Source organism: Neptunomonas phycophila (assembly GCF_001922575.1).
GTDB classification, from domain to species: Bacteria; Pseudomonadota; Gammaproteobacteria; order Pseudomonadales; family Balneatricaceae; genus Neptunomonas; species Neptunomonas phycophila.
The window spans coordinates 2076177-2133847 of record NZ_MRCI01000001.1 but is presented as its reverse complement, the minus strand read 5'-3'; the positions used below and the strand labels follow the sequence as shown (position 1 = coordinate 2133847).

At 45.2% G+C, this 57671-nt stretch carries 51 protein-coding genes and 1 riboswitch (2 of these 52 cut by a window edge); of the genes, 21 read left to right on the top strand and 30 right to left on the bottom strand.

Features of this window, described 5'->3' with window-relative positions:
* The 4 genes in view from BS617_RS09700 to BS617_RS18155 are tightly spaced (at most 9 nt apart) and all read right to left on the bottom strand, a layout consistent with a single transcriptional unit that may run on beyond the window.
* Positions 1 to 725, bottom strand: the 5' portion of a protein-coding gene (locus BS617_RS09700; RefSeq protein WP_075172613.1) for an efflux RND transporter periplasmic adaptor subunit. It extends 706 nt beyond the left edge of the window; only the first 725 of its 1431 coding nucleotides appear in the window; its start codon is at positions 723 to 725; its stop codon lies off the left edge, out of view.
* A 9-nt stretch (positions 726 to 734) separates the two neighbouring features.
* Positions 735 to 1541 carry an efflux RND transporter periplasmic adaptor subunit gene (locus BS617_RS09695; RefSeq protein ID WP_075172612.1) on the bottom strand — a complete coding sequence of 269 codons (807 nt, stop codon included), beginning with the start codon at positions 1539 to 1541 and terminating at the stop codon, positions 735 to 737.
* Entirely contained in the window at positions 1538 to 3082 is a 1545-nt protein-coding gene (locus tag BS617_RS09690) for a TolC family protein (protein WP_075172611.1), read from the bottom strand. The genes BS617_RS09695 and BS617_RS09690 overlap by 4 nt, the downstream gene beginning before the upstream one ends.
* The gene (locus tag BS617_RS18155; RefSeq protein ID WP_139303155.1) at positions 3082 to 11796 is read right to left on the bottom strand and encodes an Ig-like domain-containing protein; all 8715 of its coding nucleotides are present in this window, start codon (positions 11794 to 11796) and stop codon (positions 3082 to 3084) included. The genes BS617_RS09690 and BS617_RS18155 overlap by 1 nt, the downstream gene beginning before the upstream one ends.
* A 369-nt stretch (positions 11797 to 12165) precedes the next feature.
* Here BS617_RS18155 and BS617_RS09605 point away from each other — a divergent pair, with 369 nt between their 5' ends.
* Complete coding sequence (locus tag BS617_RS09605; protein WP_075172597.1) at positions 12166 to 12672, top strand: flavodoxin; 507 nt, start codon at positions 12166 to 12168, stop codon at positions 12670 to 12672.
* A gap of 83 nt (positions 12673 to 12755) precedes the next feature.
* Here BS617_RS09605 and BS617_RS09600 read toward each other — a convergent pair whose 3' ends face one another.
* The gene (locus BS617_RS09600; RefSeq protein ID WP_075172596.1) at positions 12756 to 13718 is read right to left on the bottom strand and encodes a carbohydrate porin; all 963 of its coding nucleotides are present in this window, start codon (positions 13716 to 13718) and stop codon (positions 12756 to 12758) included.
* Positions 13719 to 14189: 471 nt separating this feature from the next.
* Positions 14190 to 16409, bottom strand: coding sequence for an NADP-dependent isocitrate dehydrogenase (locus BS617_RS09595; RefSeq protein ID WP_212667423.1), 2220 nt, complete (start codon positions 16407 to 16409; stop codon positions 14190 to 14192).
* A 320-nt stretch (positions 16410 to 16729) separates the two neighbouring features.
* Here BS617_RS09595 and pyrC point away from each other — a divergent pair, with 320 nt between their 5' ends.
* Positions 16730 to 17764 carry a dihydroorotase gene (gene pyrC, locus BS617_RS09590; RefSeq protein ID WP_075172594.1) on the top strand — a complete coding sequence of 345 codons (1035 nt, stop codon included), beginning with the start codon at positions 16730 to 16732 and terminating at the stop codon, positions 17762 to 17764.
* A gap of 7 nt (positions 17765 to 17771) precedes the next feature.
* Here the strand turns inward: pyrC and BS617_RS09585 are convergent, their stop codons facing one another.
* The 3 genes from BS617_RS09585 to thiB all read right to left on the bottom strand — a co-directional run bounded on the left by BS617_RS09585 (position 17772) and on the right by thiB (position 21020).
* Positions 17772 to 18404: an ATP-binding cassette domain-containing protein gene (locus BS617_RS09585; RefSeq protein WP_075172593.1), complete on the bottom strand. Its 633-nt coding sequence runs from the start codon at positions 18402 to 18404 to the stop codon at positions 17772 to 17774.
* Positions 18391 to 20061, bottom strand: a complete 1671-nt coding sequence (locus BS617_RS09580; RefSeq protein WP_249263591.1) for an ABC transporter permease subunit — start codon at positions 20059 to 20061, stop codon at positions 18391 to 18393. The genes BS617_RS09585 and BS617_RS09580 overlap by 14 nt, the downstream gene beginning before the upstream one ends.
* Positions 20040 to 21020 (bottom strand): thiamine ABC transporter substrate binding subunit, encoded by a 981-nt coding sequence (gene thiB / locus BS617_RS09575; RefSeq protein WP_075172592.1) that lies wholly within the window; start codon positions 21018 to 21020, stop codon positions 20040 to 20042. Before thiB ends, BS617_RS09580 begins: the two co-directional genes overlap by 22 nt.
* A riboswitch (TPP riboswitch) is annotated at positions 21015 to 21121 on the bottom strand. It overlaps the preceding gene by 6 nt.
* Before the next feature lie 64 nt (positions 21122 to 21185).
* Here thiB and BS617_RS09570 point away from each other — a divergent pair.
* Positions 21186 to 21998: a phosphotransferase gene (locus tag BS617_RS09570; RefSeq protein ID WP_075172591.1), complete on the top strand. Its 813-nt coding sequence runs from the start codon at positions 21186 to 21188 to the stop codon at positions 21996 to 21998.
* Positions 21999 to 22055: 57 nt separating this feature from the next.
* On the opposite strand, the gene bfr (BS617_RS09565) is transcribed toward BS617_RS09570, so the two are convergent.
* On the bottom strand, positions 22056 to 22523 hold the full coding sequence (gene bfr / locus BS617_RS09565; protein ID WP_075172590.1) for a bacterioferritin: 468 nt from the start codon (positions 22521 to 22523) through the stop codon (positions 22056 to 22058).
* A 13-nt stretch (positions 22524 to 22536) separates the two neighbouring features.
* A complete protein-coding gene (gene bfr / locus BS617_RS09560) occupies positions 22537 to 23001 on the bottom strand; it encodes a bacterioferritin (protein ID WP_075172589.1) in 465 nt (154 codons plus the stop codon).
* A gap of 150 nt (positions 23002 to 23151) precedes the next feature.
* Between bfr (BS617_RS09560) and BS617_RS09555 the strand changes: the two genes are divergently transcribed.
* Positions 23152 to 23370, top strand: coding sequence for a bacterioferritin-associated ferredoxin (locus BS617_RS09555; protein WP_341218461.1), 219 nt, complete (start codon positions 23152 to 23154; stop codon positions 23368 to 23370).
* A 153-nt stretch (positions 23371 to 23523) separates the two neighbouring features.
* On the opposite strand, the gene purT is transcribed toward BS617_RS09555, so the two are convergent.
* Positions 23524 to 24714, bottom strand: coding sequence for a formate-dependent phosphoribosylglycinamide formyltransferase (gene purT, locus BS617_RS09550; RefSeq protein WP_075172588.1), 1191 nt, complete (start codon positions 24712 to 24714; stop codon positions 23524 to 23526).
* A gap of 318 nt (positions 24715 to 25032) precedes the next feature.
* Here purT and BS617_RS09545 point away from each other — a divergent pair, with 318 nt between their 5' ends.
* The 4 genes from BS617_RS09545 to BS617_RS09530 all read left to right on the top strand — a co-directional run bounded on the left by BS617_RS09545 (position 25033) and on the right by BS617_RS09530 (position 27410).
* On the top strand, positions 25033 to 25650 hold the full coding sequence (locus tag BS617_RS09545; RefSeq protein WP_249263590.1) for a methylthioribulose 1-phosphate dehydratase: 618 nt from the start codon (positions 25033 to 25035) through the stop codon (positions 25648 to 25650).
* Between the two features lie 27 nt (positions 25651 to 25677).
* Positions 25678 to 26355, top strand: a complete 678-nt coding sequence (mtnC, locus tag BS617_RS09540; protein WP_075172586.1) for an acireductone synthase — start codon at positions 25678 to 25680, stop codon at positions 26353 to 26355.
* Between the two features lie 101 nt (positions 26356 to 26456).
* The gene (locus BS617_RS09535) at positions 26457 to 27005 is read left to right on the top strand and encodes a 1,2-dihydroxy-3-keto-5-methylthiopentene dioxygenase (protein WP_075172585.1); all 549 of its coding nucleotides are present in this window, start codon (positions 26457 to 26459) and stop codon (positions 27003 to 27005) included.
* 3 nt (positions 27006 to 27008) lie between these two features.
* On the top strand, positions 27009 to 27410 hold the full coding sequence (locus BS617_RS09530) for a phnA protein (RefSeq protein ID WP_075172584.1): 402 nt from the start codon (positions 27009 to 27011) through the stop codon (positions 27408 to 27410).
* A gap of 29 nt (positions 27411 to 27439) precedes the next feature.
* Here BS617_RS09530 and BS617_RS09525 read toward each other — a convergent pair whose 3' ends face one another.
* From BS617_RS09525 to BS617_RS09490, 8 genes are all read right to left on the bottom strand, one after another.
* Entirely contained in the window at positions 27440 to 28339 is a 900-nt protein-coding gene (locus BS617_RS09525; protein ID WP_075172583.1) for an EamA family transporter, read from the bottom strand.
* 59 nt (positions 28340 to 28398) lie between these two features.
* A complete protein-coding gene (gene rapA / locus BS617_RS09520) occupies positions 28399 to 31257 on the bottom strand; it encodes an RNA polymerase-associated protein RapA (protein ID WP_075172582.1) in 2859 nt (952 codons plus the stop codon).
* 98 nt (positions 31258 to 31355) lie between these two features.
* Complete coding sequence (gene mtnA, locus BS617_RS09515; RefSeq protein ID WP_075172581.1) at positions 31356 to 32402, bottom strand: S-methyl-5-thioribose-1-phosphate isomerase; 1047 nt, start codon at positions 32400 to 32402, stop codon at positions 31356 to 31358.
* 121 nt (positions 32403 to 32523) lie between these two features.
* Entirely contained in the window at positions 32524 to 33870 is a 1347-nt protein-coding gene (locus BS617_RS09510) for a sigma-54 interaction domain-containing protein (RefSeq protein WP_075172580.1), read from the bottom strand.
* A 263-nt stretch (positions 33871 to 34133) separates the two neighbouring features.
* Complete coding sequence (locus tag BS617_RS09505) at positions 34134 to 34589, bottom strand: PA2169 family four-helix-bundle protein (protein WP_075172579.1); 456 nt, start codon at positions 34587 to 34589, stop codon at positions 34134 to 34136.
* 32 nt (positions 34590 to 34621) lie between these two features.
* Positions 34622 to 35185, bottom strand: coding sequence for a BON domain-containing protein (locus BS617_RS09500; protein ID WP_075172578.1), 564 nt, complete (start codon positions 35183 to 35185; stop codon positions 34622 to 34624).
* Positions 35186 to 35421: 236 nt separating this feature from the next.
* A complete protein-coding gene (locus tag BS617_RS09495) occupies positions 35422 to 35613 on the bottom strand; it encodes a CsbD family protein (RefSeq protein WP_075172577.1) in 192 nt (63 codons plus the stop codon).
* Between the two features lie 59 nt (positions 35614 to 35672).
* Positions 35673 to 35849: a DUF1328 domain-containing protein gene (locus BS617_RS09490; protein ID WP_075172576.1), complete on the bottom strand. Its 177-nt coding sequence runs from the start codon at positions 35847 to 35849 to the stop codon at positions 35673 to 35675.
* 286 nt (positions 35850 to 36135) lie between these two features.
* Between BS617_RS09490 and BS617_RS09485 the strand changes: the two genes are divergently transcribed.
* Positions 36136 to 36693, top strand: a complete 558-nt coding sequence (locus BS617_RS09485) for a hypothetical protein (RefSeq protein WP_075172575.1) — start codon at positions 36136 to 36138, stop codon at positions 36691 to 36693.
* A 14-nt stretch (positions 36694 to 36707) separates the two neighbouring features.
* Here the strand turns inward: BS617_RS09485 and BS617_RS09480 are convergent, their stop codons facing one another.
* The 4 genes from BS617_RS09480 to BS617_RS09465 form a co-directional block, all read right to left on the bottom strand.
* Complete coding sequence (locus BS617_RS09480; RefSeq protein WP_075172574.1) at positions 36708 to 37682, bottom strand: helix-turn-helix domain-containing protein; 975 nt, start codon at positions 37680 to 37682, stop codon at positions 36708 to 36710.
* A 238-nt stretch (positions 37683 to 37920) separates the two neighbouring features.
* Positions 37921 to 39327, bottom strand: a complete 1407-nt coding sequence (gene eat / locus BS617_RS09475) for an ethanolamine permease (RefSeq protein ID WP_075172573.1) — start codon at positions 39325 to 39327, stop codon at positions 37921 to 37923.
* Positions 39328 to 39399: 72 nt separating this feature from the next.
* Positions 39400 to 40281 carry an ethanolamine ammonia-lyase subunit EutC gene (eutC, locus tag BS617_RS09470; RefSeq protein WP_246283239.1) on the bottom strand — a complete coding sequence of 294 codons (882 nt, stop codon included), beginning with the start codon at positions 40279 to 40281 and terminating at the stop codon, positions 39400 to 39402.
* Positions 40274 to 41698: an ethanolamine ammonia-lyase subunit EutB gene (locus BS617_RS09465; protein ID WP_075172572.1), complete on the bottom strand. Its 1425-nt coding sequence runs from the start codon at positions 41696 to 41698 to the stop codon at positions 40274 to 40276. The genes eutC and BS617_RS09465 overlap by 8 nt, the downstream gene beginning before the upstream one ends.
* Positions 41699 to 42136: 438 nt before the next feature.
* On the opposite strand from BS617_RS09465, the gene BS617_RS09460 reads away from it, so the two are divergent.
* From BS617_RS09460 to BS617_RS09425, 8 genes are all read left to right on the top strand, one after another.
* Positions 42137 to 43879: a sugar phosphorylase gene (locus tag BS617_RS09460; protein WP_075172571.1), complete on the top strand. Its 1743-nt coding sequence runs from the start codon at positions 42137 to 42139 to the stop codon at positions 43877 to 43879.
* 301 nt (positions 43880 to 44180) lie between these two features.
* Positions 44181 to 44825: an SHOCT domain-containing protein gene (locus tag BS617_RS09455; RefSeq protein WP_212667422.1), complete on the top strand. Its 645-nt coding sequence runs from the start codon at positions 44181 to 44183 to the stop codon at positions 44823 to 44825.
* Positions 44826 to 44828: 3 nt separating this feature from the next.
* Entirely contained in the window at positions 44829 to 45299 is a 471-nt protein-coding gene (locus BS617_RS09450; protein WP_075172570.1) for a HEPN domain-containing protein, read from the top strand.
* Between the two features lie 106 nt (positions 45300 to 45405).
* The gene (locus tag BS617_RS09445) at positions 45406 to 45969 is read left to right on the top strand and encodes a hypothetical protein (protein ID WP_075172569.1); all 564 of its coding nucleotides are present in this window, start codon (positions 45406 to 45408) and stop codon (positions 45967 to 45969) included.
* A 293-nt stretch (positions 45970 to 46262) separates the two neighbouring features.
* Positions 46263 to 46706, top strand: coding sequence for a DUF6932 family protein (locus tag BS617_RS09440; protein WP_083609985.1), 444 nt, complete (start codon positions 46263 to 46265; stop codon positions 46704 to 46706).
* A complete protein-coding gene (locus BS617_RS09435) occupies positions 46703 to 47626 on the top strand; it encodes a hypothetical protein (RefSeq protein ID WP_075172568.1) in 924 nt (307 codons plus the stop codon). The genes BS617_RS09440 and BS617_RS09435 overlap by 4 nt, the downstream gene beginning before the upstream one ends.
* A gap of 141 nt (positions 47627 to 47767) precedes the next feature.
* A complete protein-coding gene (locus BS617_RS09430; RefSeq protein WP_075172567.1) occupies positions 47768 to 47965 on the top strand; it encodes a hypothetical protein in 198 nt (65 codons plus the stop codon).
* Between the two features lie 125 nt (positions 47966 to 48090).
* The gene (locus BS617_RS09425) at positions 48091 to 48621 is read left to right on the top strand and encodes a DUF3592 domain-containing protein (protein ID WP_075172566.1); all 531 of its coding nucleotides are present in this window, start codon (positions 48091 to 48093) and stop codon (positions 48619 to 48621) included.
* 359 nt (positions 48622 to 48980) lie between these two features.
* On the opposite strand, the gene BS617_RS18575 is transcribed toward BS617_RS09425, so the two are convergent.
* Together BS617_RS18575 and BS617_RS09415 are read right to left on the bottom strand one after the other, a co-directional pair.
* A complete protein-coding gene (locus tag BS617_RS18575; protein WP_075172565.1) occupies positions 48981 to 49283 on the bottom strand; it encodes a type II toxin-antitoxin system RelE/ParE family toxin in 303 nt (100 codons plus the stop codon).
* On the bottom strand, positions 49280 to 49522 hold the full coding sequence (locus BS617_RS09415) for a type II toxin-antitoxin system ParD family antitoxin (RefSeq protein ID WP_075172564.1): 243 nt from the start codon (positions 49520 to 49522) through the stop codon (positions 49280 to 49282). The genes BS617_RS18575 and BS617_RS09415 overlap by 4 nt, the downstream gene beginning before the upstream one ends.
* A gap of 127 nt (positions 49523 to 49649) precedes the next feature.
* On the opposite strand from BS617_RS09415, the gene BS617_RS09410 reads away from it, so the two are divergent.
* Positions 49650 to 50261 (top strand): LysE family translocator, encoded by a 612-nt coding sequence (locus tag BS617_RS09410; RefSeq protein WP_075172563.1) that lies wholly within the window; start codon positions 49650 to 49652, stop codon positions 50259 to 50261.
* Positions 50262 to 50417: 156 nt separating this feature from the next.
* A complete protein-coding gene (locus BS617_RS09405; RefSeq protein ID WP_075172562.1) occupies positions 50418 to 50621 on the top strand; it encodes a hypothetical protein in 204 nt (67 codons plus the stop codon).
* 219 nt (positions 50622 to 50840) lie between these two features.
* On the opposite strand, the gene BS617_RS09400 is transcribed toward BS617_RS09405, so the two are convergent.
* The 3 genes from BS617_RS09400 to BS617_RS09390 all read right to left on the bottom strand — a co-directional run bounded on the left by BS617_RS09400 (position 50841) and on the right by BS617_RS09390 (position 54566).
* Positions 50841 to 51101, bottom strand: coding sequence for a hypothetical protein (locus BS617_RS09400; RefSeq protein WP_075172561.1), 261 nt, complete (start codon positions 51099 to 51101; stop codon positions 50841 to 50843).
* A gap of 254 nt (positions 51102 to 51355) precedes the next feature.
* Complete coding sequence (locus BS617_RS09395; RefSeq protein WP_075172560.1) at positions 51356 to 53554, bottom strand: autotransporter-associated beta strand repeat-containing protein; 2199 nt, start codon at positions 53552 to 53554, stop codon at positions 51356 to 51358.
* 316 nt (positions 53555 to 53870) lie between these two features.
* On the bottom strand, positions 53871 to 54566 hold the full coding sequence (locus BS617_RS09390) for a tellurite resistance TerB family protein (RefSeq protein ID WP_075172559.1): 696 nt from the start codon (positions 54564 to 54566) through the stop codon (positions 53871 to 53873).
* A gap of 188 nt (positions 54567 to 54754) precedes the next feature.
* Between BS617_RS09390 and BS617_RS09385 the strand changes: the two genes are divergently transcribed.
* Positions 54755 to 55948, top strand: a complete 1194-nt coding sequence (locus tag BS617_RS09385; RefSeq protein WP_075172558.1) for an ankyrin repeat domain-containing protein — start codon at positions 54755 to 54757, stop codon at positions 55946 to 55948.
* A gap of 60 nt (positions 55949 to 56008) precedes the next feature.
* Here BS617_RS09385 and BS617_RS09380 read toward each other — a convergent pair whose 3' ends face one another.
* Positions 56009 to 56812, bottom strand: coding sequence for a sulfite exporter TauE/SafE family protein (locus tag BS617_RS09380; protein WP_075172557.1), 804 nt, complete (start codon positions 56810 to 56812; stop codon positions 56009 to 56011).
* A gap of 100 nt (positions 56813 to 56912) precedes the next feature.
* Here BS617_RS09380 and BS617_RS09375 point away from each other — a divergent pair, with 100 nt between their 5' ends.
* Positions 56913 to 57671, top strand: partial view of an AraC family transcriptional regulator gene (locus tag BS617_RS09375; protein WP_212667421.1) — the 5' portion only. 45 nt of this gene lie beyond the right edge of the window; 759 of the gene's 804 nt are visible here — the first part of the coding sequence; the start codon lies at positions 56913 to 56915; the stop codon falls past the right edge of the window.

Sequence of the window (57671 nt, the reverse complement as noted above, 5' to 3'; positions counted from 1 at the left end):
ACTCCATCAATTGGCGCTGTAAGCACATAAGGATCTTGTGGAATCACTTGCATCGGGGCCATTACACTGAGGCGAACAGGAAATAACCCAGCTGCAACAATAAGAATGATTAAACTAATAGAGATTAGCCGTGTGTTTCTGCCTCCGATGGTCGCTGTTTTATTTCCTGTTAGTGCAAACCATGCGTGCTCGTAAGTTTCAATAATACGGACTAATAAAGTGGTTTCTTGGTCAGAAAATGCTTGGTCGCGAGCTAATAATATTCCTGCGTCAGCCAATCCGGTTTGATTAAATAACGGAACCCAGCACACAGCTTGGTGAGGGTAATCATTTATTAAGTCTGGGCTGCTGTTGTTTTTCGTATCCGTTAAGTTTTTATCGGTGTTCAGGGGAAAGCTTCGGTACGTATCTACTAGATACTTGCTGGCATCTAATGCTTGAACAGCCTGCTCCAGCGTTTGGTTAAACGGAGCGTCCCTCTCTAAAGTAGCTATATCTGAGATAAGCGTTAGCTGTAACTTCTGAGCACTTTGCTTGCGCTGGAACAAAAATGCTTGCTCGTAAGGGACTAACTCTCTTACCTGATTAACGAAATGCAGTTTTAAAGCATCAGTTGATTCTAGTTGTCGAATGTCACGCTCAAACTTCAGTAGGCGGATAGCGGAAACAGAGACTTGATCAGCGTTAGGTATAAGTGGCTGCTTTGATTGAAGGTTCCTTGCCATGGTGTTTACCTATTCAAAATGAGCAGTACCGCTCATACCAGGGAGAATAAGCTGATCTGTTTCGGGTGGCAAAAGTTGCCCAATAACTTTTACGGTTTTGCTAACGGGATTGACAGAAGGGGAGATGCGCGCAATTTTTCCGGTAAAGGATTGTCGTGTTTCATCTACGGAAAAGGAGAAGTTTGTATTAACCGTTAACCAATTAAGCCAATGTGAAGGGATCACCATATCGACTTCTAAATTTTGAGTATCAATAATGGAAATAACAGGCTGGCCTGCCGTTACACTTTCGTATCTCAAAGCTAGTTGTTCTTTGACTTGCCCCGCATAGGGAGCTTTTATGGAACAATGAGATACTTCAGAGGCCAATGCTTGTGCCTGCGCAGTCACTTGATTTAGTTCTGCAATCGAAGCTGTTAGTTCAAATTGACCAATAGACTCAAACTTTTGTAATTCTTTATTTGTATTTACAGTATTCCTTTTAACTTTTATAGCCTCTCTAGCTGCACGGTACTCAGCCTGCTGCTTGTCACAATTAAATTGAACTAAAAGCTCACCTTTTTTGAAGCTCATACCTTCCTGAAAAGGCATGTTTTGAATTTGCGCTGGTATACCAGAAGACAGTGTTGCTTCATTGGTTGAGCGCACAACTCCGCGAACAGGCGACTTTTGAGTGTGTTGTTGAGTAGCGTCCGGCGCTGTATTTGAGTTAGCAAGACTAGGTAGCTTACTTGTATCTAACGGCGTTTCAGCCATAGCTGGAGCGATGCTTAGCAATAAAAAACTATGAGTTAATAAGCTAACAAATTTATTCATTTAGGAATCTCCGGTACAGCTGGGAGAGCGACGGCTTGCTCTTCCCAATGGTTTCGTAACTTCTCAGCTATTTCGGCAACGGGGGCTTCAGGCGATATATTAAAGTCGAAGTTATCGACACCCATAGATGCATATAAATTGGCATAAGCATTTTGTAGATCAGCATAAGCAGTGTCATAGCGGACCTCTGATAAAATGCTATTCATCTCTTCTTTAACTAGGTCTCGCTGGCTGATTGCTTTTGCTTTAAAGCCGTTTTGAGTTAATGTAAGAATTCGTCCTTGCACATCGTTGTACATTCGAATGGTGTTTAACTCTTGTGAGAAGCGTATAAATCGAGCTCGCGCTACGTGAACTTGAGTCATAATCGCCATGGTTAAAGCATCCGCTCGTGCTTGAATGACTTTAGCCTCGGCTTTTAATGCTTTTCGTTGAAGTGGATAGCGGAAAAGATTTGTTAAATCCCAACTAATTCTAGAACTTATGTTGATCCAATCCTCGTTATATAAGAACTCGTTTGAGTTATAGTTAATACCCAGAACAGTTCTAAATCCGGGTAATGAACTAATAAATTGCTCTTGTAAGGCATCAATATTTATACGCTCTCTATAGGCTGATTCCCTTAGTTCTGATCTAAACTGTAATGCAATCATAACCATTTGCTGTGCAGATCCCGGTAATTCGGGTACAACATCCGTTCGGTCAGGTAATACTAATTTAAAATAGGAGTTTGGCTTTAAGTTCATTAAAGCCGCTAGTTGTTTTTTGGCCAGTAGTAATTCGCGCTGCATCCGCTGAACAGTGGACTGTATTTGCAAAAGGTCTCGTTGATAGTTAAGTACTTTGAGAGGCGGCGCTAGGCGCCTTTTTTCAAGAGTTTCTGCTTGTAGGAGAGCCTTTTGAGTTAATGCTTCTAATTTAACGAGTTTTTTATGAGTACGGTCGGCGCTAACCGCGCGCCAATAGGCGGTTCTTACATCTTCTAAAATACGATTAATAACTTTGCGGCGGCGCTCGGCAGCAATAAGTCTTTCATCGCTGTTTTGTTTACTTTGAACATAAGATAAACCAAAGTCGAGGATGTCCCAGCTTGCAATTAAATCACCTGAATAGACGGTTTTTTCACTAGAGGACGAAGGTTCTAGCGATTCTTGACCTGATAGAATGGAGCGGCTGCTCGATCCTGATTCGTTATTGCGGCTATCGACCCCAAAAGAAGCGGTGATAGATGGAATCATGCCCAGTTGAGTTACAGCCGTTTGTTTGCGTCTGAATTCTTCGTCTAGTAATTCGATTTTTTCGTCTAAGTTATACTTAAGCGCGCGCGCCATAGCCTCATAAAGAGATATTGGCCCAGTAATAGGCTCTTCATCTTTAATGATAGTATCGATGCGCTGATAAGAGACAACTGAATTCGCTTCAAAGTCGATTGGTTGAGTTTGTACACTACAGCCGCTCACAATTAATACCATGGCAACTAGCGATAAAACTGTCTCTTTTTTGTATCTTTTATTTCTGAATTTAATAATTTTATTTATCATTAAGTAAGCGCCTTAATAATCGACTTAAATTCTTCCGATGGCTGGTTAGTTGTTTCGTTTACTTGTTCAGAAAATGTCAGGGGTTGAAGAACTAGGTTGTTATAAGGGTTAGCTGCTAGTGATTCAGAAACTTGAGCATTGTTCGCCTGCTCATTTTCTAAATTTATTAGTTCATCTTCGTTTATATTATTTTCATCCACGATACCTAATATGTTTTCAGGATTACTCTCTAAAAAGCTATCGGTTAGTGCTTCTGCTTGTGGACTGGTGGTTGCTTGCTCGCTTAGATAATTAACCGTTTGATTAATAATAGAACTATCGATCGTTAGCTCTGTTAAACCACCAAGCTGTTGCATAAAACTGACAGATTCAACTATCGGGGAGTTAGTTGTTAAATTAGCCAATCCTTCTAACTGTTGAACACCATTAAGCGCGTCTAATAAGACTGGGTCATATTCCACTAACTCTATACCTAGAGGAGTATTGGTATTTTGTGACGTCGGTGTAGCGGCGTCACTTCGTGGTGATTCTTGCTGTTCTACCTGGACGACGGTTTCATCAACTTGGACTGTTATAGTACTGATGGATGTATCGTTTCCATCGGATACACTAACGCTAATTGTGTCTGTTCCCGAAAAGTTCGTATTGGGTTGGTAGGTAATGGATTGGTCGTTATTGATAATGACTGTTCCGTTGTCAGCTGTTGCGGTGGAGATAACTAAGCTGTCGCTATCAACGTCTGTTATCTGATCAAGGACATTAAGTGTGAGGGCTGTATTGCCCGGTGTTGTAGCCAAGTTATTAGTAACATCGGGAGCATCATTGACGGGAGTTACAGAAATGCTTACAACGGCTGTCTGCGCGCCGCCTTGGCTATCGGTAATGACATAGGTAATCGTGTCATTACCTGCAAAGTTAGGGTTGGGTGTATAGGTAATACTGCCATCGTTACCGATACTTACTGTGCCATTTTCAGACGTGGCGCTATTAATAGATAATGTGTCCCCATCTACATCATTAGCGTTTCCTAAAACATCAATAGTGATAGGTGTATCTTCTGTCGCGGTGGCATTTTGTGGCGCAATGTTTGGTGCGTCATTTATCGGTGCGATAACTACCGTAGTTGTTGCGGTAGATGTGCTTCCTGCTTCATCTGCTACGGTGTAGGTTATTGTATCTTGTCCATTAAAATTAGTATCAGGCGTGTAGTTGAGAGTTCCGTCTCCGTTAATGACGACTGTACCGTTATTTGCATGAGCGGTTTCAACGGATAAAGCTCCGCCCTCAATATCCGTATCGTTTGCCAATACATCTATGGTTACCGTTGTATCTTCATCAGTATTTGCTATTTCGTCGGCGGTGCTCGGAGCATCATTTACCGGAGCTACATCGACCGTAATGGTAGACGTTGATGTGCCTCCATTGCCGTCTGTTACTGTGTAGGTGATGGTACTTGTACCATTAAAGTTGTCTTGCGGTACAAATGAGAGCGTACCGTCTCCATTAATAGTGACACTGCCATTGGTGGTGGTTGCTGAATCGATACTGAGTGTGTCACCGTCCGCATCGCTTGCGTTTGCTAACACATCGAGAGTAACAGGCGTGTCCTCGTCAGTAATCGCTGTGCTTTCCTCGATGGTTGGCGCATCGTTCACGGCATTAATCGTCACTTCCATAGTAACCGTCGAGGTACCGCCGTTACCATCGCTCACGGTATAGGTGATGGTATCTGAGCCATTAAAATCGGCGTTTGGTGTATAAGTGATGGTGCCATCAGGGTTGATTGCAACCGCGCCGTTGGCTGCTGTAGCAGAGTCGACTGTGAGCGTATCGCCCTCAACATCGGAGTCGTTGGCTAATACATCCACAGTGACTGGCGTATCTTCATCCGTTGTCGCTGATTCGCCTGCAGTGCTTGGGCTGTCATTCACCGCATTAATGGTCACCGCTACGGTTGCAGTAGCAGTCCCGCCATTACCGTCCGTGACGGTATAAGTAATGGTATCGGAGCCAGTGAAGTTTGCGTCAGGCGTGTAGGTGATGGTGCCGTCAGGGTTAATCGCGACCGTGCCGTTAGGTGCAGTAGCGGAATCAACCGACAAGGTATCGCCGTCAACATCGGAATCGTTAGCTAATACATCCACAGTGACTGGCGTATCTTCATCCGTAGTTGCTGATTCGCCCGTGGTAGTTGGGTTGTCATTCACCGCATTAATGGTCACCGCTACGGTAGCCGTTGAGGTACCGCCGTTACCATCGCTCACGGTATAAGTAATGGTATCGGAGCCAGTGAAGTTCGCATTAGGCGTGTAAGTGATAGTGCCGTCAGGGTTGATCGCAACCGTGCCGTTAGGTGCAGTAGCGGAATCAACCGACAAGGTATCGCCGTCAACATCGGAGTCGTTGGCTAACACATCGATAGTGACTGGGGTGTCTTCATCCGTTGTAGCTGATTCGCCTGCAGTGCTTGGGCTGTCATTCACCGCATTAATCGTCACCGCTACGGTTGCAGTAGCAGTCCCGCCGTTACCGTCCGTGACCGTATAAGTGATGGTATCGGAGCCAGTGAAGTTCGCATCAGGCGTGTAAGTAATGGTGCCATCAGGGTTGATTGCAACCGTGCCATTGGCTGCTGAGGCAGAGTCGACTGTGAGCGTATCGCCCTCAACATCGGAGTCATTGGCTAACACATCCACAGTGACTGGCGTATCTTCATCCGTAGTTGCTGATTCGCCCGCGGTGGTGGGCGCATCGTTTATTGGGTCAACGGTTACGTTGACAATTGCTGAGGATGTCCCTCCATTACCGTCTGATACAGTGTAGGTAATGGTGTCGGAGCCAGTGAAGTTTGCATCAGGTGTGTAAGTAATGGTGCCGTCAGGATTAATCGCGACGGTACCGTTACCAGCTGTTGCGCTATCGACGGTAAGTGTATCACCGTCTGTATCGGTATCGTTGGCCAGTACATCTATATTCGCACTCGTATCTTCGTTGAGAGAGGCTGAGTCGTTGTTAGCTGATGGGGAGTTATTACCGGCTGCATTGACATTCACTGAAACTGTAGCATTTGCAACACCACCGTTACCGTCATTAATAGAGTAACTGATCGTATCAGTCCCGTTAAATCCAAGGTTAGGAATGTAGGTTAGCGTTCCGTCTGGGTTGATGGATACGGTTCCGTTAGCAGCACTAGCGCTACTGACAGAAAGGGAATCGCCATCAGAATCGGTGTCATTGTCCAGTACCGTGATAATAGCCGGTGTGTTTTCGTTGGTAGACGCCGAATCATTAACAGCATTTGGGTTATCGTTGATTGGATTGACCGTGACTGCAACGGTAGCCGTTGAGGTACCGCCGTTACCATCGCTCACGGTATAGGTGATGGTATCTGAGCCATTAAAATCGGCGTTTGGTGTATAAGTGATGGTGCCGTCAGGGTTGATTGCAACCGTGCCATTGGCTGCTGTAGCAGAGTCGACTGTGAGCGTATCGCCCTCAACATCGGAATCGTTAGCTAGTACATCCACAGTGACTGGCGTATCTTCATCCGTAGTTGCTGATTCGCCTGCAGTGGTGGGGTTGTCATTCACCGCATTAATGGTCACCGCTACGGTAGCCGTTGAGGTACCGCCGTTACCATCGCTCACTGTATAAGTAATGGTATCGGAGCCAGTGAAGTTCGCATTAGGCGTGTAAGTGATAGTGCCGTCAGGGTTGATGGCAACCGTGCCATTGGCTGCTGAGGCAGAGTCGACTGTGAGCGTATCGCCGTCAACATCGGAATCGTTAGCTAGTACATCTACAGTGACTGGCGTATCTTCATCCGTAGTTGCTGATTCGCCCACGGTGGTTGGGTTGTCATTCACGGCATTAATGGTCACCGCTACTGTCGCGGTAGAAGTCCCGCCGTTACCATCGCTCACGGTATAAGTGATGGTATCCGAGCCAGTAAAGTTCGCATTGGGCGTGTAAGTGATAGTGCCGTCAGGGTTGATCGCGACGGTGCCGTTGGCTGCAGTAGCCGAATCGACCGACAAGGTATCGCCGTCAACATCGGAATCGTTGGCTAACACATCGACAGTGACTGGGGTGTCTTCATCCGTTGTCGCTGATTCGCCTGCGGTGGTGGGGTTGTCATTCACCGCATTAATCGTCACCGCTACGGTTGCAGTAGCAGTCCCGCCATTACCGTCCGTGACGGTATAAGTAATGGTATCCGAGCCAGTGAAGTTCTCATCAGGCGTGTAAGTGATAGTGCCATCAGGATTAATCGCAACCGTGCCATTGGCTGCTGTAGCAGAGTCGACTGTGAGCGTATCGCCCTCAACATCGGAGTCGTTGGCTAATACATCCACAGTGACTGGCGTATCTTCATCTGTAGTCGCTGATTCGCCCACGGTGGTTGGGTTGTCATTCACGGCATTAATGGTCACCGCTACTGTCGCGGTAGAAGTCCCGCCGTTACCATCGCTCACGGTATAAGTGATGGTATCCGAGCCATTAAAGTTCGCATTGGGCGTGTAGGTGATGGTGCCGTCAGGGTTGATCGCAACCGTGCCGTTGGTGGCGGTGGCACTGTCGACGCTCAAGCTATCGCCATCAGCGTCCGTATCGTTTGCTAGGACATCAACAGTCACAGGAGTATCTTCGTCGGTTGTGGCGCTTTCTCCAGTCGCTATAGGAGTGTCATTAACGGCGTTGACTGTTAAAGAGACGACTGCGTTAGCTGTCCCACCATCGGCGTCGATGACCTGATAGGTGAAGGTATCGTTACCGTTGTAATTAGGATCAGGTATATAAACAAAGCTGCCGTCGCCGTTTAGCGTTAGCGAGCCATGAAGGGGGGCGACTATGGGGGATGTGTTTACGCTTAAAGAGTCACCATCGCTATCTGAATCATTTAACAGCACATTGCCAGTAATGTTGTCGTCTTCGTCGCCACTAAAGCTATCAGCAACGGCCGTTGGAGCAGGGTTGCTGATCGTCAGCGAGAAGCTTTCGCTCACTAATCCACCATTACCATCATTGGCGGTTATGGTGATTCCATACTCACCATTAGCGATTTGAGTCGATGCACTGCTCCCTAGTGTACCGCTTATAATACCGGTAGCCGCGTCTAGTGTTAGGCCGGTTGGAAGGCCGCTGGCGCTGTAGGTGAGAGTATCTCCGTCGGCATCGGCGAAGTTTCCGCTAATATTTAGGCTAAACAATTCACCATCGTTAGCTGTTTGATTACCGACAGCGCTACTTGTTGGATCCGCATTTGCTGGCGGATTAACGTTGATAGTAACGGTCGCTGTTTCGTATGTGCCATTAGATAACACTGTGTAGGTAAAGCTGTCGGTGCCGGTAAAGCTTGTTCCTGGCGTGTAGGTAGCATTACCTTGGGCATCAATGATGACAGTGCCAAAAGAGGGAGTGGTATAGCTATCGACGATACGACCAGCATTTTCGAATGAATCATTATCCAGCACATTAAAGTTAACCGGAATATCCTCGGTGGCTGAAATGGTATCATCAACTATGTCGGCAACGGCTTCTATGCCCAGTGGCACTTGTGCATTGACGAGTAATAGCTGTCCAAGTTGTCCTAGTTCTACTGTTATTTGTACTGGGCCGTTATAGTCAGCTCCAGGCGTATACACTAAGTTGTTGAGTGCTACGTTGATGTCTGCCACATTGCCGGAAAGCCTTACAATGCTGTCGTCTATGCCATCGCCTTCACTTAAGCTAACTCCTGCTGTTTCGTTTAGGGTAAGTGTGCCAACCGGTACGCTTAAACGGATATCAAGTAGTTCTCCATCAATATCGCCAACGCTAATTTGTTGCCCTAGTAAGTCGGCAAAAATGAGGGGTGTATCCTCGGTGAATAGGTCGAGTGTTGGGATGCTAATGGTGGGTAAATCCAGAACATTTTCGACGGTAACCGTAATAGTACCTGTTGCGCTGCCGCCGTCTTCGTCTACGACGGTATAGGTTAATGTATCAATCCCAAAGAAATCGGCGTTTGGCACATAGGTTAATGAGCCATCAGGGTTGATAGAGACCGTGCCATTTAATGCGGAAGCTGCATCGACGGACAGTGCATCTCCGTCAGGGTCTGATGCATTTAACAGGACGTCTAAGTTAAGGTCAGAGTCTTCTAATCCAGTCGCAACGCCAGCTGAAACAATAGGGTCAGGGTTTATGACTTGTATTTGTAAGTTAGCATCCGCAGAAAGCCCCGCAATATCAGTGGCAGTGACTACAACATCGTATCTGCCATCTGGAGTAAGCACGGATGCGTGCGCATCTACAGTGCCTAAAATTATGCCTGTTGTTGGATCAATCGATAAGCCCGATGGAAGCCCCGTAGCGGAATAAGTTAAGACATCAAATAGGTCTGTATCTGAGAAGGAGAGTGAAGTGCTGAGAGATACGAGTTGATTGTCAACTAGGGATAGCGCAACTAAGTCGGTTGATGAAGGCGCGTTGTTGATACCAACGGTCACATCTACCGTGATTACTTCGGTTGTTCCGCCTGATTCTACTGTGTAGGTAAAACTGTCATCCCCGCGATAGCCTGCATCGGGTGTGTAAGTGATCGAGTTACCCACGCCAATGACCGCTGTACCGTGGCTGCCCGCTGATACACTAGTAAGTGAGGGGGTGTTTTCGTAGGTATCATTTGCCAATGGGAAAAAAGAGATGGGCGTTTGAACATCGGTAGTGATGTCATCTGTTACGCCATCAATATCACCAACCATTAAAACGTTGATGCTTGATGTTTGGCTTGCTTCTCCGTCGGATGCTTGAACAGTTACCGTAGCCGCACCGTAATAATCTGCAGTGGGAGTGTAAGTTAGCCCGTCAAGAGCGGCATTAATATCAGTTATTGAACCTGACATGACGATATCCGAATCGCTATCTCCATCTCCTGTGGTAAAGCTGATGCCTGTTGTTTGTCCTAAGGTCATAACGCCTTGGGTTGATTGAAGCGTTACGGTTAAGCTGCTTGCTTCGCCATCCCCTATCGTTATTGCATTACTGGTCGCCGTTGAAAAAACGAGGTTGGTATCTTCATCACTATTTTGAGTGCCAGGCACATCAATTGTGGGAGGCGTGTTTGGGAGCGAGGAGGTGAGTGTAACGGTAGCTGTTTCAGTTGTTCCATTTGACGATACGGTATAAGTAAAGCTGTCAGTGCCTGTGTAACCACTGTCTGGTGTATATAGGGCTTGGCCTTGTGCGTCTACTGTTATGGTGCCATGGAGAGGTGTTGTGTATGAAGTAACGATGGCAGTCGCGTTTTCAAAGGTATCATTATCCATCACGTTAAACGCAACTGGGGTGTCGATAATCGTGGATACATTGTCATCAACAATATCAGCAACGGCTGAAATACTGAGGGGTAATGTTGCGGTAATAGGTAGTGACAGTAATGTGTCAGTAATACCAATGGTAATGGTAACTGGGCCGTTATAGTCGGCATCGGGCGTATAAATTAACCCGTTTAATGCAGCGTTGAGGTCTGCAATGTCGCCTTCCATAGTAATTTCATTGTCGTTAACACCATCACCTTGGCTAAGAGTTAACCCTGCAGTTTGTGCTAAAGATAAATCGCCTATAGGAACAGACAAACTAACGACAGCTACTCCTCCGTCAAGATCGCCTAAGCTAATTTGAGTGCCTAGTACATCGGCAAACACCAGCGCGGTATCTTCTAAAAAGAGAGGGATTGATACTGGTAATACAAGGCTTGGTAAATCGTCGACCGGGTTAACTGTGACGGCAACTATCCCTGGAACAAGGGCTGCTCCATCAGGATCTGAAATAGTGTAAGTGATTACATCTGCACCAAAAAAGTTGGCATTGGGCGTGTAGGTTAGCGTGTTATCAGGGTTGATCTCGACTGTGCCTTGTCCTGCAACAGCGCTAGTTATAGTGATAGGGTCTGGTTCAAGTGGGTTAATGTCGTTAGCCGTGACATCTAAAATGTTTGTAGAATCCTCTTCAACTATGGCGATATCATCTACGGCTACCGGTAAAATTAGCAGGTTATGGTTCCAGTTTTCAGCCGCAAAAGTCGCTGCTTCTATTATCCCTGTTTGTTGTTCTAAATCCCAATCACCTGAAATACCGGTGATATCATCGGAAGCTGCTAAATCTGCGCCTAATGATGTTGCTAGCGCTTGAAGTGTCTCTATTCCGGACTCTGTCGATGCAAAATCACAGCCGTAAAAGAGGATGTCAGCGCCCTCGGTTAGACTTTGATTAATACTGGCTAACTGTTCGGCATATAAATCGGTAACAGAGGCTGCGTCAATAATTGAGTTGCCCAGTTGTAAACTGCCATCTGTAGCGTGAGCTATGATGTGTATAGCTTCTATGTTAGTTAAGCCCTGCAAAGAGTCTGCAATTTGAACCAATCCATCTTGATTCGTAGCTAGCGTAATAATAGTAGCGTCTGCTGGTATTGCTGCTGTTAATACTGATTGGTCTGGTAGCGAGTCATCTATAAAGTAAACGGATCGTTGAGCATCTTCTTGGCTAAGGTCAGTGAGTGCAGCGACGACATTGTTAATATCAGTAGGCGAGGCTTCGGTGGCCTCAGTGTTCACTCCCCCTGATGAGGGTAATGCCTCAAAGGCTGTATCAAGGGCAGCGGCATCAAACATGATACGCTTTTCTAGGGCTAATCGAGTGAAGTGTTTTTTTATTGTGGTTGTACCCATCTTTTCCTGCCTGATGCTTTCGTATTAGATACTTTGAGACACTAATGCATACTTACGATGCTCTAATTAGTAGTACTAAAAGCCTAGTGCAAGAGTTGAGTTTTTTCCTCTGCACAACAAAAATTTATATTTGTGTTAAAAACATTCGCAATAAATGCGAATTATTATTATTTGCATTGCTTGTTTGGTTGCTCTAAAATTTTGATCATTGTTAGCGCGCTTAATAAAATGGAGTTATAAAGTGAGTAAAGGAGCTTCTTCAACCAGTCTCTCAGTGTTTTTATTGTCTGTTTTATTGAGTGGCATCGCCTTATCACTACTACTGACCTCTCCTTGGTCGTAGTCATTTTTAAGAATTCGAGGAAATAAATGATTGCTGTAATTTATGGCTCAACAACGGGTAATACTTCTGATATTGCTGTCAAAGTGGCAGAGATGTTGGGAGATGAGAATACTGAGCTATTTGATGTGAAAGATGTCGGATTAGAAATTATAGATGCTTTTGATCAATTTATATTTGCTATACCGACATGGGATTACGGTGAGGTACAAGAAGACTGGGAAGAGGTATGGGAAGATGTTGACCTATACGATTTTTCAGGAAAGACGGTTGCATTTATAGGTTTAGGCGACCAGCTAGGCTACGCAGAATGGTTTGTTGATGCGATGGGTATGTTGCACGACAAAATTGTTGCCAAAGGCGCTGATGTGGTAGGTCATTGGCCTGTCGATGGCTACGAGTTTGATGAGTCTAAAGCATTAACGGCTGACAAGAAGTCTTTTATTGGGTTAGCGCTTGATGAAGATACTCAAAGAGACCAAACGGCTGAGCGTTTAGAAGCTTGGTGTGCTCTTGTTAAGCCTGCTTTTCTGTAGTTTTCTATTGTGTAAATGACATAAAAAAGAAAAGGCTTGCAGGAAGGGGGGCTGCAAGCCTTTTCTATCATCCCTGTAAAGGGTTAGAACGCGTAATTAAAGCGAACACGTAGAGCGTTCGACTTATCATCGCTACCTGCATTTTTGGCTTTTGACATAGAGCCGGCAAAGGTTACGCTTGCATTTTCCATATCAAAAATTTGTACAGTGTACGCAGCGTATAATGTATCCAGCTTCATGTCGTCGCTAGAACCTACTTCTTCGTTCGAATGGATATAGCCCAAACCGAATGGTCCATAAGTCATGTTTGCAGCAAATGATGTAATTTTAGCGTCGGCCTCATCGTCTTTTAAATGAGCAACTGCAAGGTTGACGAAACCATCACCCATGTTGATACCGGTGTTGATACCGTAGCCCGTTTTGTCGACTTCACCACCGCCCACTAGGTCGTATTTCACTTTCTCCATACCTGCCGTAACCCGAATGTTAGGGTACGAGAAAGAGATAGCAGGGCGTATGCCAGAGATGGCCGTGCCATTATCACCGGCCGTATCTGTATCGCCGTAAATGCTGGCTAATTCAAAACGGATCTCGTTGGTTGGGTTGTAATGGAAAGCAATTTGGCCGCCATCATCGCCCGCACGCCCACGCACTAAGTTTGCTTCATAAACTTGGACGCCGCCCGCTTTAGTGACGACGGTATCTTTTCCTAGAGGAAATAAGTTTACGGCTTCAAAGCGACCAAAGAGGGCGTCCCATTTAGAGTTACCTATCTGGAAATATACATCTTGGATGTCAACGTTATCGTCGCCATCTGTTCTTAGGCGAACAACACCTACCGCTTTTGCGAAATAATCGCCATGAGTTGTCATGCCCATGGCACCCAACTCTACATGACCATTTTGATCGTATTGGCGTTCTCTTTCAGCAGAATCAAATGTATCGATGTCGAGCTCTAAGCTGGCGTTCAGTTCTAATTGTGCGTTGGCGGCGCCAGAGGCGCAAATTGCAGCAATAGTGGTAGCAAGCAGAAGACGTTTTTTCACAATATATACCTTTTTATTATATTTTTGATAAATCTAAACCAATGTTTGATTGTTGGTTTTTCTATTATGAAGCTGGCCAGCTCGTGAACTAATAGAACATTTTGTTTTTATTTTCGCAATAGTCTGTTGCGCAGAATGGATATTCCTAAAATGTAGTTATATAAACAAAAAAAGTTATATATGGTAAGTTGTTGATTTTAAAGGATGTAAAGAGAGTGCTTTTGAGGGTTTTTAATATACAAAGTGTATTTAATGAATAATTTTAAAGTTAAAATGTATCTTTATTACGGAAGAAAAGTACATGGTGCTGTTTTTAAAGGGGTTTCTATGGGGTAAACGGGGGTGGTTATGAGGGGGATGATAGTTGATTTTTGAAGAAATTTACTAAAACTACATTTTTGCGTAATAAATAAAAAACCCGGGGCAGGCCCGGGTTTTATTTTAAGCGCTTTGGTTTATGCTATTTGTGCATTATTTCGCCGCAAGCGCTGCATTCAATGTCGCGCTAGGGCGCATTACTTTCTTAACATTGTCGCGGTTAGCATGGTAGTAACCACCTAATTCAGCAGGTTTACCTTGTGCAGCTGCTAGCTCTTGAACGATTTGTTCTTCATTCTCGCTTAGCGTTTTAGCCAGTGGAGCAAACTCTGCTGCTAAAGCGGCATCTTCAGTCTGGTTAGAGACTTCCTCAGCCCAGTATAAGCCCAGGTAGAAGTGGCTGCCGCGGTTGTCCAGCTCGCCAGTGCGACGTGATGGCGACTTGTTATTGTCGAGTAGCTTTTCAGTTGCTTTGTCTAGGCACTTCGCTAAGATTTTGGCGCGTGGGTTGTTCTCTTTGATACCCAGCTCTTCCAACGACACAGCAAGCGCTAAGAATTCACCTAACGAATCCCAACGCAGGTGGTTTTCTTCTTCAACTTGCTGAACGTGTTTAGGGGCAGAACCGCCTGCGCCTGTTTCGTACATGCCGCCACCGTTTAACATAGGGACGATGGATAGCATTTTAGCGGATGTGCCTAATTCCATAATCGGGAATAAGTCAGTTAGGTAATCACGCAGTACGTTACCTGTTACCGAAATAGTATCTTTACCACGGATTAAGCGCTCCATAGAGTAACGAATTGCTTCGTTGTAACCCATGATATGCAAACGCAAACCATCAGTATCGTGCTCTTTAAGGTAGTGCTCTACTTTCTTTTTCAGTTCCATGTCGTGAGCGCGCTCAGAGTCTAACCAGAAGATCGCTGGTGTGTCTGATTGGCGAGCACGAGTAACAGCTAGTTTAACCCAGTCACGTACGGCCACATCTTTTGTTTGGCATGCACGCCAGATGTCACCATCTTGTACTTCGTGTTGCATTAGTACGTTGCCATTAGCGTCAACAACGCGCATGGTTCCGTCTTCTGTCATTTCAAACGTTTTATCGTGTGAGCCGTATTCCTCTGCTTTTTTAGCCATCAAGCCCACATTAGGTACAGTACCCATAGTTGTTGGATCGAATGCACCGTTTGTTTTGCAGAAGTTGATCATTTCTTGGTAGATGCGTGCGTATGTACTTTCAGGCATTACCGCTTTTGTATCTTTAGGCTTGCCATCTGGGCCCCACATCTGACCAGAGCTACGGATCATTGCAGGCATAGAAGCATCTACGATTACATCACTTGGAACGTGCAGGTTAGTGATACCTTTTACGGAATCAACCATTGCCAACTCAGGGCGGTGCATGTAGCAAGAGTGGATATCTTCAAGAATTTCCTGACGCTTAGACTCAGGCAATGTTTTGATCTTGTCATAAACGCTACCTAAACCGTTGTTCGGGTTAACGCCCAGTTGATCAAATAGCTCACCGTGCTTATCGAATACTTCTTTGTAGAAGACACGAACCGCGTGACCGAAAACGATAGGGTGAGAGACTTTCATCATGGTCGCTTTAACGTGTAAAGACCACATTACGCCAGATTCTTTAGCGTCGTTCAGGCTTTCTTCAAAGAAGTCTTGCAGTGCTGCACAGCTCATGAACATGCTGTCGAACACTTCGCCTTCTTCTAGAAAGAGTGATTTTTTCTTAGTCACTTCACCCGTTTTGGAAACGAATTCGATGGTTACTTCGCCTTCTTTTTCCATGGTGATGGATTGTTCGCTAGAGAAGAAGTCGCCGCCGCGCATGTAATCCGCATGTGTACGAGAAGCCTTGCTCCATTTGCCCATTGAATGAGGGAACTTGCGCACGAAAGCTTTTACAGCTGCTGGAGCACGACGGTCAGAGTTACCTTCGCGCAATACTGGGTTTACAGCTGAGCCTAAGATTTTACCGTAACGCTCACGGATCGACTTTTCTTCGTCCGTAGCAGGTGCTTCTGGCAAATTAGGAATGTTGTAACCTTGAGATTGTAGTTCAGCGATACAGGCTTTTAACTGAGGAACTGATGCGCTGATGTTAGGTAGCTTGATGATGTTTGCATGTGGATCTTGGGTCAGCTCGCCAAGAAACGCCAAGCCGTCTTCTACACGTTGCTCTTCAGTGAGCAACTCGGGGAAAGCAGACAGTACGCGGCTAGCCAGAGAGATGTCGGTAACTTGAACATCGATATCAGCAGCTTTAGTGAAAGTACGTACGATAGGTAGAAGAGAGCAGGTAGCCAGAGACGGCGCTTCGTCGGTAAGGGTGTAGTAAATTGTTTGTTTGGTCATTTTCATCCCCGAAATTTTTTAGCTGGATCGCCAAAGACTTGATGATGAGGCAACTTGTGATCACCTCGTTCCACAAATCAAGCCATTTTTAACGGATCCATTATACCGAAAGTGTGAGCCTTGTAATACGCTGGACCTATGCACTAAAGGATAATGAACCCCTAATTCTTGTAAAAAAATTACAAAGCGACCACATTCTAAACACTCTTGGAAGGATATTCACCTGATAATCGTGCCACAAACAGGTAATCGCGCTGTTTTCTGAATCAGCGTATACTATATGTTGTAATTTTCACTACGTATTTAAAGACGGAAGCCCGATGACCACACTAACGATCCAGACTCCTGATGATTGGCACTTACACTTGCGTGATGGCGATATGTTGCCAGAGACGGTTGCGGCAACAGCGCGTTGTTTTCAACGTGCGATTATTATGCCGAACCTAGTACCGCCAGTAACAACGGCGGAAATGGCTCTGGATTATAAGCAGCGTATCTTGAGTGCAAGGCCAACGGGTTCATCGTTTGAGCCGTTGATGACTTTGTTTTTAACGAATCAGACTTCCGCTGAAGAAGTGCGGGCTGCTAAAGCGGCCGGTGTTGTTGCTGCTAAAATGTACCCAGCGGGAGCAACGACAAATTCAGCTTCGGCGGTGAGTCAGCTGGAGGCTTTGTACCCTACCTTTGAAGTCATGCAAGAAATAGGCATGTTGCTATTGGTGCATGGCGAAGTGACGGATGCACATATTGACATTTTTGATCGTGAAAAAGCTTTCATCGACCAAAAACTGGTTTATATCACTGAGCAGTTTCCTGATTTGAAAGTCGTTTTTGAGCATATAACAACTGGAGATGCCGCCCAATTTGTCACCGGTGCATCAGATAATGTGGCAGCGACTATTACCCCTCAGCATTTAATGCTTAACCGTAATGATTTATTAGTCGGAGGCGTTAAGCCACATAACTATTGTTTACCTGTTTTAAAGCGCAGCACGCATCAACAGGCTTTGCGCGATGTTGTTAAAACAGGCTCTTCTAAGTTTTTCTTAGGGACTGACTCAGCTCCGCATGCCAAGGACGCCAAAGAAAATGCCTGTGGTTGTGCCGGGTGCTACAGTGCGTGGAGTGCTGTGGAGTTATATGCTCAGGTGTTTGAAGAATTAGACGCTTTAGACAAGCTAGAAGGTTTTGCGAGCCATCATGGTGCCGACTTCTATGGGCTTGCGCGTAACAAAGGGACGATCACACTAGTTAAAGAAGAATGGACAATCCCTGATGAGATTATCCTACCTAACGGGAAACCTATCGTGCCATTCTATGCAGGCAAAACGGTTAACTGGAAAGTAAAAGTGTAAGCCGCCGTTACGCTTTAGCCGTATCGAGCGGTGCTCCAGGGTAGTGCAATTCGATACGGCGATCCGCTACACGCTCTACATCTTCATGCTGATGAGTAACCAGCAACACAGTCTTTTTCGCTGACTTAGCTATTTCTCGTACCCAATTTCCAGCTAACTCGCGGGTGGCAGGGTCTAGCTCGGCAAATGGTTCGTCTAACAAGATGATTGGCTCTGGCCGCAATAGTGTCCTAAGCAGGCCAATGCGTTGGCGTTGGCCACCGGAAAGCTGATGGGGCATTTTGGTTAAATGCTCACTGACACCTAATGTGAGTGCCGAATGTTTAATCAGATGCTCAGGGGCTTCTTGGTCGAATCCAAGGCGTAAATTGTCCATTACCGTTAGATGCTCAAACAAATTGTGATCTTGGAAAAGCATAGCCACTGGCCGTCTATCAACAGGCAGTGCTGTTAATTCAGTGTTGTCCCAAACAATCTGTCCTTCATCAGGTGCTATAAAGCCAGCAATAACATTCAGCAAGGTGGTTTTGCCAACTCCACTGGCTCCTTGAATGGCGACAATCTCTTTGGCTTTTACTGAAAAATGATAATGCAGCGGGTAGCCATCTAAGGTGACGTAAACATGATTAAGGTTCAGCATCTGTTGAGGGCTCCACTGATGATATGGCTGTGCGGTTAGCAACGAGTTGTAATAGCCATAAAGCCCCCGCGCAGACTAATAATAAAAGTAATGAAGCGGCACTGGCTTCAGGAATCCGGTATGTACCTGCTAGGCTATAGATAAGCCAAGGAAGTGTGCTCCAATCACTAGGTCCAAATATGGCGAATATAGCAACATCGCCTGCAGCCAGCACAAAGACAAGGCTAGCCGCTGAAATAAAGCTGGGTCTAATAAATGCCCATTCTATTTTCCAGCGTTCCCAAGTGTTGAGCTTTAATGACAAGCAAAGGCGGTCGTATTGTTGGTCAAACTGTATAAGTCGAGGCTTGAGCTTTTGAAATGCAAAAGGCACTAATACTGCTGAATTTAACAGAATGACCACAATAATACCCCAGCGGTCCAGATCAACACGCGGTAGTAAAAAAACGAATAGACCAACCGATATAACCATAGCAGGTGCAAACAATTGATGAGTTGCCACCTGCTCCAAGAGTTTGACCCGCATTGATCGTTTTTGCTTGAGTTGGCTGCGAATGGGTTGGAGAAGCGTATACGCCATTACTAAGCTGATTGATGCTGATGTCATCCCCAACCCTATACTGAGTAATAAGGGTTGCATGACTAAACGCCATATATCAGCCGTGAAAAACAACGAGATGCTGGGTAAAAGTGCAACGTAAGGCAGCAGTAAAAGAATGCCCATGCCGCACAGAGCAAGTAAGCGTAGACGAGAACCTTGGCTCGTTAGCGGGTAGGGGCGAGTGGTTTGGTTAATTACTTCATGGCTTTGCCAGACAGGAGTTCCCATAGCGGAAAAACAAGCATACAAACCGCCAGCAATCAGGAGTTGACTCCAGGCAAGAGTCAGCGCTTCGGAGATATTAAAGTCATATTTTAATGCTTGGTAAACAGCGACTTCTAATGTTGTGGATTGTGGCCCACCGCCTAATGCTAAAACGACCGCAAAACTGTTAAAACACAGTACAAATATAAAGCCAAACAACATCAGCCCTGCAGACTGAATCACAGGCTTCTCGATAATGACAAATCGTTGCCAAGGCGAGAGTTTGAGTTGTTTGGCTAATCGCCAACTGGTGTCAGGAATCGTGGCAAGCTGTTGGTGAATAATACGAATAGCGAAGGGCATATTCATAAAAAGATGAGCAAGTAGAATCCCGTTTAGCCCGTAGAGGTTCCAACTGTAGTCCTCTACTAAGGACTCTATGTAGGGCGTAAGCCAACCTGATCGCCCCAGTAATGCGACTAATCCTGTGACAACCACCAACGTGGGTGTCACAAAACAGAGTAGGCATAAACCTAAAAATATATTCTTAAAGCGTTGAGCATTGAGTTGGTTAAGCGCTCTAGCAATAGGTATAGCGAATAGAACAGAGGCAAAGCTACTAATGGTTGATTGTTTGAGCGTAAATCCAAGAACCCCTAGGAAGTAACTATCAGTTAACAGCTGCCAATCAGCAGAATCACCCTCAAAGCTCATTAACCCATAGAAGGCGAGTAAGGTGACTAAGAGAGTAACCGGATAGCTCAACCAACACAGTTGGCTGAGCGAAAACAAGCCTATTTTCTTGGCTGGTGAAGTTTTACCGAGCGTCATTATTGAGCAGATGACCGCCATGTACTGATCATAGCTTTGCGTTGTTCAGCCACTTGTGCCGGGGTGAAGTTCAAGCGCTTAGGCGTAATTAATGATGAGAACGGCGCTGGGAGTTCTACATTATCAATAACAGGCAACATCCAGTTGGTGGTAGGGATAATGTGTTGTGCCTCGGGCGAGATCAAAAATGACAAGAACTGTTTAGCGAGTTCAGGATTGTCGCTGTATTGACTGATTGCCGCGACCTCAACCTGCGCTATATGGCCTTCATCAAAAAGCGCGGCTTTGTATTTGCTTTCTCCATCCACTACAGCGTGATAGGCCGGTGACGTGTTATAACTGAGCACATAATCGGCCCCGCCTTCTAAGAACATGCTGTATGCTTCCCACCATCCTTTGGTAACCGTTACTGTGTGCTTGGCTAATTCTGCCCATGCGCTGGCAGCCTCATCACCGTACACTGCGTTCACCCAAAGCATTAAACCCTGACCCGGTGTGCTGGTGCGTGGGTCTTGGTAAATGACGCTGGCGTTAGAGCTAATCAACGCCTTTAGCGAGTCAGCAGGCTGCGCGATTTTGCTACTATCGTAAATAAACGAAAAGTACCCATAATCGAATGGAACGAAATCTTCGTCATCCCAAGCAAGAGCAGAGGTTAAGCTTGATAGGTCAACACCGTGCGCCTGAACAAGGCCTTCATCACGCGTAACTTGAGTGAGTGAGTCATCTAACCCGAGCAACACATCCGCTTTGGTTGATGCTTTTTCGATGCGAGCACGATTAAGAATGCTGACTCCATCGTCTACCGCAATAAACTCGATGTCGCATTGGCACTGAGCCTCAAAGCTTTTTTCGAGCTGCGGCCCAGGTCCCCACTCAGAATTGAATGAGTCATAGGTGTAAATGGTTAAATCGGCCGCAAAACATGATGAGGTAAGCAAAGCAGAGGCGGCGAGTGTAAACAGAGATGTTCTTTTCATAAATATCCTATTCCCTACGACGGTATTAACCGTGTCAGGTTCAGCGGGTAAGATCTCAGCCAATGAGTTAGTATCTTCATTTGGCACCCCGATAAGTGGACCGCTAGTGTACCATAACTGCTAAAAAGCAAACCTCCTTGAAAGACGACAACGTACAGATTTTTTATGGTAATACTCGATCCGGATATCCAATGTATTGTGAATGAATTGTTAGGCAGACCCGCTAGGTGGCAAGGACTGGCTCGGCAAGGGACGACTAATCACATATACGTAAGTGAAGGCTTGAGTGATGCGTGTGTGCTACGCGTGAATACATCGGTGTCTGTCTTAGGGGTTAACCGTGGGCGGGAAGAGCAAGTATTAGCCGCCATTCAGGGCTATGCATGGGCCCCGGTTGTAATAGCAATAACTAAGGAGTGGTTATTAAGTCCGCTTTATGATGAAGCCACAACGCTCGATCCCATGTCTATTGTGGCTATTGTTGCAGAGTTACAGCGTTTGCCAGAGCCTGAAGATAGCTCATCATTATTAATCGACTATCATGGCTTATGGCGCTCTTACCAAGAAAAAATTGAACAAGCACCCTTGAGCCAGCAAAAGCGATGGTTGCCTCTATTGCATAAAACCCAAGCTCTATTTAACCAGTTACCGCCGCTTGATTATGTATGGACACATCATGACCTTCATCCAGGTAATATAGTAGCGAGCCATCAGACAGCTAATCTTCAAGCTGTCTTGCTTGATTGGGAGTATGCAGGGATCGGTTCAGCATGGGTCGACGCCTGCGGATTGCACCAACATTGGGGAATTTCTGCCGACATATTATGCAAAGAGCTACCTGCATTTCGAGGCTTGTCTGCATCCATGGTGAAAGAGGGGATTGATGCTACGCAGCACTGGTTAGTTGCTTTAGAGGCTATGTGGCAGGCAGTTAATGGTTTAGATAAAGCGGACACTATATCTATATCAAGGTACTAAGCTGCCAATAAAAAAGGCGACTTTTAAAAAGCCGCCTTAGTAAATACACAGGTTAAATTACATTTGAGACTGCGTATAATTTTCTAGGCCAATCATTTTAATGAGGCGTAGTTGTTGCTCTAACCAATGTGCGTGGTCTTCTTCGGTATCTTCTAGTAGCTTCTCTAGAATTTCGCGAGTTTGGTAATCCTGCTCTTCTTCACAGATTTTAATGACGGTTTTTAGCTGGTTACCTACTTCGTATTCGATACGTAAATCACTTTCAATCATATCAACAACGTTGGTACCGATTTTGAGGCCTGTACGTGTGACCATGTCAGGTACACCTTCCAAAAATAGCATACGCTCGATTAACGCAGCCGCATGACCTTTCTCATCATCAAACTCGTGATCTATGCGTTCAAAAAGTTTGCTTAAGCCCCAGTCATCATACATACGAGAATGGATGAAGTACTGATCCATTGCTGCCAACTCCATAGCAAGCAGAGAGTTCAGTCCGGCGATGACACGTTGATTACCTTTCATGAGTTTTCCCCGTTTAAAGTTGGCTTTGTAAGTAGTTCTCGATACCCATTTGAGCGATTAGGTGTTGCTGGCATTCAATCCAGTCTACATGCTCTTCTTCGGCTTCAAGAATCTCTTCTAAAATATCACGGCTAACATAATCTAATGCTGTTTCGCATAGAGCGATGGCTTCACGTAGCAATGCTAGCTGATCCATTTCGAAATCTAAATCGCCTTGCAGCATTTCTTCGGTGTGTTCACCAATTCGCAGCCGCTCTAAGTGTTGCAGATTGGGTAAGCCTTCAAGGAACAAGATACGCTCTATTAGTTCGTCAGCTTGCTTCATGTCCTTGATCGACTTTTTATAGGCTTTATTGTTTAGCTCATTTAAGCCCCAATTTTTGTACATGCGAGCATGTAGGAAAAATTGGTTAATTGATGTCAATTCTGCAGTAAGCACCTTGTTAAGGATGCTCAGGACGTTTTTATCGCCTTGCATGGCCGCCTCCGGCTAATAGAAAAATAAGAGGTTAAATAATATGAGCGCAATTAAAGCACACTCTTTTGAAAATGAAAAAAAGTCATTGAGACTGAACGTGCAGCACTTGATATAAAAGCCTATGAGAATTATTATCATTTCTCAAAACAAATGGGACTGATTATCACTATGTATGTCTGTATCTGTAACGGTGTCACCGATTCTCAGATTCTTCAAGCTGTTGAAGAAGGGGCTACTAGCATCCGAGAATTGAACAAAACCCTGTCAGTTGGGAACTGTTGCGGCAAATGTACACGTGTGGCACGTCAGATAATCAAAGGCCATTTTGATGATGCTGAAGTGGACTCTCTCGCTTACTCTGCTGTTTGAAGTGATTGCGGTTATCATTACCGCTTAGTTTGTTTTGTCGGCTATATTTGCCGTGTCTTTTTTATAACCTTCCGATCTATAAAGCTGCCCGATTATGTGAAAATAGTTGAAGCGGGCACGGTTTTTTTTGCATTTTACATGCGGTAAATCATGTCATTCAGTATGTAGCGTTACTTGAACAGCAGCTGAGCCCGCTTTGGCTGTCGAAATTGCTTCGTCTGTCTCATTAGCTCGCGCCAGTACAACCCCCATTCTGCGTTGCCCTGACACTTCGGGTTTGCCAAATAAACGCAATTGGGTATTGGGTTGGCTCAGCACAGCACTCAGGTTTCCAAACTCAACATCTGTCGATTGACCTTCTACTAAAATTACACTGGAAGCACTAGGGCCGTGAAAGTGTATGTTGGGAATGGGTAATCCCAAAATGGCTCGAGCATGCAGCGCAAACTCAGACAAGTCTTGCGAAATAAGTGTGACCAGGCCAGTGTCGTGAGGACGCGGTGATACTTCACTAAAGAGTACTTCATCACCTTTAATAAATAGCTCAACACCAAAAATACCACGCCCGCCTAACGCTTCGGTGACTTTATGGGCAGCTGCTTTGGCGGCGTCTAAGGCGGCCGCTGACATGGCCTGCGGTTGCCAAGACTGTCGATAATCACCATCGACTTGCACATGCCCAATAGGCTCACAAAAGCTAGTGCCGCCAACATGGCGAACGGTTAGAAGGGTGATTTCATAATCAAATTCGACAAAGCCTTCGACAATAACTTTCCCTTGGCCTGCCCGTCCGCCTTCTTGGGCATAAGTCCAAGCAGGGGCGATATCATCGTGAGTTTTTAGCGTGCTTTGACCCTTACCTGATGAGCTCATGATGGGTTTAACAACACAAGGTAAGCCAATTTCGTTTACTGCCGCTATGTACTCCTCTTCAGTTGCTGCAAAGCGGTAAGGGGAGGTCGCTAGTCCTAGTTCCTCAGCGGCCAAGCGACGAATGCCCTCGCGGTTCATTGTGAGTTGAGCCGCTTTGGCTGTCGGGATGACGGTATAGCCTTCTTTTTCCATATCCACCAAGGTGTTGGTCGAGATGGCTTCTATTTCAGGGACGATATAATGAGGCTGTTCAGCTTCAATTACTTCTCTGAGCGCTTCGCCATCTAGCATCGATATGACATGGCTTCGGTGGGCGACTTGCATCGCAGGAGCGTGAGCGTACCGGTCGACAACTACGACTTCTACTCCAAGACGTTGTAGCTCAATGACGACCTCTTTTCCTAGTTCGCCTCCGCCGCACATAAGAACACGAGTAGAGTGGCTGGAATAAGGGGAGCCGATGCTAGTCATATCGAAAAATCCTATTTATGAAATCAATTCACGGATTATACGACATTACTGGAAAAATCAGACATTGGCATCACTCATCTTTTAGTTATACTAAAAACACAGATCTTCAGAGGGCATTAAGTGATTAGTGAACTTGAACATCATTGAATTGTGGATTCCTTTGCCCGTAAGGGCTGCTTAGCCGAAATCATTTCGGCCCTTGTAGGGGCGGTTCATTACCGCCCCGACTTCCCCTTTAGTTACTTCTTATCTGTATTGCTTTAACCCCTGAGTGCTTCGTCGTAAACTAGTCTTTTAGATATCTAGTTTATAAGGTAAATGATGTCAGAATTGGCACGCATGTTAATAGATGCAGGTCGCTGGATTGATCAGCAAGGCTGGTGCCCTGCGACGGGTGGTAATTTTTCGATTCGCAATGATGAGCATTCGGCGTTAGTCACCGCGTCAGGCCGACATAAAGGGGCGCTCACAGAGCAAGACTTTTTGTTAGTAGATATGGATGGAAACGCGATTGATAGCTCGCTAAAACCGTCAGCCGAGACTCTACTGCATACGGCTCTATACACGTTAGATCCGCAAATAGGGGCCGTTTTGCATACTCACTCTGTAACGGCCACTGTACTGTCGCGTGTTATTTCTGGCGATGCCGTCAACCTATCTGGTTTTGAAATGCAAAAATCATTGGCCGGTAACACGACCCATGATGACCTTATTAAGATCTACGCGTTTGACAATACTCAGGATATGCAAGCATTAGCGGCATCTGTCAATGATGTATGGGCACAAAACCCTCTACAGTGGGGTTTGCTTGTTAAAGGCCATGGACTTTATGCGTGGGGGAAAGACATAAACGAAGCACGGCGTCACCTCGAAGGCTTGGAGTTCTTGTTTGCTTGCCAGTTAGAGCTCATTCGTTTAGGTAAAATTGACGGCTGAATAACACCCGTTTAAAAGTGAAATAAAATGACTATTACGATTATTTTGACTGACCTTGAAGGCACAACCACTGATATACGGTTTGTGCATAATGTACTATTTCCCTATGCGCGAGAGCATCTTGCTAGCTATGTGGCTTCTCAGTGGAATAACCCAGAAGTGGCATCCATTGTGAAGCAAGTACGCGATGAAATAGATGATCCCCAAGCTGACCAAGCGGCTATCATTACAGTATTAACGCGCTGGATTGATCAGGATAAAAAAATCACTCCGCTCAAAGCGCTTCAAGGGTTGATGTGGGCTGATGGGTACGCCAATGGTGATTTTACCGGGCACCTATACAAGGATGCCTATGAACACTTGAGTGCCTGGAAAAAGGCGGGTTTATCATTAAATGTGTTTTCGTCAGGGTCGGTAAACGCGCAAAAATTATTGTTTAAATACAGTGATTTTGGTGATTTAACCGGTTTGTTTGATGGCTTCTATGATACAAACTATGGCCATAAACGTGAGCAGTCTGCGTATGAGTCGATAGCTAAGGCAATGGGGACGCCTGCTGGCAGTATTCTTTTCCTGTCTGACATACAGGAGGAGCTCGATGCCGCTAAGGCTGCGGGGATGCATACCTGTTTGCTTGAACGCGATGACAAGATAGACAGCCCTCGACATAAAGTTGTGCAATCTTTTGATCAGATTAATTTCTAAGTTTAGGTCGTCTTTTTATTGAAGTAAGCGTAGATCAGAGAGTGGTTTGATCAACATCCTTAGATGCCAATAAGTGTATTGAATTAAGTATTGAGTAAATTATGAGTGCGTTAACAGTAACACCAGATACCAATCCGCAGACTATTTTGCAGCATACGACAGATGGCGCCGAGATTGCTAAAACATTAGCAAGTGTGGGCGTTCGTTTTGAGCGATGGGAAGCATCGACACCTATTACTGATGGTATGAGCCATGAAGATATTTTGGCCGCTTACGATGCTGAAATTCAAAAGCTCAAAGATAGCGAAGGCTATAAGACAGTTGATGTCATTTCATTGACTTCTGATCACCCTCAAAAAGATGAGTTGCGCCAAAAGTTTTTGAGCGAGCATACGCACTCAGAAGACGAAGTTCGGTTTTTTGTGGCTGGCGAAGGTGTCTTTTATCTACATATTGAGGATAAAGTCTATCAAGTCTTGTGTTGTAAAGATGACTTGATTTCGGTGCCTGATATGACGACGCATTGGTTTGACATGGGGCCTACACCTAACTTTACAGCTATCCGTTTATTTAATGATCCAGCTGGGTGGGTAGCCAATTTTACAGGTGACGCGATAGCTGATCAGTTTCCAAAATTTGAAGGTAAATAAGCAATGTCCCGTAAAGAAAAGCATCACGAGCGTCATGCTAATTTAACCCTGTTTGGTAAAGACCTTGTGCGCCGTTGTGCTGCTCATTGCGAACTGTGTCAGCAAAGCGGGGTTCCCCTGAATATTTTTGAGGTTCCGCCGGTCCCTTCAGAACCTGATTACGAACACTGCTTGATGATCTGTGAAACCTGCCAAACGCAAGTTGAGCGGCCTAAGCGCCTTGATGCGAATCACTGGCGTTGCTTGGGTACAACCATGTGGAGTGAGGTGACAGCGGCTAAGGTAACGGCGATGGTTATTTTAAATCATCTGGCCAAAAAAGAAGCATGGGCGCAGGAGTTGCTAGAGCAAGCCTACTTATCCGAAGAGGAAGAAGCCTGGATTGCTAAGTGGACACTTGTTTAGTTTACTGAATCCAAGGCTGATTCGAATGGCTAAGCCGCTGATAAGGCCTTTAATTGCTTTATTATGCGGCTACCAAATGTATTGATCATTAAGCCCGCCATAATCAAAGCTATCCCCGCGCCTTGGATCATTGACAAGGTTTCATCGAGTACGATCCACGCCGTTAATAAACCCACCACAGGCACTAGCATGGTTAACGGAGCCACCTGTGACGCTGGATAATGACGCATTAAATACGCCCAGCTACCGTAACCGAACAATGTAGCAATAGCGGCAAGATACAGTACCACGGCGAAGGACTGAACGCTGGCCTGTGTCAGGCTGCTGACAATTAATTCTGGCCCCTCGAATAAGTATGAGGCGACTGTGAACGGAATAATGGGCAGCAAACCGCTCCATACAATTAAACTCATGAGATTAATTTTGCCAAGTTGAGCGATCTTGCGGTTAATGATGTTGCCCATTCCCCAGCAAGAGGCGGCCGCTATTGTTAATATAAATCCGACGAAAGTCATTTGGTCGGCGCTTGTTTGGCTAGCTAGTAAAGCGAGCCCAGCGCCTGCTACACCTATGGCTAGAAATTGCTGAAGCTGCCAACGCTCATTAAGCAGGAATCGAGCAAAGATGAGCGTAAATAGCATTTGAGATTGGAGTACAAGAGACGCTAAACCGGCAGGCATGCCGTTATGCATCGCCAGAAAGAGCAGAGCGAACTGACCAAAACTAATGGTGATGCCGTAGCTCAATAAAAGCCGTAAAGGGATAGCAGGGCGCTTTACAAAAAAGATAGCGGGAAAGGCGACCAGTGCAAAGCGTAAAGCCCCAAGGAGCAGCGGTGGCAACTCCTCAAGGCCGAAGCGGATAATCACAAAGTTTATCCCCCAAGCAAATACGACTAACAGGGCTAAGCCCCAATCCTTAGTGCTCATGAAATCGTATGCCTCTGTTAACAAGTAATGTTGGGGGCTAAAGTTAGCTTTTTGAAGGTCTATTCCCTAACGACAGCAATACGGATAGCATCCATACGTAATTGTGCATCCTGCAAATGCGTAAGAATTTGATCCCGTTTTGCTTTAAGATGTGCTACTTCTTCTTCCCTGATGGAAGGGTTTACTTCAAGCAGCGCTTCTAGGCGTTCAACTTCCTCATCTAACATCGAGCTCGCTTTGGTCACTGCTTGATCAATTAACGGCTGTTGCTGTTTTAGTGCTTCAGTTTCCGCTTTTTGTAAAACCCCAGCTATCTGTTCCCGGCCTAAACGTATCATGTTTTGCGCCACATGACGTTTAACACGTTCACCCAGCTTGTTCAGGTGATCAGGGGTAATAATCTGACTAAGATCGTTGTTGTTACTATCGATTACAACACGGACCGTAGCCTGATTTTGAAAGCGTTGTAAGTTAAGTGCTTTTGGTGCAGCACAGTAAAGTACAAAGATCGCTTCGACTAATATAGTGCCGGGTTGCAGTGGTGGTAGTTTCACCGTACAGACCGTGGTGTTGCCAAAGTCACTGCCCATGATCATTTCAAATGATCCCGTGACCATCGGGTTCTCCCAGCTCATAAACTGGATATCTTCGCGGGATAAAGCTTGCTCGCGTGAGTAAGTCGCTTTGCAACCGTCATCCGGTAAGCCTGGGAAGCGATGCTCAGTCATTTGGTCAGTGGGCTGCAAAATAACCGAGTGTGCGCCATCAGATTGTTGATCGACACCAAATTGGTCAAAGACACGTTCCATAAAATCACGTAACTGCATGCGTTTTTCGTGTAGCTCTACACTTTCGAGCAGCTGCTCAGCTTTGGCGGGACGGCATGAGCTCATCTCTAACAAACGGTCACGTCCAGCTTGTAGGCGAGTCATGATATCGCCTGCTGCTTTTTGTGAGGCATTAATTAGTTCTTCAAAAGCGTCCTCATCCACGCCATCCATAATAAGGGATGTGATCATGTCTTCGAACTGCTGGAACAACTCACGACCAGCAGGGCACGTATGTCGGAACGCATTAATGCCTTCGTCAAACCAGCGCAGCAATACGGCTTGAGCGCTATTTTCATAAAACGGTACATGAATCTGTACGTCGTGCTTTTGACCGATACGGTCCAAGCGGCCTATCCGTTGTTCTAGCAGGTCAGGGTTGAGTGGCAAGTCAAACATGATCAGATGCTGAGCAAACTGGAAGTTACGACCTTCACTACCAATCTCAGAACATACCAGCACTTGAGCGTAATCTTCGTCATCTGCGAAGTAAGCCGCGGCACGGTCACGATTAATTAGCGTCATTTTTTCGTGGAAAACGGCAGAGCGAACACCTTTGCGCAGGCGGATATATTCTTCAAGGGCTTGTGCGGTGTCTGCGTTTGAGCAAATAAGCAGTGCTTTTTCTAGGCGGTGCGCTTTGAGCCATTCATCTAGCCATGCGACACGCGGGTCTTCGTCTAACCAAAAATCGCCTAACAGTTTCTCAGGGCGCAGGATATCTTCAATGCTGGCATCAGCGGCGGCTGACTCTAATTGAGCCGGCATCTCAAGAGGGTGCGGGACCAGTATGCGAGTAGGGAAGCCTGTTACTGTGTCACGTGTGTTACGGAACAACACGCGTCCGGTACCGTGACGATCAAGTAAGTGGTTAATACACAGCTCAAGCGCCGCTTGTTGATCGGCCTCATTTAATAGCTTTTCGCTAGCTCCCTTGCCTAAGTAATCATCTAGTTGTGCTTGTAGGCTTGGTTGGGTAGCAAGGTTATTGATGCCGTCTTCGGCTAGTAGCTGCTGTACGAGCTCATTAACAGTTTCGTATTGTGATTGCTCATCTCGGAACTTGTCTAGCGAGTTATAGCGATCAGGGTCGAGCAGACGTAGGCGAGCAAAGTGGCTTTCTAGGCCGAGTTGTTCTGGTGTTGCTGTGAGTAGCAGCAAGCTAGGAATATTAGACGCCAATTGCTCAACGGCTTGATACAGTTTGCTTGGCTCTTCCTCATTCCAAATGAGATGATGCGCTTCATCGACAATCATCATATCCCATTGGCAATCAAGCATTTGGCTAACACGCTCAGGGTTATTGGCAATCATTGATTGCGTACATAATACCAATTGCGCGCTATCGAATGGGTTATCTGTGCCTGACAGCTCCATCGCTGTGCAGCGCAGCTCATCCATGATGCTAAATTGCAGATTAAAGCGGCGTAGCATTTCCACTAGCCATTGATAAATTAGGCTGTCAGGAACGGTGATTAATACGCGTGAAGCTCGGCCAGTGATTAGCTGCTGATGGATAACTAAACCTGCTTCTATGGTTTTACCCAAGCCTACTTCGTCGGCTAGTAGGACTCGTGGCGCGTAGCGATTAGCAATATCGTGAGCAATATAGAATTGGTGCGGCAAAAGCTGAACGCGAGCACCCGATAAGCCGTAAGTGTCTGCACTTTGCTGTTCATGATGGTAGTTGAGTGTGTCGATGCGCAAACGGAACTGACTCAGCTTGTCGACTTGCCCAGCAAATAAGCGGTCTTGCGGGCGACTAAACTGCACGCTACTTTCTAAATCGAGTTCTGGCACGATGAGTTCATTCCCTTCCTCATCTTGTCCAAAATAAATTAAACAACTATTTTTTTCGATTCGCTCGGTAATGATAACGCGTTGTCCGTGGCGTGTGTGGATAGTATCCCCGACAGGGTATTCCACACGGCTAACGGGTGCGTTATTAGTAGCGTATGTGCGTTCCTCTTCTGCAGCAGGGAACTGAATGGTGACGCGACGATCAGCATTGGATACAACTAAGCCCAAGCCTAGTTCAGGTTCGGTGTTGCTAATCCAACGTTGTCCGGGAATGAAATCTGTAACTGACAAATGAACAACTCTCTTTATTTAGCTAGTGGTAAGGATGAGTGATTAAAGCTTAGTACAGGCGATAAACTCCGGTACTGTATTTTAACGACTTTATGAACTTATAGGGTTTTACCGTCAGATTGAAGTGCAGCCTTTAATACGCCGGATTCGACATCACTTTGCGTATAAACTCCGGTATCTAAAATCCAACCTGTTACCAAGTTGGCGGGTGTCACATCAAACGCGGGGTTAAATACGGGAGTTTCTTCAGGGCTCCAGTTAACCGAGCCAAAATGCCCGCTTACACCCTGTACTTCGGCGGCGGCGCGTTCTTCAATTGGGATGCCGTTACCGTCAGGGCACTCTGTATCAACGGTAGTGTAAGGGGCGACAACGTAAAAGGGTACATGATGATAATGCGCATTAACGGCTAAAGAGTATGTACCCACTTTGTTAGCAAAGTCGCCGTTTGCAGCGATCCGGTCAGCCCCAACAAGTACGGCATCGACTTTACCCTCGCGCATGAGTAATGCCGCCATGTTGTCACAAATGAGCGTATGAGGAATGTTGTGCTTTTTCATTTCCCACGTCGTTAAACGCCCACCTTGCAGTAGGGGCCGTGTTTCATCGACGTAAACATGGATGTTTTTACCCTGTGCATGCGCTGCTTGAATAACGCCAATGGCCGTACCAACTCCCACTGTTGCTAAGCTGCCGGTATTACAGTGGGTAAGTACATTGCTGTTGTTACCCAATAACGGAGCGCCGTGTTGAGCAATAGCATTACACAAAGCCACGTCTTCGTTAAATAAGCGCTCGGCTTCTTGAGGTAAGTACTCGATACCTTGTGTGTGAAGAACAGCCAGCATGCTATCCATGTTGTTCATCAGGTTAACGGCTGTCGGCCGTGCCGCTCGTAAGGTTTCGGCTGCTTCGCGCAATTGCTCTAACGTGTAAGATTGGGATGCAGCGAGGTGGCCTAGTAATAAGCTGGCAGCAATTCCAATAAGTGGTGCGCCACGTACTTGTAGATGCTGGATCATGTTGACCATGTCGTCGACAGACTGGCATAGCAACCATGATTCTTGATGAGGAAGCTGATGCTGATCTAGCACCCATAATTGACCATCAAGATAGCGAATGCTAGTAGCTTGTAGATTATGCATGGTGTTCTCATATCAGACAAAAAAAGCGCTCTTATTGTACGCTAATGCGCTAAATAAGAGCAGGATATGATGAAGAAATATTGTGAAAAAAAGAAGACACAAAAAAGAAGCCTCACTACTACTATGAGGCTTCTTCGTTTTCGTCGTATCGTTCTAATTTGTTGTAGAGTGTTTTAACGCTTATACCTAGTTGATCAGCGGCTTGTGTTTTGTTGTGCTCACAATCATCTAAGGTGGCAATGATCAGCGCTTTTTCTGCATCTTTCAGCGTAATACCGGGCTTAATATTTTCTACGTTTACTTCTGAGCTGTTTGCAGGTTCAGAAAGCGAAGGTAGCTCCGCTAATGTGATTTCATCGACAGCTAAAATGTGAGCCCGTTCAACGGTGTGTTTTAGCTCGCGTACATTACCTGGCCATGTGTATTGTGCAATTTCATCTAAGGCTTCCTTAGAGAACGCTTTGTTCGTTTTGGTGGTATGGTTTCGGTAGGCTAAAAAATGCTGGGCAAGCTCAACTATATCGCCGCTTCTTTTCCGTAGCGGAGGCAGTTGTATTGGGAAGTGAGCAAGGCGGAAGTATAAGTCTTCGCGCATGTAGCCTTGTTCAATGGCTTCGAGCGGTTGTCGGTTCGTTGCGGCAATGACACGGACATCGGTTTTTTGTAAATGGTCGCTACCCACCCGGGTAAACTCGCCAGATTCAAGAACGCGCAGCAACTTGCTCTGTAAACTGAGGGGCATCTCAGTAATTTCATCCAAAAAGAGTGTGCCACCATTACCCTGTTCAAAGAAGCCAGCATGATCTTTTACCGCGCCAGTAAAAGCCCCCTTGGTATGGCCAAATAATTCGCTTTCGATTAATTCTGGCGTCAAGGCGGCACTGTTGACGGCGACAAACGGTTTGGTGGCCCGCAAACTTTGTTGGTGTATGGTGCGCGCTGCTAATTCTTTACCACTGCCACTTTCACCGATGAGCAACACGTTTGCTTCCGTTTGGCTTACACGTCGAATGAGGCGATAGAGAAGGCGCATAGGAGCAGAAGAGCCGAGTAATAGGCCAAACTGGTCAAGGTTTGATGAAACGGGTTTCGATTTTCGGCTTTCGTGCTCTTCCTTCAGCTCGATATAAAAATCGGTTAACACATCGGTGATGTGTTTAAGGTCGAGAGGCTTTCTAAAATGATACGCCACCCCTAAATTCATCAATTTGTCTAACCAAGGGTTTGGTTTGCCGTCACTAATGATGATCCATTCCGTGCCGCTAGCCAGCGGGTGTTCTTGGAGAGTATGGAAATCCTGCTCACTAAACTGAGTCGGTGCGAGGATAACAAGGTCCGAAGAGTGGGGTGTTTCTATGCTGTCATCGAGCCTTTGAGAGTGGCTAAATTTAAACCCTGTTTTTGTTAAAAGGGGGAGAAGGGATTCTACAATGACCTCGTCTTGGGTCACTAGATGTAAATGTGGCATATGCGGTTCCTTCCTAGTTGCTCTGTGACAATGTAAAAACAAAACATGTTTTGTAAAAAATAAATCTGATGTGGCAAATAGTGAAATCCATACATGCAGGAAACTGGATTTTGACCTAATACGTTGGAGACCGCTAAGTAGATTAAAGTTTCCTTAAATTTTTGAGATATAGCGTGGGTAGTTCATAAAACTAACCATTTTAAAGTACAAGCTAATAAAAAAGGGCGCCATAGCACCCTTGTGTAAGACTATACAGAGATGGCTCAATGCTTAACAGCCGTTAAGCTATCTTTGATGTCTTTCATCCTATCGTGAGTCACTTGGATCGTGGCAAGGTGTCTTGCTATGTCGTTAGCTAAATGGGGACTGTCTACTTTTCGAATATCGTCCCTGAAGATATTTAATGTAACTTCTTCCGATGCCTCTAACTCTGTAACGAAATGATAGTTTGCATCATCAGAGAGTTGCGTACTGACATCGGTGTAGACGGTTCGCATTTTGCCAACAAGAGAGCCGCCTATCTCAGGCGACCCTCCTTTTTCTTCTACCTTTTTAGTCAGGTCTTCGGCTATTTCAGCGCGAATACTGGCCATTTCACGAAAAAGTGACTTGAGATCGCTGTCTGTCACCTCGGCAGCCGCTTGTCTATAAAAGCGTTGGCCGTCATGACAGATCGCTATCAGCTCATTTACTAAGCGATTGTCTTTATTCGCTAGCATAGTCAATCCTCAAGTCGTACATCATGAGTGCGTTACTGCACTACAGTTAAGTTATCTTCCACAGATACAACATTGTCATACCCTTTGGCCATTTCTACGGCTAAGTCTTTAGCTGCGTCGCTCTTCACTTTACCTTGTAAGGTGACAACTCCTTTATCGGTATCAACATCGATTTCGGTTGCCTCTAAGTCGTCATTGGCAGCAAATTCCATGTTAAGCCCAGCAGTAATGGTCATGTCATGCCACGAGCGAGCAAAGCTGCTACCGGCGGTTTCCATATCAGACTTATGATCAGGATTTATCATTAGCTCGTTTTTAACATCGCCAACCCCTTCGATGTTTTGAGCGATTTGGCCTGCAAGGTCTTTTTCTGTTTCGCTGTTAACATCGCCAGTCAATGTAACCATACCTTTATTGACCTGAGTGTCGATTTCGAAGTTGTTGAGTTCACCATTCAACATTAATGCGGTTTCAAGCTTTCCGTCTATCCATGCATCGTTTGCTTCGCCTTTCCAGGTGTTTTCAGCAGCAAATACAGGAGCAGCGCTCAATGCAGTTACAGTCATGGCAGTGATCAATGCTTTTTTAGTATTCATTTGAAAATTCTCCTTTAGTGAAAGTTACTGTAAAGATAGCGATTACTGTGCCATTTTTAATAAATTGTTATTAATCAGTAGTTTATGTAAATATTTGAGGATTTTTTAATTATTTACTACATGTGTTGCATGTAGTTTTTTCCGAGGGTTTTGCATTCTTTTCATGAATAGATTTTTAAAAATAGCGCATAAAAAAAGCACTCAGATGAGTGCTTTTAAGGGAGTGGGGCGCTTAATTACCGCGTTATTTTGTCCAGCTCTTTTTGTGCTTCGTCTCGTTCCATACCGTATTTTTCCTGCATGATTCCGAGGAACTTCTCAGTATTACCTTTGGCAACATCTATTTCATCATCGGTAAGTTTGCCCCATTTGGCTTTGATTTCACCTTTGGTTTGTTTCCATTTGCCTTCTAAAATATCAGTATTCATATCCTTCTCCTTAACATACCGAGTTAAATGTAATGGTGGTCTTATCTGCTCCCGTTAGCCTATACGCGGGGTGATCGACCTTTAATTAGGTGCATCACAATGGACACAACAAGTAGCACTAAAAAGATAAAGAACAATATTTGTGCAATCCCTGTTGCTGCGCCTGCAATTCCACCAAATCCTAAGGCAGCGGCGATAACTGCAACGATAAAAAATACTAATGCCCAACCTAACATGATCATTCTCCTAATCTGTTAATTGAGTAAGGTGTAGCGATACTTGTGCCAACTTATTTAAGTGGCTGATTTACATTGCTTAAATCAATTTTTTTGAGGGGTTAGCAACCTTCTTAGGCGTAGCCTTTAGGTACTTACAACAGGCTGGATTGAAAAAAGTACACGGCACAAAAAAGTGAGGTCCGGTGAGATGAAACGGTTTTATTAAAGCATTGGTTTATTAATTGCATGCAATTAGAGACACAAGTGACGAATAGCCCGGACCTTACTCTAAGAGGATTTTCGTATGCCGGTCGATAAGTTATCGAGCCCACTACAGAATGAAGTACCCACAGCGGACACCACAGCTGATGCTAAATCTATAAAGACTATACAAAACGCTTGGATGCCGTTATTTGAAAACTGTAAAGAGAAAAAGACAGGCACCTTATTTATAGCCACCAGTGAAAATAAAGCGGGGCAGGTTGTTATAAATTACGGCCGCCTTGTAGGAGTCGCTTACTCTGGTTTAGTGAATGAAAGCGCGATTGCTAAATTAAGCGAACTGGCACGCACTAGCGAGTTACGGTTTTCATTCTCAAGTAACTTACAGTACCCATTGTTGTATGTGCTTGATGAAGCCGAAGGTGATGCGCTGCTGGAATCGCTGGGTTTCATTGCGGAGGTTGAGCCTGAAGCTACCCCCGTGATTGATTACCCCACAGCTGAAGATGAAGAAAATAGCCAAGAAAATACAAAGCCTAAATCTGAACGCATATACCGTGGGCAAAGAGTATTAGAAGAAAGCCCGGTTCGCCCCAAAAGCCACTCGCGCCGGTATCGTGGCCAAGTGGTATCTGACTAATATTTGCAGGGTAATCACAGCAAAGGAGAGCGTAGTAGTGTGTCCGAGGGCTTTTCGCCAAAAAGTTCTCGGTAGTCTTTTGCGAACTGGCTTAAATGCCAAAAGCCCCAATAGCTTGCAATATTCGCTACAGATTGCTGGTCGCTAGAGGCTAAACTGAGTGCGCGTCTAACGCTGTTTAAACGGCTCATGCGCAAATAATGAACTGGGCTAATACCGATTATACTTTCAAAGCTGTACTGCAAAGTTCGACGGCTCACATTGGTGTGTTCACACAGTTCAGTAATGGTGACGGCTTTATCAGGAAGCTGTGCTAGATATTCTCGTACTTGGTCGACAACCAACTTGCGGCGGTGATAGCTGGGTGTGACCTGATCATTTGGGCTTTCTTTTTTCAAAATTTCTAACAATGCCATCATGACAATGTCATATTGTAATCGCGATTGATGTTCGTTTGTTTGCTGGCTGAGTAAACGGTTCAGTAAAAAGCGTAGCGCAGTGAGTGTTTTGTCTGGCACGCAGAGTCGGTCGTGATGCGTTAGGTGGGACCAATGGATATGCGTGTCTTGGATATCGGCCATTGTTTGTAAAGCGTGGTAACTAACAACCATGCCGAAAATACCAAAGTTATCCGGTGTCATTAATTCAAATTCACAGTTACCGGGTCGACACATAATATCGTTATGATTAAGCGCTAAGCCATTGATGCGGCTCTCTGACGTTGAATCAACCGGTAAACCGAGCCAAATACTATCCGGCCACACGTTGCACTTCTGATGTAAAGCTTGGTTGGTATGCTCATGGAATACTTGTAGGTTTCCTAACGGCAATTCACTTATCTTCCCGTAAAAGCTCCCACTGCCTATTTGATCGTACTCTTGTTGCCAATCGGTCAGATTGTGAGCATGTTCATCGGCATCCATCGCTTCTGCAATGGACAAAGGGATGCACTTTTGGGGTGCGATTTGCGCGTTTGGGTGATAAATCATGGTACAAACCTAGATGTTATAAAAACCAATCAATGGTTTTTTGTTTAAGTGATTGAAAGTTAAGTTATTTTTATTTTTTCTTTAATCAAATAGTTAAGACAAAACTAATAGGTTAATACGTGCAAAAAACATTCCTGTTGTTGGCTGTTACTAGCAAACGCCACTACTTTGCTTACCTAGACTATTCGGTCTTGCCTAAATAAACAAAGGTGGCGTTTTAAGGAGGGCTAATTAATAGTTACGCCGCGCTGAGATCACTTTCTGCTTGCGCTAGCATGTCGAACTCTTCTTCAGGTGTTTTAGCGACCAAATGGTTTTTGCTGTACAACAAGAAGTAAGCCGCACCGACGACAAAGAGTAATAAGGTGTAGTAAAAAGCACGAGGATCAAATGCGTACACGCCGGTAAGTGCCACTAAAGAAAGCACCAAAGCAATGCTCGATGTAAAGATACCGCCAGGCGTTTTATAAGGGCGTGGCATATCTGGTTGCTTTATGCGCAGCATGATGTGGCTCAGGGCCATCAGTGCATACGAAACTGTCGCACCAACAACAGCCATCGCTAAGATGAGGTCGCCTTCGCCGGTCAGTGATACTAAAAAGCCAAAAACACCAGGGATGATTAACGCTCGCGCGGGTACTTTACGCTCACTGGTTAGCGATAAGCTCTTAGGTAAATAACCCGCACGTGATAGCGCGAAAACAAGACGGCTGTAGCCGTATATAATCGAGAAGAAAGACGCAATTAAACCCGCTAAGCCTAAAACGTTAACCAAGGTCGCTAGCGTTGGGTTACCTGTAGCGTTTAAGGCATCTACCAAAGGCACAGCGCTTTTCCCCATCGCATCGGCTCCGGCTGCACCGGCCAGTAAAAACACCACTAATACAGCAGTGAATACCAAAAAGATCATGGCGCCGATAATGCCTTTAGGCACGTCACGGGCTGGGTCTTTTGCCTCTTCTGCAGCCAAGGGAACACCTTCAACCGCCAAGAATAACCACATGCCAAACGGGAGCGCTGCCCATACACCATACCAGCCCATCGGCATAAACTCGCTAGCACCTGCCGCATCGGTGGGTGCAATATCAAATAAACGTGATGTATCAAAATCACCAATTAATGCGATAGCCGTCGCAATAATGGCAAACACAGCCAGTCCGCTGATTACCATCATGACTTTTAAGGCCTCACCAACACCGGCTAAATGAATACCGATAAAGACAAGATAGAACATGGCATAAACCCAAGGTCCATTAATGCCCAAGAGCTCTTCGGTGGCTGACCCAATAAAGATAACAATGGCAGCAGGCGCTAAGGCGTATTCAATTAGTACTGCTAACCCCGTCAAGTAACCGCCGGTTGGTCCCATGGCTTGGCGAGCAAAGCTGTAACCACCGCCAGCGGCTGGAATAGCTGCCGACATTTCGGCCAATGCCAGTACTAATGTGAAGTACATTACCCCCATTAATAAAGCCGCGATGGCAAAGCCACCCCATCCGGCTTCGGCGATGCCAAAGTTCCAACCCGCAAAATCACCGGAAATAACGTATGAAACGCCTAGCCCTGCAAGTAGCATCCAACCAGCTGTGCCGCGTTTGAGCTGGCGCTTGGCTAGATAGGCTTGGTCTAACGAATGTTCAGACATAGTAAGTCCTCTTCTGATAGTAAAACCTTCACGTCTGTGCGCGAATGCTTAGTGAGTGGTAACCGCTATGGGTCAGTTTTTTGATATAAGAAAGTTGTTATTTGTGTTGTGGTGCTCAATAACCGATTCGTCGGTTCGGTCTTTTAGGTTAACGCCCGACAATTTTCGCGTGCGTGCTTCATTGAGCAGATACATAGCCTTGCGGCTTGCTTCTGGGTAGTTAAGCCCGGCGCGGCGTATGTTTGAAATACAATTGCGGTATGCATCCGTCAGCCCTGATTTAGGCGACCAAGTCAGGTACAGCCCAAGACTGTCCGGTGAACTCAAACCGGGGCGTTCACCGACCAGCACTAACACGCACTTTGCATTAAGTAGCTCACCCACGGGGTCACCAATGGCGACACGCCCTTGTTCCACAACACAAATAGGCGCAAGTTTCCAAGGTGCTTCTTGGTTGGTGGGCTGAGTCAGAGCGGGGATGAGTTCATCCAAAAATGGCAGAATATTTTCTTCAATAGCAAAGGCGGATAAACCATCAACCACCACGATAGCGAGGTCATAATCATCATTCTGTTGCTGTGCATGCTCGATGAGTCGAGCTCTAGAGGCCTCATCAAGTAAGCGTCCAAAGTCGGGGCGCTGCAGATACATAGCTCGGTCATCGGCTTTACTGTGTAGCCGAATCGGTTTTTCGACAGGGCACCAACGACAGGCCGTTAGTTTGCTGATGAGCGATTCCGTTTCTAAGGGGGTGTGTACAGCGTCTTGAGCACGCGCATGAGCTAATTGAAACGCCAGTAAATGCTTGGTGGGGACGCTAATCCCTGATCGTCCCAAACCAATGCGCGCATCGGTAAAATCTTTGAGGCGCTCCCATGGGTTTTCGTGAACAGGGTTGGTCGGTTCGGCGTCGTTATAATCTGGCATTGGGTGAGTGGGGGAGACCTTATCCATGGTTCCCCCCAATTAAGCGCTGCAACGGTGTTTTAAAGGCGGGTGGCAAATACGAATTAAGCGAGAACTGATTACCTTGCTTGAAAATCTCCATCTTTTTCAGCCATGCATCAAACTCCGGTGCGGGCTTTAGGCCCAGTGCTCGGCGGGCATACAGTGCATCATGGAAAGAGGTGGTTTGGTAGTTCAGCATGATGTCGTCTGAACCAGGAATGCCCATCACAAATGTGCAACCTGCTACGCCCAACAGTGTCAGCAAGTTATCCATATCATTTTGATCGGCTTCGGCATGGTTGGTGTAACACACATCGCAGCCCATCGGTAAGCCGAGCAATTTGGCGCAAAAGTGATCTTCTAGCCCGGCGCGCGTAATCTCTTTGCCATCATATAAATACTCCGGCCCAATAAAGCCCACCACGGTATTAATTAAAAGCGGGTTAAACTTACGGGCGACAGCATAGGCGCGAGTTTCGCAGGTTTGTTGATCCAAATTATGGTGCGCATTAGCCGATAGCGCACTGCCTTGGCCTGTCTCAAAATACATAACATTGTTACCCACGGTACCGCGCTTGAGTGACAACGCTGCTTCTTGAGCTTCGGCTAAATTCGCTAAATTAAAACCAAAACTGTCGTTTGTGGCTTGGGTGCCGCCAATGGATTGGAACACCAAATCAACGGGCGCACCTTGCTCGATGCACTCAATGGTATTGGTGACATGAGTTAACACACATGATTGGGTGGGGATCTCGTAATGTTGAATCACCTCGTCCATCATTTTAATTAAACGGGTGGCTTGAGCGACATTGTCAGTGGCTGGGTTGATACCAATCACCGCATCACCATTAGCGTACAGCAAACCATCTAACATGCTGGCAGCAATGCCGGTTAAATCATCCGTTGGATGGTTAGGTTGTAAACGTGTTGATAAATGCCCAGGCAGACCAATCGTGTTGCGAAACGCCGTTTTTACGTGGCATTTTTTGGCCACAATGATTAGATCTTGATTACGCATGATCTTGCTAACAGCCGCCGCCATTTCAGGCGTTACACCGGCGCGGATCTGGGTTAGCACATCGGGGCTGGCAATGTCGCTTAACAGCCAATCACGAAAACCGCCAACGGTTAAATGGGAAATGGGTGCAAAGGCTTGTTTGTCGTGGTCATCCATAATCAGACGGGTAATTTCGTCTGCTTCATAGGGAATCAATGCGTCATTTAAAAAGTGGCTTAACGGTAAGTCAGCCAATGTCATTTGGGCGATGGCGCGCTCTTCGGCGGATTCGGCCGCCACTCCGGCTAACCGGTCACCAGAGCGGGCCGGAGTCGCTTTCGCCATCAATTCAGCCAAGTCCTTAAAGCCGAACGTTCGGGCTCCTAAGGTGTGCTTAAATTGAAAATCGGCGTGTGTGGCACTCATAGATCAAGTCTCGTTTAGCAGTAACGTATTCTTTAAATACTCTAAGGAAGTCGGCAATGAGAGGGTTATCAAATTTTGGCAAAACCTGATAACTGCTTGTAAAACAGTGGCTTGTGATTGTTATTGGATTTTATTGACGGCTTTTAACTGATCCAGTGTTGATACTTAGGGCGTAATTTTCACCTTAACGAAAGGCTTTGCCCTGATTCGGCGCACAGCTTCAGTGCGTGTTGATAATGTCGACTTGCTCGTCATGTGGATTATCACAATGCACTGTTTTAGTGCTAAAGCTGGTGGGCAAACGAGCAATTGCGTAGAGTAAAAGAGGCAAAGTTGGTCTAATTGCCTTTTTTATAGCCATAACCGAATGAATTAATGGCTTTTTTAGTTGGTCTGATCTTTGCTGTAATTGACTAAACGACGCATAAGGAAGCGAATATGACCGTACTTGGACAGACTGCTGAACAAAAAATACGTACCCGTTTAGCCTATCTGTATGGCGAAGATCAAGCTGACTCGCTACTCACCGAATTAGAAGCGCGCATAGCACCTTACAAAGCGCAGTTAACCAAAACTGGATTTAAGCCAAAATGGGATCAAGAAGATGTTGTCCTCATTACTTATGGCGACAGCATTACTAGTAAAGACAACGGTGCTGAACTGGCTAACCTAAAAGTCTTTGTCGATAAGTGGCTAAAGCACACATTTAGCGTGTTGCACTTGCTCCCCATCTTTCCTTATACCTCGGACGATGGTTTCTCAGTAGCCGATTATCGCGCCATCCGTACCGATCTAGGCACATGGGAAGATGTTAACGCCCTCAGTGAAAACTTTGAGCTCATGTTTGATTTTGTACTCAACCACTGCTCACGCGTGAGTTTGTACTTTGCCGACTTTAGGGGGAACCGCGATCCGTACAAAGACTTCTTTATCTACGAAGACCACACCAAAGATTGGAGCCAAGTGGTACGTCCACGAAGCACGCCGCTGTTAACCGAGATACCCACACATGACGGCCTTCGCCATGTATGGACGACGTTCAGTGCCGACCAAGTGGATTTAAACTACAAAAACCCCAATGTACTGTTGGAAATGATCGACATTCTGCTGTTTTATGTCGCCAAGGGCTCACGTATTACACGGCTAGATGCGATTGCCTTTTTATGGAAAGAAGTCGGCACCAGTTGCCTACATCTGCCGCAAACCCACGAAGTGGTTAAGCTGATGCGCGATATTTTGGATGATATGTGCCCAGAAGCCATCCTGCTCACCGAAACTAACGTCCCGCACGAAGAGAACATTAGCTACTTTGGTCACGGTGACGAAGCGCACATGGTGTACCAATTTAGTTTGCCGCCGCTCTTGCTGTACTCCATTCACAGCGGTAACACGCAATACTTATATGATTGGCTAAAACACCTCACGCCACCGCCAGAAGGGTGCACCTATTTTAACTTTACCGCCTCACATGACGGTATTGGTGTGCGTCCGTTAGAAGGCTTGTTACCTAAAGAAGAAATGAAGCAACTCATGGACGACATGCGCTCGCGTGGCGCCTATGTATCCACGCGTCGTAATACCGATGGCAAAGACGTCCCGTACGAGATTAACGTGACCTTCTTCGACGCCTTCCGAAACCCCGGCCACCAATCGGCACCGTGGCAAGCGGCGCGTTACCTGCTATCGCAAACCTTCGCACTCTGCTTACGCGGTGTGCCAGGCATCTACATCCATTCATTGTTAGGCACACCTAACGACCACAAGCGTGTAGAAGTCACCGGCTCCACCCGCGCCATCAACCGCCACCAATGGGACATGGACGAGCTAGAAGCGCTACTCGAAGTACACGAAAGCAGCACCTATATCCTAATGCGCGAATACCAACGCCGCATTCGCATCCGCCGCGCACAACCCGCATTCCACCCAGACGCTGAACAATTAGTATTGGATATGGAAGAAGGCTTAATGGGTATCATGCGCGTCGCTGCCAGCGGCCAAAAAATCATCGCACTGTACAACTTCACTAAAACCTTCCGCAGCGTGAACGAAAACACGCTAAAAGCGTTACTCGGCAGTGATGTAACCCAATGGCAAGACTTACTCCACAACCAAGCCTTGCAGCATGAAGACGGCTGCTTAAAAGTTAAACCGTATGCGTGCCATTGGATAAGCGTGGTTTGATAATATGTGCTGTGGATAACATTGACTAAAACATGACTGTTTATACAGTGTATTTTTTGTGTATCTATAAACGTGCGCGTTTTATCCTAACGCGTGCGCACTTTTACACTGGACAAGGCGAAAAAAGCATCCATAATCAAGTAGCTACCGTTATCAACAGGGAATATAACGCGCACAACCAAGAATGATAATGCGCATGCGCGTTCACAGGGAACCGTACTTTTTGAATAACTCCACTTGTGTAATATTAAACAATACGTTAAGTGTGATTCCTGATTTTAGAGTCAGGGTGTAAACGCGCATGCGCATGAATAAAACTGTTATATTTCAAAAGGAGAGTTTGGTGACAAATCAACCATTAACGAGCGGTGATCACAGCAAGATTGTGATATTCATTCTGCTTTTTTTACCTTCCATATTTTTTGGTGTTGGTGTAATACCAGCAATTTTCCTGATTTTTGGAATTTTCATGATGAAGAAAAATGAAGATTTCAATCATATTGAAACGGCTGTAAAGGTTTTTAGGGGGTACACATTTTTAGCATTGTTAATCTGTGGTGGATTTTCTATATATTTTGGCTTTCTGCATATAACTACCGAGTACACTGAAGATATGTATTCGTGGGAAAAATATGATGATGAGTTTTACGAATCCCTTTTTGCCACTTCGGTCCCAATACTGTACTTGGTGTTTATATCCCAACTATTTTTTAAACCTTTGAGCCAGCATAATGAGTGGGTAGAGACTAATGGGATATTTTCAACAAAACCTAAATCTGAGAAGAATCAAAGCATTCAGTCAGAGGTAGACATAATTAAAGGAGAAAAATTAAAGCAATACTCTGTAGCTGATGAACTAACAAAGTGGGCGAAGCTCAAAGAAGATGGCCACATCTCTGAAGAGGAGTTTAACGAAGCCAGAACCAAGCTCTTAAAGAGAAATTAAAGTATGGATCCATATCAAGCTCAATTTGATACTCGGCAGGAAACTCCTGCATATTGGCATAACAAGTCACACGACCTCTTAATTTCAGCTCGTATCTTGTGGAAGGCAATGCAAGAAAATAAGAGTTTGGAGGTTAATTGCTGGGCAACTTATAAAATGCTCATGGGGATGTCTTTTGAGCTTCTGTTTAAAGCACACTGTGTCGGAGCGGATGTAACCTTCAGTTCTACTCATGATTTAGTGGCCTTAGCCCATACAGCAAACTTACCTACATCAAAAGATGAAAAACAAATACTTAGAGTTTTGTCCGAATATGTCATTTGGGACGGGCGATACCCAACACCAAAGAAGCCTGAACACCTAAAAGACCACTGGAAGTGTCAAGCTAAATTACTAGATGATAAACTGGATTTAGAAAACCTAATGCCGGTTTGGCGGCGTTTTTCTGATTCATTTATGGCGCAGTACAATTGAAATATAACAAGTTGCTGCACTCGGAAAAATTACTCGCTGCACTCCTAATTTTCCGGTGAGCTAGGCGTTATATAGAGTTGCGAACCAGTCACTAAAGGAGTGGTTATTGGAATTTAAATCTACCGTAGATGGAGCTGTTAGCTTACTTTTGCTTGCTGCCTATTTAGTTCATTTTTATGTGTCCTATAGTCGGCATGGAGAACTGCTTGCTGTTGATGATGCGACGGAACGGCGAAATAGTCTACCCTATGGCACAACGTGGGTTTTTCTCCTGACCACCATAGGATTACCACTGTTCTGCTCACTATGTGCAAGCTGGGTAATGAGCCCCGTTGTTGTTCCTGAAGGTTTCAAGGTATATGAAGTTCTGCCAGCACCTTTTTATAATTTGGCAATATCTGTATTTGTGCTCATGATTACTATTGAAATCGGTTATTTGTACAACGGCGCAGCATCAAGCTGGCGGCCCTATATAATTGCTGCACTAATACTTGACCTGATGGCGTTATTAACTTTTTTGGTTGTTGTGGAGCCGCCTGTTTTAGAACCGAATAACAGCAATGCTGTTTTAGCTATTATTTTATTTCTAGTAGTAAGCATTGGTTCACTTTGTTCAAGCTGTGGCACAATTTATTTCGCCAAAATTCATTCTGTAATAGATAGACATTAAACATCGAGGTTGCCTTGGATAAGAACACAGAGGTGAGCATTAGTTCTTTGAAGAAAGAGATCAAAGAAATGAAAGAAATGCTCGTTAAGCAAAACGTTCAAAATAAGAGGCTTATGATGCTGTCTTTTCTGAATGTCTATTTTGTTTTGGCAGCTTTGGTCTTTATAACAATGTTTAAATAGCCGTATAACAAAGCCGTTAACGTATAGCCCAACTACGTTGGGCTCGGACCTTCGCTGCTACGCAGCTTCGGCCCGTTACGGCGGCGTTAACTCTCAAAGGAAGTATCGAGCATGGAAGAAAAGCCACTATTAGATCCGGGGCTGCATGATTTTGAATTGAGTGAAATTGGAAATCATTTCTTGCAGGATTTTCCTAGCTCAGAAACAAGAAAACCTCTGATTGATGGGCTAAATTCTTTTGTGGATCATTTGTCAGAAATCGGCGTTCCTATTGAATTATGGATAGATGGATCTTTTACCACGAACAAAATCAATCCAAACGATATTGATCTAGTCATTTTTTCACCTGCAGCTATCCTTAATGCGTTATCTCCAGAAAAACAGAAGCAGTTTCAAGTATTAACGGATAGAGCTACAGTTAAAAATAACTTCGGATGTGACGTACTATTTTGCCCATCAGAAGATAAAGATATGCGTAGTTACTGGCGTGGTTGGTATGGATTCGATAGGTATGAACGAGCTAAAGGTATTGCTCGTGTTATGGTGGCCTCATGAGTGACGAGCTAAGAAAAAAAGCATCACAAGCTAAAGGGCTTCATGACCTCGCAAAAGCAAAAAGCGTGTCGGGTGATTTTGCCTATACATTAGCTGCAAGATCCCTTGAAAGCCACATGGATGAACTGTCTCAAATTGAACTTACTTCGGAAACAAGCCCCGCGTTTGAAATGCTTGATTTCCGCATTATGGCGCCTCACCTGAAAACAGGCAGCGCCCCTCTTGATTTGGTTGCAAAGCTTTCTGAGGAAGTAAGAAAGACCATTGGATATGCGGCACTTCGCCTGATGCAAGGAGGTATAAACCGTAAGCGAGTTCCCAAAGACTTATATTCTGAGTTAGACCTCCGCCTTGCAGGGCTTCTCCCAGGCTCATCAAGGTTTATTATTTCCGCCGCAGCAAACAGAGATTTACTTGACGATGGTCTCAGCAAAGGAGCCATAGAGCGTGTATTCATGGTTCTTTCTTCATTGGGGCGGGGAGAAGAGTTCTTATCTTCCATAAATGTTTTAGGTCCTTCAAGTGCAAAAAGCCTGCGTGAGTTTTTGAAGCTTATAAGGTCGCATTCTGCCGAGGCTGAGTTTACTTGGAAGTATTCAGGCGACGAAGTACTACGATGGAATGGAAATAAAGAAGCATTAGAAGCTATTACTTCAGCTCTTGAAGTCACGGAAATCATAGAGCAAGAAAAAGTTATTCTTCACGGAAAAATAGAACTTTTAAGTAAAAGAGAGCGAATCGAACTTAGGGTAGATGAAAGTACGCTTATTAAAATTTTGTACCCTAAAAGCGTTCTGTCAATGGTTAGCGAGCTTCATTTAGAGCAAGAAGTAACATTGTATTGTCAGGTCACAGAAACTGAAAACCCACTAACAAATGAATCTTCCATATTTTATGAGCTATTGGAGATCAGGAGTTAACAAATCAAGCAAGAAGGACGCCGTAACCGGCGCCTCTTCTTGAGGCGTTAGGTGAATAAGGAGTTCCACATGAATTTAAAGCAAGCATCAATTAATGGTATCCAAGATGAAAGGCAGGCAACTATTCGAACTGTTAGTTGAATGAAGCAAGTGATGGGTACATTCATTACTTCTAGTCCAACTGCTGGCTTGCAACTTATGGATTCAAAGGAAACACTTTTTACTGGTATTTTGTATGATGGCGGCAAAGAAACAAACCTTACATTCCCAGTTGTAGTAACTAATATTTCAAATAATGTGGTTACTTTCAAAGGAACAGGAAATCCGTATTCATCATAAAATTCACCTAAAAACGCATTAACCACTCGCTTCATTCGTTATTATAGCCAATAATTATTTGCCTCTGAATGATGCGTTATAAGCCATAATCAGATGTTTATCATTGTTCAAATTTGGATATTAATATGAAGAGGAAAACTCAAAAAGACAATACTAAATTGACTAGGTTTATTTTATATTTCTTTCTTATAGCTATGTTGTTTTTCATTTATTTGATGTCAAAAAATTTTACAAAATCAATATCCGGTAACATTAAATCTATTAGCTGGGTTCAAGTAGATGCAGATCTGTTGAATGCTTCTATTAAAATAACTCAAGGTTCAACTAACTCCTCAAGTCGAACCAAATACACTTATTACGCCCCTCAGGTTTCTTATAAATATAATTTTAATGATACAAGCTGTATTGGCAGAAAAGTGGCATGGATAGAAGGTGGAGATGACAGTAAACTGAGAAATTTAGCTTACGGTTTCGTATATAACTTTGAACATAACATACCCATCAAAGTTTTTATAAACCCTGAACAGCCTTGTGAATCTATAGTCGATAGGACTATACACTGGTCAAAGTTAACGACTATGGGGATTATATTAATTATTACAACACTTTTTGCTAGCGGTATTGTTTACTTATTAGTTAAAACCTCAAAAAAGTAGCTTTCGGGCATATAACAAGTTACTTAAAAGGACGCAAAACGCTTGGCTTGTGCTCCTTCGTCGCTAATTTTAGCTAAGCATTTATGTGCCAATTAGTAAGGCGTTGAGGCTGTTGGATTACTCCCACACCCCTCGACCTACCGCCAAAATCTCAGTTAAACTATTCCAAACAAACTTTACCCCGCTAGGTGCAACGGATGGCACGATTCAAACACTACGATTACGAGCAAACTAAGATGATCCCGCTGCGTTTTGCGGATCAGATACCCTCTAAAACATAGGTAGCAGGCATTAATAGTTAACAAGGAGGGCTGTGGGGTGAAGTATTATTGTCTTAAATGTCTAATCCGACAGTCTCGTTATGAGTCACTAAGCCTTGAAGCTACGTCCATATTTTTATGTAATATTCGTATTATTTCTATGGTTCTATTTGGTACTACTTTGTAGAAAATTATGTGACTTCCTTGAGGGAATTTATGGTACCCAAACTTAATAAAGTCACAGTTTTTCCCCATTGAGGGAGAGCCAGCCAGCATATGAAAAGCTTCATCAAACTGCTTAATGTAAATGTTACGGTGTGCTCGTCCCCAGTGATTTTCTGTAAATTTAGCGATAGCCTTCAAATCGCTTTTGGCTCGCTGGGTTAGAGTAAATGCACTCATTGGCCGCTTTCGTCATCAAGTTCTGCTATAAAGCTGTCATAACTATATTCCGTTGTCCCACTTTCTTCGCCGTCAGTAAGCATTTGACGCAGTGCGGAAAGCTTACTTTCGCTATCTTCAAGTGCTCTCAATCCAGCGCGGATAACTTCGCTTGCAGAGCTATAGCGACCACTCTCTATCTGGTTTGCAATGAAGCCATCAAAGTAATCACCAAGGGTTATGCTCGTGTTTTTGGCCATTTTTCACCTTCAGAATACCAATTTATACCTAATTTTGGTATAAGTCCCTTAACAAGTCAATTAACTACGCGCCCTCGTCATCGAACGGAGCGCCGGTCGTTGAAGCATCAAATCTATAGGAGGGTGTATGGAAAATTATCTAATATATGTAGGTGTTGCAATTGCTACCATTCTCTTGCCTGGGCCTGCTGTAATGCTAACTTTAAATAATTCTATTCAAAGGGGAATATTAAAATCATTAGCCGGAATTCTTGGCATTGCTTTAGCAATTTTGTTAGTAGCGATTATTTCTGCCACAAGTTTAGGTATCGTATTAGCCAGTTCAGCTATTGCTTTTAATATAATTAAAATTGTTGGAGCTGCTTACCTTATTTATCTAGGCATAAAAATGTTCCGTAGTGAGGCTGCTAATAATAATCTCTTTAAAAAGCAAGAAGGATCATTTTTTAAATGTTTCATGGAAGGTTTTTTGGTTTCGGTCTCAAACCCAAAAGCCGTTATCTTCTTTATGTCAATATTTCCTCAATTTATCGATTTGACTCAGGAATATACACCACAGTTCATTTTATTGGCTGTTACGTTTAGTTTTTTAGTAATTGTTATTCATACCATTTATGCTGTTTCCGCGTCTTTTGCTAAATCAAAGCTTTCGTCTCAGAAAGGTAGCTCTCTGCTAAATAAAATAAGCGGCGGTGTTTTTGTTAGTTTTGGTGTTGGCTTAGCAGCGTCAAGTAAATAGATATAATAAAAATATTCAAATAGAAAAGCACTTGCTGGGCTTCGCCCAAAGCACTCGCGTTTTCTTTTTAGCATAACGTTGTAACTACAGAATGAGCATTTCAGTATTTTGTTATTTAGCCTTTTGGGGCTGTGAAATAGGAATTGAGGTCAATATATGGAAAACGCTAAGGCCGATGCGGCTCTTTATCTTTTAACAGGTCTTCTTCAGCGTCTAAATGCTGAGCGTCCAGGCATGCTTAAGGAAATGATCGCGGGCGTGGAGGGTGATCGGGCTGCACTGCCAGACAACATAGAGAACAGGGAGCATGTGGAGAAGATTTTTGATGAGGCACTGGAATTGCTAGCCCGTGCAAACTAAGTTGATTCCGCTGCGCTTTGCTGATCATCGAGCTGACGGTTTTAAATACATTATAGAAGTCTCTCCACCCCTAAAAAACCATGCTAATCCCCGAATACTAGTAGTGATACATTTCAACAGATATGTATTCTGAATAATTGGTACGAGTAATAACATGATTGTCAGAACGTATTCGTTGTTAACTAGTTTATAACCTTTAACTAGTGCTGGCTGATTATCTTAACCTTTCCTAAATGCTCGAATAGCAATCCAAACCAGTAAAGTAAAAATAGATACCATAACGAAAGATAGAATAAGCATATAAAAAACAGTCGCGCCCTCGGCAGACGTTTTATCGCCTATAAGCCCAAAGAGCCAAGTACCAACCCATTCAGGGAATTCTGGGAATGAGTCTAGGTTACGGCTCCATACTAATGCATAAGCAACCGTACCAATGATTAGCCATAAGGGGAGTAGAAAACACTTTTTTATAATATTCATTAAATTGATTTAGTTACTCTAAGTCACGCTAATATGTGTAATAGCGATGGAAAGTTCATTTTAAAATTTTTTACCATCTGAAATCTATGAAGGTACAGTCCAGAACGCGACATTAACGTTGCTATAGACTAAAAGGATTTTAGTATGAGTAGAATTTTGCTGAGTAATTAATCGTTAAGCTCTCAGGGGGGGAGGTTGAGTAAGAAATATCAGAGCCGAGTTTCCCCCAGCTCTGATCGGTCTACTATTTCAGATTATTCCACTGTGGCTACTATGCTGTTGTCGTTGTAAGTCAGGTTGATTGTGACTTGGTCTGCATCAACATTAGCAAACTCACCACCAATGTTACTGGCTGTTAGCAGCGTGTATTCTGTACCTGCAGTTGGTGCCTGGTTGAACGTGAGTACCAGCGTGGCACCGTCGATATAGGCGGTTTCAGCAACGTTTACCTGAGTGCTGTCCGCATCCATTTCTATCGATAATGTGCCAGCGCTTTCTACCATTAGGTCTGTTACTTCCAGTGCGCCTTGCGCATCGACTTTCACATCACCTTCTGAAACGTAGACTGTTCCTGTCCCAAACGCGGTTGTTGATTGTGCGCTAAGCACGCCTGCTTCAACAATGGTGCCGCCGCTGTAGCTGTTATCACCCGAGAGCATAAGGGTACCCGTACCTCGTTTCGTGAGTTTGCCGGCTCCTGTGATGTCATTACCCCAGTTATCTAATGCGTTAAAACCTTCTTCAGCGGCGTTCATGTATACATTAACATCGCCGTCAAATGATCCGTAACCGTCACCAGCAACGGCTAAGTTGATTCGACCCCACCCGTTGGATGCGTCTAGCAGCGGATAACCGGATTCGATCTCGGTGCTAGCGAGTACCGCACGACGTTGCTGATCGGATAGATAAGGAAAGCGAGAGGCGATTAGGGCTTCAGCTCCTTCAGGTACGATAGGGGCTAGTGTCGTGTCACCGGTCTGAGGAAAGCCGTAGGTCATGCGTTCCGTATGGAGTGCTTTTGCGTCTGCTTTGTCAGCAAACCAGTTGTTATTAAAGACATTAAGCGTTAATTCGTCACCGTCACGGAAGCTTCCTTGAGTTACTTCGCGGTTTGAGTAATCGTACAAGCTCATCCCTGCATCTGAAGCTTTAGCTCCAAAATAGTTTACAAAGTTAGCGCGTGCCGCTGCCGCTTCTTCTGGGCGGTTATTGAGCGCCCACGACGCGACAATAAGGGCTTGTATACGACCGCCCATGACATCAGCAGGGGAGTGCATTCCCGCTACGATGCGGTTTTCACCTAGCTGTGAGCCACGTAAAACGTGTTGGATAAAACGCTCTGGGTTGGCGTAAGCGTAGGCGGTTGCTGCCAGAATACCCGCATTGGTATGGCCAGAAGGGTAGCCATTATCTTTACGACGGTTTTCGGTTGTTTCGGTATATAGCAGATCGGCTTCGTGGCTGCTTGAGTGAGCGCGGCGGCCACAGTCTAAACCGGGTACAACGCTGACATTGGTTTCGTATTTATCGATGCGGTATTCCTTCACTTCGCGTGTGGATGATGAGCCGTCGATACAGTTGAGCGTTTGTACGCTTTGGAAGTTCGTTTCACCCTTGCTGTTCATGCGCCATGGGCGTGGCGTGCCAAAAATATACTTGGGGCCACTGGTTGATGCATACGAGTCACGGAAGACTTGAGCCAACTTGACTACATCACCGAGTGGGGTATCCGTTTGGCCACCGTAAGTAGAGTAGCTGTCATTGTCGCCTTTGGCGTAACCGGTAGCATTAATGCCATCGCCTGCGTCGAGTACGTCTGTAAGGTAAATGGGTGCAGCCGATTCGGCAAAGGCACCAGAGTTGTTCGCGTAGTCTTCGGTTAATGGACCAAAGCCATCAATGGTGCTGTAGCTTTTAGAACGGTAGTCGTCGACAAAAGCCCACAGAGCTTGGTCATCGGTACGTTCTCTGGTCACGTCTTCAACGTATTTAATGTTCGCTTCCCAAGAGGCGGCATCGACGATTTCAGTCCCTTCTGTTACATAGTCACTTGGCTGGCCGTTGGCTGCATTGTGTGGGTTGGGGCCGTCACCTGCCTTGTAGCCGTTATCTTCATCAGTGTAACTACCGGCTGTGGTTTGCCATTGTTCGGTGGTGCCTTTCCAAATGTCGTTAATCCCTGCCAGTGCTGTGAGTAGCGGGTTGTTATCACGATAGAAGCGGCCATCACCATCATTTAAAGGAAGGTTCTGATTTGTTGGTAATGGGTATTGGACAACGGGCAATTCGATGTCGGCTTCGTAGCCTAAACCTGTCGGCATTGTTGGCTTTGAGGCTGCTTTATTACTATTGCTGTCATTATCGTTGATGCAAGCAGTAAGCATCATGGCACTGACGGTTACCACGGTGGTGTACTGAAGGGCTTGCTTCGCACGTTTATAATCGGTTTTCATAGTTACCTTCTGATGAGATATGTGATCATGCCTTTATCAATCAAGCCATATAAAGAACATCAAATGCCCTAACGGGGTAGCACGACCTGGGTTGTTTACGTGTAATTCGAGGGCGGGTACTTTGTCAGGTTGGCGTTACGGGAGCGTTACGGGGATCTTACGATTAGTTTTCAGATATGAAACAACTGCTTACACTTGGTTACGTTGTTATGAAAAAGGCGGGAAGCGGAAGGTGTATATTTGAGTGCTTGAAGGGAGTGCAAGTTGCTAATGCCACTCCCTAACCGATGTTGCAAACTATTTATTACACCACTTATTACACCACCGTTTCACTCAGCGTAGAGTGAATATGGTCTACCAATTCTTCTTCCAAATCTAAGCGTGCGGCTAGCATTGAAAGGTAGGCTTTTTCAGCGGGGGAGTCGATCTCTATGGCCATAATGGAAGCGACATAGACTTCAACGGCTTGCTCTTTGGTTGCAGCAGCGGCTACTAAGCTATCGATGTCCAATGGGCGGTTGAGTTGGTCGAATAAAAATGCTTTTTGGTCGTTATCCAGACCCAGCTCTTCGATTTTAGCGAAGATAGCTTGGTGCTCGGCGCTGTCTATGTGCCCATCCGCTTTGGCTGCGGCAATCATGGCGCTGACTAAGGTAGCGCAAAAGTTATCGCTCTCGCTTTGGTCTTCGATTCGAAAACCTGAATGCATAGGTGGCTCAGGGATAGCCTCGGGCTCTACAGGGGAGGCAGAACCCATTTGCTTGTTTTGTTGATAACCGGTGTACGCTTTATAAGCAAGACCAGCAACGAGTGCCATACCGCCGTATGTGGCCGCTTTCTTGGCTATTTTTTTACCCTTTTTAGAGCCTAGTAAATACCCAGCTAAGCCACCTGCGGCAGCTCCGCTCGCTAGGCTTCCTGAGTTTTTAGCGAGGTAATCTTTGCCTTTTTGTATTTTATCGTTGCTATTAGCACCTAAAAATTGGTTTAGCAGCGCTTGTGCATCAAACATTGGGTTGCTCCTTATGGTGGACTAATAACAATAGTCTTCTTGTAACCTGATATTAATGACATTTTTTTAAATAAAAAATTCAAGAGTGCTATAAAAACAACCGCGTTTCGTGCTGGCACTAGCACCGAGAGCATATGATGCTAAAGTAAAATAGTGTTGTTGTGGTTTTGAAGAATGGAGAGCGTTGAATGAAGCCAGTTAATTCTGTGTTGCGCGTATGGGTCTTGTTGTGTGTTAGGTGCAAGCTGGCTATAAGCGCACTCTTGTCTGTTTTAGTGCTAGCCGGTTGCTCGTCTACCCCTGTTAATAGTTACGAAAACTATATTATGAATAACCCCAGCCTTGTGGGCGTTAAGCGCTTGGTGGCTGAGGGTAAAGGGATTAATCAGGTGTATTTTCATGGAACGCCCTTGTGTATGGCGGCCCGAAAAGGTGATATCCCTACCATGAAATACCTCATTTCGTTGGGGGCGGATCTAAATTTAGGTAACCGATTGGACAGTGATTTTATCAGCCCACTGCATGCCGCCGCTGCGGTAGGTAAAGACGAAGCCGTTAAATTATTATTGATTCATGGGGCGGATACGTCTTTAAAAAATGAGAGCGGTAAAACGCCTCTGATGATGGCAAGAGATAAGCGGTATTGGGATGTCGAGCAAGCGGGGTATGATCGTACAATCGCGATATTTGAGGCTTTTGAGCACATTAAACCTGCATGGGATGAGGCTACGCAAGAAGATACCGAAGCATCTTACACGGCATTTATTGAGCAGAACCCTAATACTATTTTACAAGAGGTAGCTATCGAAAAGCGTGAGGCGGCCATGTTGCGTGACTCAGCTCCTAGCCCGCAAGAGCCGCGTTTAGCAACGATGGCACAAAGTAACGATGCGCCTGCGATACAGCCTGAGTCGGTAGAGCCTGCAGCACAAACAAAAATTGTTGCCTCCAATGAAGATAACAAAGTGGATGCTGGCATGACTCAACCAGCCGAGGTAGTAAAAGAGGAGCACGCGGTTGAGGCTGATGATAAGGCGTCGGCAACATCAAGTCCTGAACGTCGGTTACTGGTAGAAAAGGAGAAGTTCGCGGTTTGTAAAACGTATAATGTTGGTACTAAAACAACCGCGGGCTGTATCAATGTTCGGCTGGTTAGCAATGATGAGGCGTGCTCAGGCCCCGGTGATAGTAGCTGCTCTGATTCGATGCAAGGACTGTGTCAGGCGGTTGGTAAACAACTAGGGATTCCATTTGATGAGTTTTCTTCTGGGTTGGGAACCTTTGCGAGCGTTGACGCCTGTGTAGCAGCCTGTGATAAAAGTTACGGAAAAGCATGGGCGCAGTATGGGCGTAAATGCTTAGGGCTTGTTTCTAGTTTTTGATGTGCTGCGTTTGAGGGGGCAAAGAGTACCTTGCACCTCTCAAGCTACGACGGTTCGTGATCACATGACGGACATGAGCATTTTGATACTCAATATCACAGATAAGATCCCAATAACTTTTTTTAACGCTGAAGCCGGCATATGAGAAGCTAATCGAACCCCTACACCGGTTGCCAAATAACTGCTTAAGGCAAAGATAAAGACGGCCGGTAAATAGATATATCCCACTGTAAAATTATCCCAGTCTGTATTTGCCCACCCGTTCATTAAGTACCCTAATGTGCCTGATAGCGCGACGGGAAAGCCAATGGCAGCTGATGTCCCTATCGCTTTTTTAATAGTAAAGTTTTGATGCATTAAGTAGGGCACGGTCAAACCTGCGCCGCTAACAGACACGAGTGCCGAAATTGATCCAATGGTTAACCCGCTTAGCGTATTCCCGGTGATACCATGAGGTTCAGGGTTTGAGGAATAGGTGGGGTTTAAGAACATTTTATAGGCGACAAACATCATAAATAGGCTAAAAAATATAGCCAGATAAACTCCTTGTACAAGCGATGCAAAAAACGTAGCAATAAAAGTACCTACCAATACACCTAGGGTCATTTTAATGGCCATGGAGATGTCTACATTCGCTTTCTGATAATGAGCGCGCATACTGCCAAAGGTAGTGAATATCATGCCTGCCATGGATGATCCGAGCGCTAAATGCACCACGTTATTTTGGTCCATACCTTGTAATGTAAAGATCACGGTGAAAAGCGGGACGGTCATACCTCCGCCGCCTACACCTACCAGACCCGCTAAGAAACCCACACCTAAACCGGTGGCCACATAGTAAAAAATATACAAGGGTTCAATCATTACCATAGCCTCTAACGTTATCGTGAAAGACAAATTTTATGGCATGATGAACAAGTACCGATAACGGTGTTTGGACAATAAATAATGGATAATGGCCATTGTGGATAAACAAATAACGTCTCAGCCGGATTACAGTGAGTGGGCGCATGGCCCCGAATTAATCACTAAACAATGGACGCGTGAGCCATCACAGCGTTTCAATCCTCATCAACGCCCTTATCAATGGCACAAGCACCTTCGTGGACAGCTTTTATGTATTGAGTCGGGCTTAATACACGTAAGAACCGAGAAAGGCACTTGGGTGTTACCTCCGCACCGCGCCGGTTGGATCCCTCCGGATGCCATGCACAGTGTTCACTTTTGCAGTGCATTGCGAGGGTGGTCGTTGTTGCTTACGCCTGATGTGTGTGAGGCGTTACCTGCTTCACCGTGCGTCATAGGTATTAGTGATGTATTAAGGGCGTTAACCCAGCGAAGCAAGCGGTGGGATAAGGCCGAACCATTAACCGTGGAACACAGGCGAATGCTGTCCGTGATAGTCGATGAAATAAGGCTTACGCCGCATGAATCACTCCATTTACCCATGCCTCAGGATTCCAGATTACAAAAGGTTACCCAAGCGCTGCTTGATGACCCGGGTAACCAAAAAACAGTTGAAGAATGGGCAGCGCTTGGCTCTGTCTCTTCTCGCACACTGCGACGCTTAATGCGAGCCGAAACGGGTTTAAGCTTTGCAAAATGGCAGCAACAAGCGAAGCTAAACTGCGCACTTGAGATGTTGGCGCGAGGAGTCTCTGTGGGCGATGTAAGCGATAAGTTAGGCTATTCGACCCCCAGTAATTTTATTGCGATGTTTAGA

Coding starts and splice junctions, on each gene's coding strand:
- BS617_RS09695 (WP_075172612.1), bottom strand. CDS start 1,541: ATGAATAAATTTGTTAGCTTATTAACTCATAGTTTTTTATTGCTAAGC.
- BS617_RS09690 (WP_075172611.1), bottom strand. CDS start 3,082: ATGATAAATAAAATTATTAAATTCAGAAATAAAAGATACAAAAAAGAG.
- BS617_RS18155 (WP_139303155.1), bottom strand. CDS start 11,796: ATGGGTACAACCACAATAAAAAAACACTTCACTCGATTAGCCCTAGAA.
- BS617_RS09605 (WP_075172597.1), top strand. CDS start 12,166: ATGATTGCTGTAATTTATGGCTCAACAACGGGTAATACTTCTGATATT.
- BS617_RS09595 (WP_212667423.1), bottom strand. CDS start 16,409: ATGACCAAACAAACAATTTACTACACCCTTACCGACGAAGCGCCGTCT.
- pyrC (WP_075172594.1), top strand. CDS start 16,730: ATGACCACACTAACGATCCAGACTCCTGATGATTGGCACTTACACTTG.
- BS617_RS09585 (WP_075172593.1), bottom strand. CDS start 18,404: ATGCTGAACCTTAATCATGTTTACGTCACCTTAGATGGCTACCCGCTG.
- BS617_RS09580 (WP_249263591.1), bottom strand. CDS start 20,061: ATGGCGGTCATCTGCTCAATAATGACGCTCGGTAAAACTTCACCAGCC.
- thiB (WP_075172592.1), bottom strand. CDS start 21,020: ATGAAAAGAACATCTCTGTTTACACTCGCCGCCTCTGCTTTGCTTACC.
- BS617_RS09570 (WP_075172591.1), top strand. CDS start 21,186: ATGGTAATACTCGATCCGGATATCCAATGTATTGTGAATGAATTGTTA.
- bfr (WP_075172590.1), bottom strand. CDS start 22,523: ATGAAAGGTAATCAACGTGTCATCGCCGGACTGAACTCTCTGCTTGCT.
- bfr (WP_075172589.1), bottom strand. CDS start 23,001: ATGCAAGGCGATAAAAACGTCCTGAGCATCCTTAACAAGGTGCTTACT.
- BS617_RS09555 (WP_341218461.1), top strand. CDS start 23,152: ATGGGACTGATTATCACTATGTATGTCTGTATCTGTAACGGTGTCACC.
- purT (WP_075172588.1), bottom strand. CDS start 24,714: ATGACTAGCATCGGCTCCCCTTATTCCAGCCACTCTACTCGTGTTCTT.
- BS617_RS09545 (WP_249263590.1), top strand. CDS start 25,033: ATGATGTCAGAATTGGCACGCATGTTAATAGATGCAGGTCGCTGGATT.
- mtnC (WP_075172586.1), top strand. CDS start 25,678: ATGACTATTACGATTATTTTGACTGACCTTGAAGGCACAACCACTGAT.
- BS617_RS09535 (WP_075172585.1), top strand. CDS start 26,457: ATGAGTGCGTTAACAGTAACACCAGATACCAATCCGCAGACTATTTTG.
- BS617_RS09530 (WP_075172584.1), top strand. CDS start 27,009: ATGTCCCGTAAAGAAAAGCATCACGAGCGTCATGCTAATTTAACCCTG.
- BS617_RS09525 (WP_075172583.1), bottom strand. CDS start 28,339: ATGAGCACTAAGGATTGGGGCTTAGCCCTGTTAGTCGTATTTGCTTGG.
- mtnA (WP_075172581.1), bottom strand. CDS start 32,402: ATGCATAATCTACAAGCTACTAGCATTCGCTATCTTGATGGTCAATTA.
- BS617_RS09510 (WP_075172580.1), bottom strand. CDS start 33,870: ATGCCACATTTACATCTAGTGACCCAAGACGAGGTCATTGTAGAATCC.
- BS617_RS09505 (WP_075172579.1), bottom strand. CDS start 34,589: ATGCTAGCGAATAAAGACAATCGCTTAGTAAATGAGCTGATAGCGATC.
- BS617_RS09500 (WP_075172578.1), bottom strand. CDS start 35,185: ATGAATACTAAAAAAGCATTGATCACTGCCATGACTGTAACTGCATTG.
- BS617_RS09495 (WP_075172577.1), bottom strand. CDS start 35,613: ATGAATACTGATATTTTAGAAGGCAAATGGAAACAAACCAAAGGTGAA.
- BS617_RS09490 (WP_075172576.1), bottom strand. CDS start 35,849: ATGTTAGGTTGGGCATTAGTATTTTTTATCGTTGCAGTTATCGCCGCT.
- BS617_RS09485 (WP_075172575.1), top strand. CDS start 36,136: ATGCCGGTCGATAAGTTATCGAGCCCACTACAGAATGAAGTACCCACA.
- BS617_RS09480 (WP_075172574.1), bottom strand. CDS start 37,682: ATGATTTATCACCCAAACGCGCAAATCGCACCCCAAAAGTGCATCCCT.
- eat (WP_075172573.1), bottom strand. CDS start 39,327: ATGTCTGAACATTCGTTAGACCAAGCCTATCTAGCCAAGCGCCAGCTC.
- eutC (WP_246283239.1), bottom strand. CDS start 40,281: ATGGATAAGGTCTCCCCCACTCACCCAATGCCAGATTATAACGACGCC.
- BS617_RS09465 (WP_075172572.1), bottom strand. CDS start 41,698: ATGAGTGCCACACACGCCGATTTTCAATTTAAGCACACCTTAGGAGCC.
- BS617_RS09460 (WP_075172571.1), top strand. CDS start 42,137: ATGACCGTACTTGGACAGACTGCTGAACAAAAAATACGTACCCGTTTA.
- BS617_RS09455 (WP_212667422.1), top strand. CDS start 44,181: ATGCGCATGAATAAAACTGTTATATTTCAAAAGGAGAGTTTGGTGACA.
- BS617_RS09450 (WP_075172570.1), top strand. CDS start 44,829: ATGGATCCATATCAAGCTCAATTTGATACTCGGCAGGAAACTCCTGCA.
- BS617_RS09440 (WP_083609985.1), top strand. CDS start 46,263: ATGGAAGAAAAGCCACTATTAGATCCGGGGCTGCATGATTTTGAATTG.
- BS617_RS09435 (WP_075172568.1), top strand. CDS start 46,703: ATGAGTGACGAGCTAAGAAAAAAAGCATCACAAGCTAAAGGGCTTCAT.
- BS617_RS09430 (WP_075172567.1), top strand. CDS start 47,768: ATGAAGCAAGTGATGGGTACATTCATTACTTCTAGTCCAACTGCTGGC.
- BS617_RS09425 (WP_075172566.1), top strand. CDS start 48,091: ATGAAGAGGAAAACTCAAAAAGACAATACTAAATTGACTAGGTTTATT.
- BS617_RS18575 (WP_075172565.1), bottom strand. CDS start 49,283: ATGAGTGCATTTACTCTAACCCAGCGAGCCAAAAGCGATTTGAAGGCT.
- BS617_RS09415 (WP_075172564.1), bottom strand. CDS start 49,522: ATGGCCAAAAACACGAGCATAACCCTTGGTGATTACTTTGATGGCTTC.
- BS617_RS09410 (WP_075172563.1), top strand. CDS start 49,650: ATGGAAAATTATCTAATATATGTAGGTGTTGCAATTGCTACCATTCTC.
- BS617_RS09405 (WP_075172562.1), top strand. CDS start 50,418: ATGGAAAACGCTAAGGCCGATGCGGCTCTTTATCTTTTAACAGGTCTT.
- BS617_RS09400 (WP_075172561.1), bottom strand. CDS start 51,101: ATGAATATTATAAAAAAGTGTTTTCTACTCCCCTTATGGCTAATCATT.
- BS617_RS09395 (WP_075172560.1), bottom strand. CDS start 53,554: ATGAAAACCGATTATAAACGTGCGAAGCAAGCCCTTCAGTACACCACC.
- BS617_RS09390 (WP_075172559.1), bottom strand. CDS start 54,566: ATGTTTGATGCACAAGCGCTGCTAAACCAATTTTTAGGTGCTAATAGC.
- BS617_RS09385 (WP_075172558.1), top strand. CDS start 54,755: ATGAAGCCAGTTAATTCTGTGTTGCGCGTATGGGTCTTGTTGTGTGTT.
- BS617_RS09380 (WP_075172557.1), bottom strand. CDS start 56,812: ATGATTGAACCCTTGTATATTTTTTACTATGTGGCCACCGGTTTAGGT.